Below are 57,671 nucleotides of genomic sequence, written 5' to 3' on the forward strand. Positions count from 1 at the left end.
CGGCATCGCGTGGCCCCGCCACAAGGCCGAGGCCCTGGTCGCGGCGCTGGTCGTTCTCGCCTTCGGGCTCATGCTCACGCTGGTCACCGGCGCGGCGTCGTTCACCCCGGCCGTCCTCGCGTCGGCCGCCGTCGGCGTGGTCGTCTGGTGGGCCGCGCGCGCGGTCCATTCCCAGCGATAGACGCACCCGGCGCCTTGCGCGCCGCTCCCCCGGACCATTAGGATCGCCTAACCAAACCGGTCTGCATCCTGGGAGTCGTCGTGCCCGCACCTCCGCACACCCGTCGCTCCTTCCTGCGCCTCGCGGGCGCGGGCGCCCTCGTCGCGGTCGGGGCAGCTGCCTGTGGGAGCCGGGACGCGTCGGCGCCGGTCGCGGAGACGGTCGACGTCGGCTACCTTGGCCTGGATTTCACCGTTCCCCGCGAGCCCAAGCGCGTCGTGGTCATGGAGGGCCGCGGTGACCTGGAGTTCGCTCTCCTCGCGGGCTACCCGGTGGTGGCCACCGCGAACGCCTACGACCAGGGGAAGCGACCGTCGGGCCAGTTCGCCGGCACGCTGGGGGACGACGTGGCGGTCCTTTCTCCGGCGGCTGGCGCTCGTCCGAAGGCCGAGGAGGTCCTGGTCCACGCGCCCGACCTGGTGGTGATGCGCGCCAACGCCTACCGCGGCGACTGGTACAACAACGCCCAACTGTCCGGCGCCACCGCGATCCTGGCCGTCGAGGTGAACCGCCCGCAGTGGCGTGAGGACATGAACGCCCAGCTCGCCGCCGTCGGCCGCACGGCGAACGCGCATCGGTACGTGGCCGACTACGACGCGAAGGTCGCGACGACGAAGCGGGACCTGGCCGCGGTGCTCGCGGGGAAGCGGATCGCGATGGTCACGACGACCGGTAGCAAGGCCCGCGGCACGGTCCTGGTGTGGGCGCAGACATTCGGCACGGCGATCGGCCGCGAGATCGGGATGGACGTGATGTTCGGCGACCGGCAGGTCGACCCGGCGAAGGGTTCCTTCGAGGCCAGCCTCGAGAACCTCGACGTACTCGCGGGCGCAGACCTCATCCTCCACCAGGACACCGACGGATCCATCGCCGACGTCCAGACCTGGCGCACGCTGCCCGCGGTCCAGGCCGGACGCGTGGCGAAGCTGAACCCGCAGTACAACAACGGCCTCGTGCTGACCGCGTCCGCGCTGGTCGACGACCTGGCAGCGGCTGCGCAGTCGCTGCGCTGAAAAGGAGACGCGTCCCGATGGCCCGATTCGAGGGGTACTACCAGGCGGAGGTCGTTGCGGCCGGACGCGTGACGCCCAACATGATGCGCGTGCGCTTCGGCGGCTCCGAGCTCGACCGATGGATCAGTAGCGGCGACCCCGACGAACGCCTCACCATCGCCTTTCCCTGCCCGGGACAGCGGACTCCCCCTCGCCCGCGGATCGCCGGTGGCGCCTGGCACTTCGACGGCTGCGCCGAACCCGAACAGCGCAGCTACACGGTCCGCCGGGTCGGCAACGGGACGCTCGATGTGGACTTCGTCGTGCACGAGGGCGGCTTCGCGTCCGACTGGGCGACGCGGGCCGAGCCGGGCGACATCGTCGGACTGTCCGAAGCCGGGGGCTGGTACCGGCGCCCGCCCGACGCCGCCTCCGTTTTCCTGATCGGTGACGCGACCGCGCTTCCCGCGATCGGGCGCATCGTCGAGGAGCTCCCCGTGCACGTCCGGGCACACGCGGTCATCGAGGTCGCGTCGGAGGACGACGTCCAGGAACTCCCGTCGGCGGCGGACCTCACGACCACGTGGCTGACGGGCAGCGGGATGGGTCGGGCACCGTCGGGCCTGCCCGACGCGGTGCGAGATCTCACGATGCCGGGCGGCGGCGCGTACGTCTGGGCGGCCGCGGAGACGTCGGCGACCCGTGCGATCCGCAAACACCTGCGGCACGACCGCGGCCTGCCCAACTCCGCGATGAGCGTGATCGGGTACTGGCGCGCGGAGAAGGAGGCGTGGTTGCAGCGGTACGAACCCGCCAAGCCCGCGATGCGTCGGCGGCGCGCCGCCCTCGAGGCGACCGGCCTCACCGGTCAGGACCTCGTCGAGGCGTGGGACCAGGAGATGGAGCGCGCGGGCCTCTGACGGCGGGACGCGATCGTCCGACGCAGGCCTTGCCGGGTCCGGCACTGCGGACGTACCGTCGAAGAACCGGCGGTCCACAGGGGCGCCGCCGACACCACCCGCCGGTCCGGCCGTGACGACACGGGCGAGAGCGGAGGTGCGTCGTGAGTACTCCTTCCCTCTTGGGCGCGTCCGCCGCGGCACCCGACCGCGCCCCCGATCACTTCGCCGACCTGGGGCTGGACCGCATCGTCCGGGAGGTCGCGGCGCAGGACCCCGCCATCGCGCCCCTGTTCCGCGCCCCGGCGCCGACGTCCGCGGCCGCGCGATACAGGCAGGACCTGTGCAGAGCTCTGCGCCGGGACGCCGATCTCGGTGCCGGCGTGCGCCGGTTCTGCGCGGGGATGGCCACGATGCGCGCGGCTCGGTCGAACGCCGAGCGGCTGCGGCTCCGCCCCGAGCGCGATGCCTGGTTCCTCGACGGAGCGCGCCTCTACCTGACCGCCGTCGCCGGACTCCGGAGCACGCTCGCCGCCGTCGTGGACGCGCCCGCTGCAGTGCGCGACCTGCGCGGCCACCTCGACGCGCTCGCCAAATCGCCCGGTCACCGGGCGCTATCGGACGACGCGGAAGATGCCGCAGCGCAGATGGACGGGGTCGAGTACACCGTCCGGATCAAGAAGTCCGACGTCCGAGTGGGGCGCTACCACGGGGAACCGGACTACGGCACCGAGGTCGCGGCCGTGTTCGCCCGGTTCCGGGTCGACGGCTCCACCCGCCGCGCCGAGGACGTCCCCGTGCGCCCCGGCCTCGACGGTGCCGAGGCCGCCGTCCTCGGCGCCGTGACCGCTCTGTACCCGGATGCCTTCGAAGCGCTCGCGCGCTTCCGGGCGCGCCACGACGAATACGGCGACCCGACCGTGATCCGGGCCGACCTCGAGATCCGTTGGTACCTGGGTTATCTGGACTTCGTCGGATAGCTGGAAGCCGCGGGACTGCCGTTCACGCTCCCCACGATCGTCGACGATCCAGTGCTCGACGTGCGAGACACCTTCGACCTCGCGATGGCGATCGACCTGCAGCGCCGCGGGGCACCCGTCGTCGGCAACGACCTCCTGCTGCGCGCGGACGAGCACGTGGCGGTGGTCACGGGCCCCAACCACGGCGGCAAGACGGCGCTGGCCCGGGCTTTCGGTCAAATCCACCACCTGACGGCACTCGGCCTGCCCATACCCGGCACGGCCGCCGAGATCGGCCTCTTCGACGCGATGTTCACCCAGTTCGAGCGACCCGAATCCGCCGACGACGGGCGCGGCCGGCTCGAGGCGGACATCAGTGGGATGCGCGAGATCCTCGCCGCGGCGACCCGCCGCAGCGTCGTCGTGATGAACGAGACCTTCTCCTCGACCTCCCTCGCAGACGGGATCCGTCTCGGATCCGCCGTCGTCCGCGGTCTGGTCGAGACCGGCGCGCGGAGCGTCTACGTCACCTTCGTCGACGAGATCGCCGAGCTCGGTGCCGGCGTCGTGAGCATGACGGCGGACATCCCCGCCGATCCGTCGACACGCACCTTCCGGGTGCGCCGCGGCCGGCCGCAGGGGCTCGCGCACGCGGAGGCCATGGCTCGTCGGCACGGTCTCGACGAGGACACTCTGCGCCGAAGGATCACATCATGAGGACCCGCCTGCTCTACCGCGACCGCGACCTCCACGCGCATCCGCCCCTGCCCGCTCGGTCCGAGGAGCTGCGCCGGAACCTCGGCCTCGACCGCCTGTTGCCCGTCCTGGCCGACGGCGACGACGGGCTGTACCGCGTCGCGGAGGCGATGCTGCTCGCCGATGTCGCGTCCGACGAGGACATTCGGCACCGGCACGCTGTGTTGCGGGACTGCCTGGCGGCCCCCGACGCGGTCGACGACCTGCGCCGGATCGCAACGAACGCGGTGGAGCGGGAGCAGCACAACTACTTCGGGCTGTTCACGCGCGCGACCCCGGACAAGGTGCTGTACCGGTCACTGGACGTGCTGGAGATGTTCCTCGACGCCTTCACCGAGCTGCGGGCGGCGGCCGACCACCATCGCGGCAGGTTCTCCTCGGCGGGCTTCGACGAGTTCTTCACCTGCATCGCGACCGAACTCGGCGACGAGTACCTGGCGTCGGTGCGGGCGCACCTGAGGGAGCTGCGGTTCGCGAAGGGCGAGTTGATCAGCGTGCGGTTGGGACCCGGCGCGCACGGCACGCACCACGTCCTGCGCCGTCCGGACCGCGCCGGCCGCCGCCTGCTGCGGGCAAGGGACGGGTGGATCGATCTAGATCTCGACGACCCCGGCGCTGCCGAGTCCCTGACCGTGCTCACGGGCCGTGGCATCCGAACCGCGGCGGACGCCGTGGCACAGGCGGCGGAGCACGTCGCCGCCTACTTCCGGACCATCGCCGACGAACTCGGCTTCTACCGGGCGGTGATGAATCTCCTCGCCGCGTTCGACGACCGTGGGGTGCCGTGGTGTATTCCCGAACCGGAGCCGCGCGGTCCGGTGTGCCGCGGTCTCTACCACCCGGTGCTGGCCCTGCAGCAGCAAGACCCGGTCGTGGGCAACGACATCGACACCGAGGGCGCGTCCGTCACCGTGATCACCGGCGCCAATCACGGCGGGAAGACCACGCTCCTGCGCGGCATCGGCACGGCGCAGCTCATGCTCCGCTGCGGCATGCCGGTCTGCGCGCGCGAGTACCGTGGCCCCGTCCACCCGCAGGTTCTGACCCATTTCGGCGGCGAGGAGCACGGCGGTGGCGACACCGCCGGTCGGCTGGAGGAGGAACTGTCCCGGATGAGTGCCATCGCCGATGTCATCCGCCCCGGGGCGCTCCTGCTGTGCAACGAGTCGCTCGCCTCGACGAACGAGCGTGAGGGAGCGGCCCTCGCGCGGCAGATCGTCGAGGCACTGCGCGACTGCGGGGTCACCGTCGTCTACGTGACGCACATGTACGAGCTGTCGCGGGGGCTCGCGGACGCCGACGACCCGCGGCACGCGTTCCTGCGCGCCGAGCGGCTCGCCTCCGGCGACCGTACCTTCCGGGTGCTGCCGGGCCCGCCCATGGCGACCAGCCACGGGGAGGACCTGTTCCACCGGATCTTCGGCGCCGGAGCCGAGGTGTGACGCGCGTCAGGTGAGGCAGTGGGGGCCCAGCAGCGCCTTCAGGTCACCCATGAGCGACGACGACGGGTTCACGCGCAGCGTGTCGGCCAGCCTGAGCGTGGTGCTCTGCCCCTCGCCGTCACCGCTGACGAGCTTGACGTGCACGTCCGAGACGCCGGGGTGACGCTGCAGGACCTGCTTGAGCGCGGAGACCTTGTCCTGCGTGCACACCCTGGTCTGCATCGTCAGCGAGAGCGGCTTGGCGACACCGATCTGGGACAGGTCGATCGGCGCGATGTCGTTCGCGATGAGCGTGACCTTGTCGTCGCGGAAGTTCACGCGGGCCTTGATCAGCACCACCGCGTCCTCGACGACCTCCGCGCCGTAGGCCGCGTACGCCTGCGGGAAGAAGAACACCTCGATACCGCCGGAGAGATCCTCGATCTGGGCGGACGCGAACGGGGCGCCGTTCTTGTTCACGCGCCGGTTCACGGACTGCAGGATCCCGCCGACGGTGACCTGGGTCCCGTCCTTGACGTCACCCTCGACGATCGCGGGGATCGCGGTGTCGGTCTGCGCGCCGATCACGTGCTCGACACCGTCGAGCGGGTGCGCGGACACGTACAGGCCCAGCATCTCGCGTTCGAGGGCGAGCTTGTGCTTGCCCTCCCACTCCTCGTCGGGAACCTTGATGGTGAAGACGTCGTCGATGGGGCCGGCGGCACCGTCGTCCTCCCCCATCGACCCGAACAGGTCGAACTGGCCAACGGCCTCGGCCTTCTTCGTGGAGAGCACCGACTCGATCGCGTCGGCGTGCACCAGGAGCAGGCCCTTGCGGGGATGGTCCAGCGAGTCGAAACCGCCCGCCTTGATGAGGGATTCGGTGACCTTCTTGGAGCACGCCGCGACCTCGATCTTGGCGAGGTAGTCGGAGAAGGAGGTGTAGGCACCCTTCTCCTCCCGCGTCCGGACGATCGAGGCGACCACGCCCTCACCCACGTTGCGGACAGAGCCCATGCCGAAGCGGATGTCCTCACCGACCGAGGTGAACGCGTGGAAGGACTCGTTGACGTCCGGCGGGAGCACGGTGATCCCCAGGCGGCGGCAGTCGCCGAGGTAGATGGCGGCCTTGTCCTTGTCGTCACCGACGGAGGTGAGCAGGGCGGCCATGTACTCGGCCTGGTAGTTCGCTTTGAGGTAGGCGGTCCAGTACGAGACCAGGCCGTACGCGGCGGCGTGCGACTTGTTGAACGCGTAGCCGGCGAAGGGCAGGACCGTCTCCCAGAGGGCGGTGATCGCGGCCTGCGAGAAGCCGTTGTCGAGCATGCCCTGCTGGAACCCGCCGTAGGCCTCGTCGAGGACCTCTTTCTTCTTCTTACCCATCGCGCGGCGCAGGATGTCGGCCTGGCCGAGGCTGTACCCGGCGACCTTCTGCGCGATGTGCATGATCTGCTCCTGGTACACGATCAGGCCGAACGTGTCCGCCAGGATCTCCTTGAGCGGCTCCTCGAGCTCCGGGTGGATCGGCTTGACCTGCTGCCGGCCGTTCTTGCGATCCGCGTAGTCGTTGTGCGCGTTCATGCCCATCGGGCCGGGGCGGTACAGGGCGCCCACGGCGACGATGTCCTCGAACTTGGTGGGCTGCATGCGGCGCAGCAGATCCCGCATGGGCCCGCCGTCGAGCTGGAAGACGCCGAGCGTGTTGCCCTTCTGCAGCAGCTCATAGGTGGTCTCGTCGTCGAGTGGCAGCTCGTCCATGTCGAGGTCGATGCCGCGGTTGTGCTTGATGTTGCCCAGCGCGTCACCGATCACGGTGAGGTTGCGCAGGCCCAGGAAGTCCATCTTCAGCAGGCCGATGGCCTCGCAGGACGGGTAGTCCCAGCCGGTGATGATCGCGCCGTCCTGCGCGCGCTTCCACACGGGGATCGCGTCGGTGAGCGGATCGCAGGACATGATCACCGCGCAGGCGTGCACGCCGGCGTTGCGGATCAGGCCCTCGAGGCCGAGCGCCATGTCGTAGATCTTCTTGACGTCCGGATCCGTCTCGATCAATTGGCGGACCTCGACGGCCTCCTTGTACCGCTCGTGACCGGGATCGGTGATGCCCTTGACCGAGATGTCCTTGGCCATGATGGGCGGCGGCAGCGCCTTGGTGATGCGGTCGGCGATCGAGTAGCCGGGCTGGCCGTAGATGACGCGGGCCGAGTCCTTGATGGCGGCCTTGGTCTTGATGGTGCCGAACGTGATGACCTGCGCCACCTTGTCCGAGCCCCACTTCTCCGAGGCGTAGGTGATCATCTCGCCGCGGCGACGATCATCGAAGTCGATGTCGATATCGGGCATCGACACGCGCTCGGGGTTGAGGAACCGTTCGAACAGCAGGCCGTGCGGGATCGGGTCGATGTTCGTGATGCCCAGCGCCCACGCCACCAGCGAGCCGGCGGCCGAACCACGTCCCGGGCCGACGCGGATGCCGACCTCGTGCGCATGCGCGATCAGGTCGCCGACGACGAGGAAGTACGCCGGAAAGCCCATCTCGTTGATGACCGACAGCTCGTACTTCGCGCGCTCGACGTAGTCCGCCGGCGGACCGTCGGGAAATCGACGGTTCAGCCCGTCCATGACCTCCGACTCGAGGAAGGACTCCTGCGTGTGGTTCTCGGGCACCGGGAACCGCGGCATGCGGTCCTTGTGCTCCCACACCTCCTCGTAGGACTGGACCCGCTCCCCGATCTCCACCGTCGAGTCGCAGGCGCCCGGGACCTGCGAGTCCCACAACTCGCGCATCTCCTCGGCGGACTTGAGGTAGTAGCCGTCACCGTCGAACTGGAACCGGGTGGGGTCGGACAGGGTCTTGCCGGTCTGGATGCACAGCAACGCGCCGTGCGAGTCGGCCTTGTCCTTCGTGACGTAATGGCAGTCGTTGGTGGCCAGGGGCTTGATGCCCAGCTGCCGGCCGATGTTCAGCAGCCCCTCGCGGACCCGGCGCTCGATGTCGATGCCGTGGTCCATGAGCTCGAGGTAGAAGTTCTCCTTGCCGAAGATCTCCTGCCACTTCGCGGCGGCCTCCAACGCCTCCCGCTCGTGCCCGAGCCGCAGGCGGGTCTGCACCTCGCCCGACGGGCAGCCCGTCGTGGCGATGATGCCCGACGCGTGCTCGGCGATGATCTCCGCGTCCATCCGGGACCACTTGCCCAGCTGGCCCTCGATCGACGCGAGCGAGCTCAGCTTGAACAGGTTGCGCAGGCCGGTGGCGTTCTCCGCGACCATCGTCATGTGGGTGTACGCGCCCGAGCCCGAGACGTCGTCGCCCTTCTGCGACGGATCGCCCCACTTGACGCGCTTGGTGTTGAACCGCGACTCCGGCGCGATGTACGCCTCGATGCCGATGATCGGCTTGATGTCGTACTTGCGCGCCGTGTTGTAGAAGTCCGACGCACCGAACATGTTCCCGTGGTCGGACATGCCGACCGCCGTCATGCCCAGCCGCTGGGCCTCCGCGAACAGCGGGTCGACCTTGGCCGCGCCGTCGAGCATCGAGTACTCGGTGTGGTTGTGCAGATGGACGAACGAGCCGGCGGCGGACGTCATGGGCTACTCACCTCCGGTGGAGAATCTCATCGCTGTCATTACGCAGTGTAGGCCGTCCCTCCGACAGGTCCGGACGGATCACGAGGCGAGGACGATGACCAGGATCAACACCAGCAACGCCACTACCGCCACTCCCACGAGCACCAGTACGCCGGGCGACATCACACCCTGCGCCGGGGCCTTCGCGGGCTGTTCGCGTCCGACGGGCGGGCGGGGCGCCGACGGGCGGGGCACGGCCCCGGAGGGCGCGCCCGCGCCGTACAACGGCTGCGGCGGCGCGGACTGCTGCGGCCGCGCCATCGGGTAGCTCGGCCGGTTCGCCTGCCCCCGGATCCCGGGGGCGACGGTGCGCTGCACCGGCAGGGACTGGCGCCCCGCGGTCGCGGGCTGCTGCGGGCCCGACGGGTGACCGGGGCCCGGGACGTATCCGGGCGCGGGCCGGGGGACCTGCCGCGGCGCGGGACGCGCGATCGGGGCCGCCATCGCGGACTTCAGCGCGTTCGCGAACTCCTTGCACGTCGCGAACCGCTCGGCGGGAGTCTTCGCGAGGCCGCGGGCGACCACGGCGTCGACCGCGGGCGGCACCCCGTCGCGGATCTGCGAGATCCGCGGGGGTGGGGCGTTGAAGTGCGCGTCGATCACCGCGTCGGTGCTGGCACCGGTGTACGGGACCTTGCCCGTGACCAGGTGGAAGAAGGTGGCGGCCAGCGAGTACTGATCCGACCGCGGATCCAGCTCCTCGCCGCACAGCTGCTCGGGCGAGGCGTAGGCCAGCGTCGCGAGGACCGTGCCGACCGCGGTCAGCTGCGAGGTGTCCTCGCCGCCCTTGGCCACGCCGAAGTCGGTGAGCAGTGCGCGGCGTTCGTCCCCGTCGTCGCCGTCGTCGTCCGCGGCGGTGACCAGGATGTTGGCCGGCTTGATGTCGCGGTGCAGGAGCCCGGCGCGGTGCGCCCGGTCCAGCCCGCGCCCTATCTGGCCGACGATCTCCACCGCGACCGCGGGCGGCAGGCCCGTCGGGGTGCGCTTGAGCAGCACGGAGCAGTCGTCGCCCTCGACGTACTGCATCGCGATCCACAGGCGCGAGCCCTCGGTGCCGCGGTTGTAGATGGTGACCACGTTGGGGTGATCGAGCCGCGCCGCGAGCTCGGCCTCCCGGAGGAAGCGCTTGCGGAAGGCATCGTCGCCCGAGTAGCCCGCGCCCAGGACCTTGAGCGCGTCGTAGCGCGGCAGCTCGGGATGCTTGGCCAGGTAGACGGACCCCATGCCACCGGAGCCGAGGCGCCGCTCGATCCGGTAGCCGCCGATCACCGTCCCGGGTGCGAGTTCATCGCTCATGTCCGCCGCTTCTGTCCCTCATCGTCCGTTCTTCTCGGTCACCAGCCTAACGCGCGCACTTGCAACAACCTTGGCAACGACCTGTTCGCGGACCGGCGCGTCAGATCTCGACGCCCTCGAACTGCGCCCGGTACAGATCGGCGTAGTGCCCGCCGGCGGCGAGGAGCTCCTCGTGCGAGCCCTGCTCGACGATGCGCCCGTGATCCATCACGACGATGACGTCCGCGTCGCGAATGGTCGAGAGCCGGTGCGCGATGACGAAGCTGGTCCGGTCCGCCCGGAGGGCGTGCATGGCCTGCTGCAGCAGCACCTCGGTGCGGGTGTCGACGGAGCTGGTCGCCTCGTCGAGGATCAGGATCGCCGGCTCCGCGAGGAAGGCGCGGGCGATGGTGATCAGCTGTCGCTCGCCCGCCGAGACGCTGCCCGACTCGTCGTCGAGCACCGTCCGATACCCGTCCGGCAGGGAGTGGGCGAACCGGTCGACGAACGTGGCCCGCGCGGCCGCGTACACCTCCTCGTCGGTCGCATCGAGACGGCCGTACCGGATGTTGTCCATGATCGTGCCCTCGAACAGCCAGGTGTCCTGCAGCACCATGCCCATCCTGCGCCGCAGGTCGGCCCGTTCGACCTCGGCGATGTCGACGCCGTCGATCGTGATCCGCCCACCGCTGAGCTCGTAGAACCGCATGATCAGGTTGACCAGGGTCGTCTTGCCGGCGCCCGTGTGCCCGACGATCGCGACGGTCCGCCCGGGCTCGGCGACGAGATTCATCCCCTCGATGAGCGGCTCGCCGGGCTTGTAGCCGAAGGAGACGTCCTCGAAGGCGACGCGGCCGCGCGTGGGCTCCGGCAGCGTGCCCGGCCGGTCGGCGACCTGCTCCTCCGCGTCGAGGATCGAGAAGACCCGCTCGGCGGAGGCGACGCCGGACTGGAGCATGTTGACCATCGACGCCATCTGCGTGACCGGCTGGGTGAACTGCCGGGAGTACTGGATGAACGCGATGACATCGCCGAGGCTCATCCCACCGCCCGCGACCCGCAGACCGCCGACCACGCACACGGCCACGTACTGCAGGTTGCCGACGAACATGCTGATCGGCATCACGAGGCCGGAGAGGAACTGCGCCCGGTAGCTCGCGTGCATCAGGGCGTCGTTCTCGGCGGCGAAGCGCTCCTCCAGCGCGCCCCCGCGGCCGTAGACGGTGACCAGGTCGTGTCCGGTGAAGGCCTCCTCCACCTGGGCGTTGAGCGAGCCCGTGGACTTCCACTGCGCCACGAAGTGCTTCTGGCTGCGCTTCATGATCTGGCCCGCGAAGACGACGATCAGCGGGATCACGACGACCGCGACGGCCGTCAGCAGCGGCGAGACGACGAGCATCATGACGAGCACGCCGATCACCGTGAACGCGGAGACGATCAGTTGGCTGAGGGCCTGGGTCAACGACTGGCCGAGGTTGTCGATGTCGTTGGTCACCCGCGAGAGCAGCTCACCGCGGGGTTGCTTGTCGAAGTAGCTGAGCGGCAGCCGGTTCAGCTTCTCCTCCACCTCGCGGCGCAGCGAGTACATGACCCGCTGCACGGCCCCGTTGAGGAGGTAGCCCTGGACGTACTGCAGGGCCGCGCTCGCCACGAACAGCACGATCACCCAGGCCAGGATCGTTCCCACGCGGTGGAAGTCGATGCCCGGACCGTGCCGCAGCTGCGAGCGGAAGCCGTCGTAGATCGCGTCGACGGCCGTGCCCACCACCTTGGGCGCGAGCACCGCGGCGGTGACCGAGCCGACCGATAGCACGATCGCCGCCGTCATCGCGGCGCGCTGTTCACGCATCCGACCGAGCAGCCGCTTGAGCGACGGCCAGAAGGTCATGGCCTTCTGATTGGGCGCCCCCGCCATCGCGGCGGCCGCCGTCCGCCCTCCCGGTCGCGTCATGCCGCACTCCCTGCCGTCGCCTGGCTGCCGGCTATCTCCTGATAGGTCGGGCAGGTCTCGAGGAGCTCGGCGTGGGTGCCGTGGCCGACGACCGCGCCGTCCTCGAGAACGATGATCTGATCCGCGCCCGCGATGGTCGAGATGCGTTGCGCCACGATGAAGACGGTCGCGTCGCGGGTGTAGGGCCGCAACGCCGCGCGCAGCTTCGCGTCGGTCGTGAGGTCGAGCGCCGAGAAGCTGTCGTCGAACAGGTAGATCGCCGGTTTCGCGACGAGCGCGCGTGCGATCGCGAGCCGCTGTCGCTGCCCGCCCGAGACATTGGTGCCGCCCTGCGCGATCGGTGCGTCGAGACCGCCGAGCTCCTCGACGAACTCGGTGGCCTGCGCGATCCGCAACGCCTCCGCGAGGTCGTCGTCGGTCGCGTCGGGGTTGCCGAACCGCAGGTTCGAGGCGACGGTGCCGCTGAACAGGTACGCGCGCTGCGGGACGAGGCCGACGTGGCCCCACAGTGCATCCGACCGCAGTTCGCGGACGTCCACGCCGTCGTAGCGGACCGCGCCGCCGGTGGCGTCGAACAGCCGCGCCAGCAGGTTGATCAGGGTGGTCTTGCCCGAGCCCGTCGAGCCGATGATCGCCACCGTCTCCCCCGGCCGCGCGGTCAGATCCACATCGCGGAGCACGGGCTGCGCCGCGCCCGGGTAGCACATCGTCACCCGGTCCAGTTCGACGGTGCCCGTGATCGTCCGGAGCGGATTCGGGTGCTCCGGCGGTGCGACGGTGGGCGGCGTGGACAGCACGTCGGTGATGCGGTCCGCGGCGACCGAGGCGCGCGGCACCATCATCACCATGAACGTGGCCATCATCACCGACATGAGGATCTGCATCATGTACTGCATGTAGGCGGTGACGGAGCCGATCTGCGCGGAACCGTCGGCGATGAGATGCGCGCCGAACCACCAGACCGCGACCGTGGAGAGGTTGAGCACCAGCATGACCCACGGGAACATGATCGCCATCAGCCGCATCACCCGCACCGACGCGTCCGTGAGCTCGGTGTTGGCATCGTCGAACCGGTCGCGCTCGACGGGCTCGCGGACGAAGGCCCGGATCACCCGGACACCCGTGAGCTGTTCCCGGAGAACACGGTTCACGGCATCGAGCCGGGTCTGAACGATCCGGAAGCCGGGGATCATCTTCGCGATCACCACGCCCAGAACGGCGCCGAGCACCGGCACGGCCACGACCATCAGCCAGGCCAGGCCGGCCTCCTCGCGGATGGCCATGAAGACGCCGCCGACCGCCATGAAGGGTGCCTGGATCATCATCGACAGCGACATCAGGACCAGCAGCTGCACCTGCTGGACGTCGTTGGTGGTGCGCGTGATCAGCGACGCCGCACCGAATTTCGACACCTCGCGCCCCGAGAACCGGCTGACCGCGCCGAACAGGGAGCGGCGGGTGTCCCGGCCGAAGGCCATGGAGCTGCGGGCGGCGAAGTAGGTGGCACCGCCCGCCGCGACCATCTGGATCAGCGTGATCCCCAGCATGATCGCGCCCATGCGCCAGATGTAGCCGGTGTCGCCGGGTGTGACGCCGAGGTCGATGATCTTGGCGTTGATGCTGGGCAGCACCAGGTTCGCGATGACGCTGACGAGTTGGAACACGGCCACCGCGAGGAGCCAGGGACGATAGGGCCGCAGGTGTGCGGCGATGAGGCGGATCAGGGTCACGGAGTGGTCCTTCCGGCGGCGGGGGCTGGGGTGGCTGAGATTCCGTCGAGCAGGACGTCGACGATGCTGCGGGGCGCGAGCACGGACCCGTGGCTGATGTGGGGGTGGCTGCCGGAGAAGGTGAGCAGTCGCAGCAGATGGATCGCCTCGTTCGGCGGGACGCTGAGCTGGTCGGCGTCGTCGCCGATCACCCCGGCCAGACGCTCGACCAGCGCGGGACCCTCCTCCTGCGCACGGCGCCGCGAGCCCTCGTCCTGCACGTGGGGCGGCGAGACCATGCCGAGCGCGGCCATCAGTCCGAACATCTGCTGGAACCGGGTCTGCAGGACCTCGACGAACAGGTACAGCCGCTCGCGCAGCGGAAGCCCCGGGTCGATCGCCTCGATCCGGTCGAACAGGTCGCCGATCACGAAGGACTCGCGCACGACCGCGTCCAGGAGCGCCTCTTTCGACTCGAAGACGCGGAAGATCGTGCCCTCCGCGACGCCCGCCGCCGAGGCGATCTGTTTGGTCGTGGGGACGGCGCCGTGCTCGAGCAGCGCGTCCCGCGTCGCATCGATGAGCGCCGCGCGCCGCTCGTCCTGTGGCAGATGCGGCGCGCGCGTCCGAGAGCCGTTAGCCGCGTGCACGACTTTGAGGCTACAGAAGTGAGCGCCCACTCACAACTGGTTTTCGCGCAGCGCGAACCGGTGTCCGATCCGTCCCGATTCAGCCCAGCAGGTCGGACAACGCACCGTCGAGATCCGGGTACCGGAAGGTGAATCCGGCGGCGGGGAGCACCGTCGAGGTGGCGTGCCGGCCCGTCAGGCCGAGGGCCGGGTCGCTGCGCATCCCGATCGCACCGAGCGCGAGCATCGGGGCGGGCGTGGGCGGCGCGGGCGGGCGGCGCAGGTGGCGGCGCAGCGCGGCCATGAGGTCGGCATTGCGGATCGGGTGCGGCGCTGCGGCGACCACCACCCCGTCGGGCAGGTCGACGCCGGGCTCGATGCCCAGGCCCGCACGAACTGTTCCGAGCCAGTCGTCGCGGTGGATCCAGCTGAACCACTGCCGTCCGTCGCCGAGGCTGCCGCCGAGGAAGGCCTTGGTGACGCCGACCATCTTCGCCATCGCGGGCGAGTCGATGTCCAGCACGATCGAGGTCCGCAGCACGGTCAGGTGCTCGGTCTCGGCGTCGGCGGCCGCCTCCTCCCACGGACGCGCGACGCCGGTCATCTGAGGCAGGCCGGGCTCGGGCAGCGGGGTCTCCTCGGTGCACCACCGCTCACCCGCGTCGCTCCAGATCGCGGTCGTGCTCGCCTGCACCCACCGCCGGACGCCGCGGCCCCGGGCCGCCTCCACGAGGGCCCGCGTAGCGTCGACGCGGCTCGCCGTGAGCGCGGCGATGTTCGTGGCGGTCGGGCGGCAGTCCACGAGCTTGCCGGCGAGGTTGATGACGGCGGTGTTCGGCGCGTCGAGCACCGCGGCCCAGGCCCCGACGGTGCGCCCGTCCCAGGTGACCTGCGGGTACGGGACGTCGGCGCGGATCGAGCGGGTGAGGATCGTGACGGCGTGGCCGCGGCGCACGAGGTCGGCCGCGATCCGCCGCCCGAGCGCGCCCGTGCCGCCGGCGATGACCACGTTGAGCGGATCCTCGGTCCGCGGCGGTCCCGCGAGCATCGCGAGTCGGGCGAGGCTCGTGTCCGCGTCCGCGGCGAACCTCCGCGCCACCAGGCGGTCGAAGAACGGCCCGGAGGCGCCGTCCGCTGTCACGGTCTGTTCGACGACGGTGCCGCCGTCCTGGGGGGTGAGCGTCCAGCGGAGGGTCGTGGTTCCGGCCGGCTCGTGCTGGCTGATCGCGAGAGAACGCCCCGGCACGAGCTCCGTCACCGTCGCGGACGGTGCGAACCGGCGGTGGATCCAGGAGGCACGCAGGTCCGGCATCCAGTCGAGGCGGGCGCCGAGCGCGACCGGGTCGCGCAGCACGGCCGAGACCACGAAGGGCTGCCAGCGCGGGAGGCGCTCCAGGTCGACGAGCACGTCCCACAGCGCCTGCGCCGGCAGGGCGATGAATCCTTCAGTGCGATGCACGGTTGCCATGCCTCCGACGCTAGTTCGCCACAGCGCGGATTCCCTGCACGATCACGGAGAGAACTCTCACATCGTGAGATGGGTCGCAGGTTCAGGTGTACACGACACTCAGGACCACCCGACTCGTCCCGCCGCCCTTCGTCTGGATCGTGACGTTGACGTACGGCGACATCGGTCTGGCGTACACGGTCACCACGTTCCGGCAGCGATCGAGCTTGCCGGATTCCACGGCCTGAACGGCCATGTAGGTGCCACTACCGTCTGACCCGTTGATCCTCGAACCCGACGGCGGCGCAGCCCCTTCAACCTGCATCGCGTCGGCGACCTCCGTGAATGCGACCGGCCCCGACAGGTTGGAGCAGTCGGCTACGAAGGTTCGGAGCCGCCGCTCGCCGAGTTGCGCGACGAAGTCGCCGACGCCGGCGTCGGGCGCGTCGAACACCACGTACATCGACGGATCCATGAACGCGCTGTAGCGCTGCGCCTCGATGATCGTCATCCCGTCTGGCAGCGACGCACCCGTCCAGTCCTTGACCACCTTCCGCATCTCACCCGCATCGAGCTGTTCGACACTCGGTCCGAGGTCGATGCAGGACGTCGTAGCGGTTGCGATCAGCACCACCACCGCAAGGCGGCGACCTCCCCGCGTCAGTGCACCGATATTCATGTCATCACAGTAATGATTCGTTCAGGAGATCCGCCGCGGCGACCACAATCCCTTCCCGCGGGGAGTCTTCACCGAACAGTGGGTTGCAACCCGGGTGTCTGCGAAAACTCCCCGCGGAAGGGTGACTCAGGACCGGGGCACCGGGCGGTCGTCGGGGCCGGGAGTAGCGGCGACGGTGTACGACGGCAGCAGAGCCGAGAGGCCGAACCGGGCACCGTCGTCCGGCATGACCTGCACGGACCGCACCCCCGGGCGTCCCGCGGCCGCGCGCAGCGCGTCACCCGAGCCGAGGACCACGATGCCGACGATCGCGGGCGCGCCCGCGCGCAGCCGGGCCGCGGTGACCCGGGCGACGGCCTGTCCGCGCGGGCCCGGCGCCGCGAGCCCCGGCATGGCGAGGGCCGCGAGCTCCGGCACCGCGGCGACGCCCTCGGCGCTCTGGCCGGGCGGCACCGTCGCCGTGGGGGTCGCGACGCCGGGGATCGACACGCGCACGAGGACCCGGCCGATCCGGTCGAGCGAGCCGAGCCGGGTCCACGCGTCGTCGGCGGACCACGGTGCGGCCGGCGAGACCAGTGCCCACCGGCGCTCTCCCGCAGGGGCGGCGGCCAGCGATTCGCGCGCCGAAGCGAGGTACTCGGCGACGGACTGACCGGACTGCGGTCCCAACCGATCCCCGCCGGGGCGCACCGTGCGGACCGGGGTGGCCGATCCGAGCCAGAAGGCGAGGCCGAGTGCCACGGCGAGGAGCACGGCCCAGCCCGCGAGAGCACGCCTCACGCGTCGCGCAGGACGTCCAGAGCGTGCTGCAGGTCGTCCGGGTAGGGCGAGGTGAACTCCACGTACTCCCCCTTGGTGGGGTGCGTGAAGCCCAGGGTGCGGGCGTGCAGCCACTGCCGGTCGAGCCCCAGCTTCTTCGCGAGCACGGGATCGGAGCCGTAGGTCTGGTCGCCGCAGCACGGGTGGTGCAGCGCCGCGAAGTGCACCCGGATCTGGTGCGTGCGCCCCGTCTCGAGGTGCACGTCGAGCAGCGTCGCGGCCTGGAAGGCCTCGATCGTGTCGTAGTGCGTGATCGACGGCTTGCCGTCCTTGGTGACCGCGAACTTCCAATCCGAGCTGCGGTGCCGGCCGATCGGCGCGTCGATGGTGCCGGACATCGGGTCGGGGTGGCCCTGCACCAGCGCGTGGTACCGCTTGTCGACGGTGCGCTGCTTGAACGCCCGCTTGAGCACCGTGTACGCGCGCTCGGACACGGCCACGACCATCACGCCGGACGTACCCACGTCGAGGCGGTGCACGATCCCCTGCCGCTCGGGCGCGCCCGAGGTGGAGATCCGGAAGCCGGCGGCGGCAAGGCCACCGATCACCGTCGGGCCCGTCCACCCGACGGACGCGTGCGCGGCGACGCCCACGGGCTTGTCGACGACGACGATGTCCTCGTCCGAGTAGATGACGTTCATGCCGGGGACCGGCTCGGCCACGATCTCCAGCGGCCGCGCGGGCTCCGGCAGGGTCACGTCGAGCAGCGCGCCGGCGCGGAGCTTGTCGGACTTGCCGACGACGGCACCGTCGAGCGTGACGGAGCCCTCGACCACCAGATCGGTGACGACGGTGCGCGACAGGCCCAGCAGGCGGGCGACGCCCGCGTCCACGCGGAGGCCGTCGAGGCCGTCGGGAACGGGCATGGTGCGGGACTCACGCATCGCGGGCCTCCTCGCCGTGCGCGACCGGTTCGGCGGCGACGTCGTCCTTGGGCTGCTTCTGGCCGAAGCCCTCGTACGGGTCCTTGCCGAACAGGGTCAGCGCGATCAGCAGCACCGCGGCGCAGCTGATCGCCGAATCGGCGGTGTTGAACACCGGGAACCAGTCGCCGACGGAGAAGAAGTCGATGACGTGGCCGCGGAAGACTCCGGGCGCGCGGAAGATCCGGTCGCTGAGGTTGCCGAGGGCACCGCCCAGGACCAGGCCGAGGCCGATGGCCCACGGGATCGAGGTGAGCTTGCTGCCCATCCGCACGATCCACACCACGACGCACACCGCGATGATCGTGAGGATCCACGTGTAGCCGGTGGCCATCGAGAATGCGGCGCCCGGGTTCTTGACGAAGATCAGACTGAAGGGCCCCAGGACCTCGATCTTCTCGCCGTAGCTCATGTTCCGCACGACCCAGGTCTTGGCACCGAGATCGATGAGCAGCACTGCGACCGCGACCACCGCCAACAGGATGCGCGGGTTCCGATACCAACTCGGCCGTGCGGTTGCGGGAGAATCCATGCCCTCCATCATCCACTACGGTGGCGGTGTGCATGGCAGACGGTTGCGGCTGGTCCCGGTGGTGTTGACCTCGACGGTGGCGCTGAGCGCCGCGTTGGCGGGGTGCGGCGGGAGCGATTCCGGGGGCGGCGCGGCGTCGTCGTCCGCCGATGCAGCCCGGGGATCCGTCGCCGCGCCGGCCACGACGGCCGGGTGCACGAACACCCCGCCGGCGCTGCCCGGAAACGCCGTCACCGTCGACGTCCCGCAGGCGAAGGTCGTGCTCGACGGGGCCGGCACGGGCTCGCCGAGCGCGCTGACGGTGCGCCCGACGGCCGTCGCTCGGTACTCGCTGTTCACCAACTCGCTGCAGGTCTCCCAGGTGTCCGGCGAGCAGCCCTCGGGCGGCAACCGCGACGTGACGCTGCCGATGGTCGTCCAGCCCACCTGCGCCGACCCGCTCGACGTCTACGCCTTCTTCGGAGCCCCGACGTCCACGGACCCCGCGACGACCAAGGCCCTCGAGGTCGAGGCGGGCACCGTCGGGCGGGTGCGGCTCGCGCCGAACGGCGAGGTGCGTTCGTTCGTCATCGCGGCGCCGCCCGGGGTGTCCACCGACGCGCAGTCCGCGTTCGAACAGGCGCTGCTGCAGACCTTCCTGCGCCTCGTCCCGCTGCCCACGGAACCGGTGGGGATCGGCGCCACGTGGACGGCGACGCGGACCATCCGCGCCGACAGCAATCTGACCCAGACCATGACCGTGACGCTGGGCGGCACCGTCGAACGGCCCGAGCTCAAGGCGAAGGTGGACGAGTCCCCCGACGACTCGGTGTTCCGGGTGCCCGGCAGCGGCACCACACTGACCGTCGAGAGCTACACGTCCGAGGGCAACGGCACGATCCTGCTCGATCCGGCCCGGGCGTTCGGTCAGGGCGGTGTGCAGCTCGAGGGCGGCCGGACGCTGGCGGGCGACGATCCCGCGAAGAAGCTCGTCCAGAAGACGGGCAGCGTGTACCGCTTCGACCCGAAGTAGTCGCCGTGCCCGACGTCGGGCGGGCCGGCGTCGGGCAGGTCAGTGGCAGGAGGGCGAGTCGCGCCCGACCTGCGTGATCATCTGGCACGCGTAGGACTTCTGCAGCTTCCACCGGCCGTCGTCGAAGACGAGCGTGGCGTAGGCGAGCTGGTTGGTTCCGCCCATGAGCACGGAGAACTGGGCCTTCGCGACGCCCGGCTGCTCCAGCACCGGCTTGCCGATGTGCCAGCTGACGGTGGGGTTGTCTGTGCGCAGCTTGACGAGCTCGTCGAACAGCGGGCCGTCCGCGGCGGTGGCGCCCTGGACCAGCAGGATCTTCTGCTCCAGCGGCACCTTCGGGTCGATCGCGCGGGAGAGCATCTCGTCCAGCTGCTGGGTCGACGGTGCGCGGTCCGGCGTGGTCGACGGTGCCTCGGTCACCTCGGCCGACGCGACCGACGGTGCGCTCGACCGCGATTCGGTGTTCTGCCCTCCGCACGCACCGCAGGCCAGGCCCACGAGTACCGCGACGGGGGCCATGAGGACCGGTCCGCGCATCGAGAAGTTCACCTCCGTTCGGCCGCTGCTTCGCCGCCTCCACTATGCCAAACGATGCGCGGTCCGGCGGCGCGCCCTGCACGGAGCGTGCGATGCTGCACGCATGCCTGACGTGATCGTGCTCGCCACGGGCGGCACCATCGCCAGCCGCCACGACGATTCCGGCGCCGCGGTCGCCGCCGACTCCGGTGCGGACCTGCTCGGGTCGGCCGGGGAGGTCGCCGGTGTCACGGTGACGGTGCGCGACGTGGTCCGGGCCGACTCGTCGGCGCTGACGCTGGAGCAGCTCGACGCCATCCGTGCGGCCGTCGGGGAGGCGCTGTCCTCGCCCGACGTGGCCGGGGTCGTCGTGACCCACGGCACCGACACCATGGAGGAGACCTCGCTGCTGGTCGACCTCGCGCACGCCGACCCGCGTCCGGTCGTGTTCACGGGGGCCCAGCATCCTGCGGACTCGCCGAACGCCGACGGCCCGGCGAACCTCGCGGGCGCGATCGCCGTGGCCGCCGACCCCGCCTACCGCGGGCTCGGGGTGCTGCTGTCCTTCGCCGGGGAGGTGCAGACGGTGCGCGGGCTCGCGAAGGTCTCGACGACGGCGCCCCAGCCCTTCTCCGGAGGCCTGCCCGTCGCGGAGCTGGCCGGGTCGGCGCCGCACCGACTGCTCGCCAGGAACGCACCGATCGCGGACGTCCGGGTCGACGTCGTCGCCTCCTATCCGGGCGCCGACGGTGTCCTGGTCGACGCGGCTGTCGCCGCCGACGCCCGGGGGATCGTCCTGGTCGGCACCGGCAGCGGCAACACGACGGTGGCCCTGGCCGACGCCGTGCGCCGCGCGATCGACGCCGGCGTGGTCGTGGTGGTGTCGACGCGGATCGTCGCCGGCCCGGTCGACGCGGCGTACGGCGGCGGAGGCGGCGCGGCGGACCTGGTGGCCGCCGGCGCGATCCTCTCCCGGCGGCTGCGTCCGGGCCAGGCCCGGATCGTGCTGCTCGCCCTGCTCGCGGGCGGCGTGGCGCCGCGGTGGATCGAGGCGTACCTGGGCCGGTAGCCGGCCGTCGGAACCTGCGGGCGGCGCACCGTCGGGCCTGCGGGCCCGCGCGATCAGCGGAAGGCGGGGACCCCGGTCATCGTCTGGCCGATGACGAGGGTGTGCATCTCGACGGTGCCCTCGTAGGTGAGCACGGACTCCAGGTTGTTCATGTGCCGGATCACCGGGAACTCCAGCGAGATGCCGTTGGCGCCCAGGATCGTTCGCGCCGTGCGGCAGATCTCCAGGGCCTCTCGGACGTTGTTGAGCTTGCCGAGGCTGACCTGCGACGGGTGCAGCGTGCCCGCGTCCTTGCGCCGCCCCAGGTGCAGCGCCAGGAGCAGCCCCTTCGTGTACTCGAGGTTCATGTCCGCCAGCTTCTGCTGCGTCAGTTGGAATCCCGCGAGCGGGCGGCCGAACTGCTCCCGCTGGATCGAGTAGGTCAGCGCGGCCTCGAGGGAGGAACGCGCCGCGCCGAGCGAGCCCCAGATGATGCCGTACCGCGCCTCGTTGAGACAGCTGAGCGGCCCGCGCAGGCCGCGGACCTCCGGGAAGGCGAAGGCGTCCGGCACGCGGACGTCGTCGAGGACGAGCTCGCTGGTGACCGACGCCCGCAGGGACATCTTGTGTTTGATCTCCGGAGCGGAGAATCCGGGCGTGTCCGTCGGGACGACGAAGCCGCGGATCCCCTCGTCGGTCTGCGCCCAGACGACGGCGACGTCGGCGATGGATCCGTTGGTGATCCACATCTTCCGGCCCGTGATCACCCAGTCGTCGCCGTCGCGCCGGGCGCGGGTGCGCATGTTCGCGGGGTCCGAGCCGTGGTCGGGTTCGGTGAGGCCGAAGCAGCCGATCGCCTCGCCGGCAGCCATGCGCGGCAGCCACTGCTGCTTGATCTCCTCGCTCGCCCAGCGGTGGATGGCGAACATGGCGAGCGATCCCTGCACCGACACCATCGAGCGCAGCCCGGAATCCACCGCTTCGAGTTCGAGGCAGGCGAGTCCGTAGTGGGTGGCGGACATGCCCGCGCAGCCGTAGCCCTCGAGGTGCATGCCCAGTACGCCCAGCGAGCCGAGATCGCGCATGAGGGCCCGCGGGTCGTCGATCGCGCCGGCCTCGAACCAGTCCGCGACATGGGGCAGGACACGCTCCGTGCAGGCCTGCCGGACGGACGCGCGGACGGCCTTCTCGTCGTCGGACAGGAGGTCGTCGATGCCGGCCAGGTCGAGGGGTGCGGGCGTACTCATCAGTGGTTCCTGCTCTCGTCGGGGGTGTGCAGTTCTGCGCGGACGGCGTCGTTGTGCTCGCCGAGTGTCGGGGGCCGGCGGTAGTCGGTGACGGGCGTGCGCGAGAAGCCGATCGGGTTGCGCACCTGGTCGATCGCACCGTCGCCCACGGGGATCCGCGGGGCCAGTCCGAGCCGTTCGGCGAGCGCGAATCCGGACGCGATGTCGCCGACGGTGCCGGCAGGCACCCCCGCGGCGGTCAGCCGGCGGACCCACTCCTCGGCGTCCTCGGCTGCGAGGCGCTCCTCCAGGGCGCGGACCAGGTCCGCGCGATGGCGCACGCGCTCCGGGTTGGTCGCGAACCGGGGGTCCTGCTCCAGTCCGGCGGCCCCGACGGCGGCCGCGAGCCGGGCGAACTGGCCGTCGTTGCCGCACGCCACGGCGAGCAGTCCGTCGCGGCAGCGCAGTGTCTCGTAGGGCGTGATCGACGGGTGCGTGTTGCCCATCCGCATCGGCGACTGTCCCGACGCGAGGAAGTTCGCGCCCTGATTCGCGAGCGAACCGAGCAGGGACGACAGGAGACTGACCTCGACGTGTTGCCCGAGTCCCGACCGCTCGCGCTCGTAGAGGGCGGCGAGGATCCCCGCCACGGCGTCCTTCGCGGTGAGCACGTCGACCAGCGCGACGCCGACCTTCATCGGGTCACCGTCGGAATCGCCCGTGATGCTCATCAGGCCGCCCACGGCCTGCACCAGGAAGTCGTAGCCGGGCAGCGCCGCGCCACCGTCGGACCCGAATCCGGTCACCGAGCAGTAGACGAGGCGCGGGTTGAGCGCCGCGAGCTCGTCGTAGCCGAATCCCTTGTCGCCGAGGGCCCCGGTGCGGAAGTTCTCGACGAGGACATCTGCGCGGCGGACCAGTTCCCGCGCAGCGGCCCGATCGTCCGGATCGTCCAGATCGAGCTCGACGCTGCGCTTCGAGCGGTTCGCCGACTCGAAGTACGCGCTCGTGGACGCCGTCCACGGCGGGCCCCACCGGCGGGTGTCGTCCCCCGCGCCCGGTCGTTCGACCTTGATCACATCCGCGCCCAGATCCGCCAGCATCACCGTGGCGAGCGGCCCCGCGAGCACGCGGCTGAAGTCCGCGACCACGATGCCGTCGAGTATCGGTGCCGCTGTCATCGAATCCCCATGCCTGCACGATATCGCCACCTGCATCACCTGGCGGGCAGGACTACGGTGGGGCGATGATCGAGGAGTCCCGCCACATCAGCGTCGTGATCGAACGGCCCGCTGCGGACGTCTACGCCTTCGCGCGCGAGCCGGAGAACCTCGTCTCCTGGGCCGCGGGACTCGCGACCGGCGTGCGCCGTGACGGCGACGATCTCCTCACCGACTCCCCCATGGGCGAGGTCCGGGTGCGGTTCGCGCCGGACAATCCGTTCGGCGTGCTGGACCACGACGTGACACTCCCCGACGGCACCGTCGTGAACAACCCCCTGCGCGTGCTCACCCATCCCGACGGGGCCGAGGTCCTGTTCACCGTCCGGCGGCTCGGCGCGAGCGACGCCGACTTCGACCGGGACTGCGCCATGGTGCTCGCCGACCTCGAACGCCTGCGCGGCCTGCTCGCGTGACCTGAGACTGGAACCACCGCTTCTCTTTATCTCGAATGCGATATCGATTTCGACGGCACTCCCTCGAATACCCGCGTACAATGGAGCTCACGGGGAGGGAGGCGCGATGGATATCATTACCTGCACAGCAGCGGAATACGCGGCCGCCCTCGAATCCTTCGAACACGCCGCGGAGATCCTCGCCTCCGCAGATCCGGTTCTGCTCGATTCCTCGACGGTGCTGGACTCACTCGGCCGGCTCGAGACCGCGGCCCGGAAGGTGCCCTACATCCAGCACCGCCTCACGCAGGTCGCGGTCGAGCAGGGGTTGCCCGCGCAGCTCGGCTACACCGGCATGCGCGAACTACTCGTCCAGCGACTGCGGCTCGCCGGGTCGGAGGCCCGGGACCGGATCCACGGCGCACGCGATCGCGCTCCCCGGCACGTGCACGGCGAGCCACCCGAGCCGCGCTTCGCGCTCGTCGCCGACGCGCAACGTGAGGGCACGATCTCGGACCGGCACGCCTCCGTCATCGAACGGATCTTCCAGAGCTGCCGTAGGACCATCAAGCCCGACGAGGCCGCGATCCTCGAGGACGTGTTGGTCACCGCCGCTGCGGACGTTCCGCCCGAGGATCTCCACGTGATCGGCAAGCGTGCGCTCGCCTACCTCTACCCCGACGGTGCCGAGCCGAAGAGCGAGGTCATCTCCCGGGCCCGAGGCCTCACCCTGCGCAAGCAGGACGACGACCTCATGTCCGGCCTCGAGGGCGACCTCTCCCCCGAGGGCCGTGCTCTCCTGGAGACCGTGCTCGCCAAGCTCGCGCAGCCCGGGGTGAACAATCCCGACGATGCCGACGCACCAGTCGATCCCGCCGATCAGGACGCCGTACGGGACGCGGCGAAGCGCGACACTCGAACCACCGCCCAGCGCAACCACGACGCACTCGTCACCGCCCTGGCGATCGCGATCAACTCCGGTGCGCTGGGGCAGCACCGCGGCGTCGCGTGCGTCCCGATCATCACGCTCACCATCGACCAGGTCGAATCCGAAACGGGAGTCGCGACCACCGCCACCGGCGGACGCATGCCCGTCGAGGACGCGCTGCGCATGATGGGTGCGAACCCGCGGTACGTGCTCGTCCTGGACCTGCAGTCGCGCCCACTGTTCCTCGGCCGGGAGAAGCGTCTCGCCTCGGCCGATCAGCGGATCGCGCTCTACGGATCGGAGAAGGGTTGCACCGCACCGGGTTGCGATGCGCCCGCCACCCGCTGCCAGGTGCACCACATCACCGAGTGGGCCGACGGCGGCCCCACCGACATCACCTGCCTCACTCTCGCGTGCGACAAGCACCACGGCAAGGTCGTCCCCGACACCAGCGACTTCCCGCGCGGCTGGGAGACGATCACGATCCGCGACGGCGAGTACGCCGGCCGCACGGGCTGGCGGCGCACGGCGGACCCGTCCCACGAGTACCGGGTGAACCACAAGCACCACGCGGACGAGCTGTACCGCCAGGCCCTGCAGCGCTGGCTGCGCCGCCGGGACGGGCTCATCAACCTCTGGCGCAGCGAGGAACTCCGCGTGCAGTACGAGAAGTCCGTCGGCACCATCGATCGCGACATCGCCGCCATCCTCGACGGTCCGCACGGCCCACCGATCCTCGAATCACTTCTCTCCGACCACGACGCTGACGAGCCGTGGAACTGCCAGATGCCCCCGGACCTGAGGGCTGTGGCGTAACGGCGGAGCCGGGGCTCGGAACTGCGCGCGCCCACGCCCCATGAGGCGACGAGGCAGCGTCAGTCCTCGTCGTCCTCGTCGGTGCGCAGGTGTTCGGCGGGCCAGTCGAGGGAGTCGAGGGGGTCGGCCTCGCGGAGGGCGGCATCGTCGACCTTGAAACTGCGCATACGCCCCGGACCGGAAGTGCGGGTCTCGAACCGCACGCTGAGCACACCGTGCCCGGCGCCCTGCACCCAGCCGTGCCCGAACTCGGGGTGCCGGACGTCCATGCCCGGGCGCCAGCCGATGACGGCACCGGCCTCCTCGACATCGGGCTCGGACGGAGTGGTGGCGCCATCGGTGTCGGAAAGGTCTGCGGCCTCGTCGGTCTCGTCGCCGAACAACGTGAACTGCTCGACGCTGCTCAGCCCCGAGAATCCGACGCCCACCAGGCGCAGGCCGCCGATCTCCATGGGGTCGAGGGCGAGGCGCTGGGCGGTCGCGGTGAGCACCGCACCGTCGGTGGTGGCGGACGGCAGCGTGGCGCTCCTGGTGAGGAGGGACATGTCCGACCGCTTCAGCTTGAGCACGACGGTGCGCGCCCCGCGCCCGTCGCGCCGGAGCCGGCGTAGCGCATGCTCTGCGCTGCGGTCGATCTCGCGGCGCAGGGCGTTCATGGTGGTCACGTCGGTCTCGAGGGTGTGCTCGGCGCTGATGGATTTCGCCTCGCCGTTCACCGCCACGGGCCGGTCGTCCTCGCCGCGCGCGAGCCGGTGCAGCGCTGGCCCCAGCGTCACGCCGAGGACCGAGACCACCTCGACCTCGCTCATCGCGGCGAACTGCCCGATCGTGTCGATCCCCAAGCGGGACAACCGCTCCCCCGCGACCGGCCCGATCCCCCACAGCTTGCGGACGGGCAGCGGGTACAGCATCGACTCCTGCGCGGCGGGCGGGATGACGGACACCCCGTCGGGCTTCGCGAGCCCGGAGGCGATCTTCGCGGCCTGCTTCCCCGCCCCGGCACCGACGGACGCGACGAGCCCCGTCGCCTCCCGGATCCGGGCGCGCAACTGCTCGGCGAAGGCCACGACCTCGTCCGTCGACGCACCGGCGAGCTCGGCCGGCTCACCGAAGGCCTCGTCGAAGGACAGCGTCTCGACGACGGGGATGAGCTCGCGCACCGCCCCGAAGACCCGTCGGCTGATCGTCCCGTACAGCGCCCCGCGCGGCGGCAGCACGACGGCGGACGCGCCGACGAGGCGGCGCGCCTGATGCATCGGCATCGCCGATCGCGCGCCGAAGACGCGCGCCTCGTACGAGCAGCCGGCGACCACGCCGCGGCCGCCGAGCCCGCCCACCAGCACGGGACGCCCGCGCAGGGTGGGCCGGGTCAGCTGCTCGCAGGACGCGAAGAACGCGTCCATGTCGAAGTGCAGCACCCAGCGGGCGCTGCGCTCCGCATCGCCCGGCACCCCCCGGTCGGCCTCGGCCACGGCGCGACGTCGCTCAGGCGCGGGTGAGCCGGCCTCGGACACCGTCTCCCAGGTCCACCGCGTCGGCGTCCTCGGCAAGCACGGCGAACTCGAGCGACGTGGCCAGCACCTCGCCCGCGATCAGGTCCTTGTGCGTCTGCGCCGCGGCACGGTGTTCCTCGGGCACGTCGAGCACCAGGGCGATCCGGTCGCTCACGTCGAGCCCGGCGGACCGTCGGGCCTCCTGCAGCTCGCGGATGCGGTCCTTGGCCCAGCCCTCGGCCTCGAGCTCGGCGTCGACCGACAGGTCGAGCACGACGAGCCCGGCACCGTCGGGCAGCTCCGCGGTGGAGTCCGGCGCGGCGGCGACCAGCTTGCGCGTGTACTCGCCGTCCTCCAGCGCGATCCCCGCGGCGGTCACCACCCCGTCGGAAACGGTGTAGTCCCCCGACTTCACGGCCTTGATCACCGTCTGCACGTCCTTGCCCAGGCGCGGGCCCGCGGCGCGGGCGTTGACCGCGATCTCGACGCGACCGTACTGATCGGCGTCGGGCGAGACCGTGACCTCCCGGACGTTGACCTCGTCGGCGATGATCGACGCGAAGGGCGCGAGCTTCTCCGCGCCCGGCCCGGCGACGGTGAGCGTGTGCAGCGGGAGCCGCACGCGCAGCTTGTTCGCCTTGCGCACCGACGACGCCACCGAGCACACGTCCCGGACCTCGTCCATCGCGGCGACCAGCTCGGGATCGGCCGGCAGGTCAGCGGCCTCAGGCCAGTCGGTCAGATGCACCGACTCCCCGCCCGTCAGGCCGCGCCACATGGCCTCGGTGGCCATCGGGAGCAGCGGCGCCGCGAGCCGGCACACGGTCTCCAGCACGGTGTACAGCGTGTCGAAGGCGCCCGAATCGGAGCCGTCCCAGAACCGCGCCCGCGAGCGCCGCACGTACCAGTTGGTCAGCGCGTCGACGAAGAGCCGCAGCTCCTCGCAGGCGTCGGCGATGTTGCAGGTGTCCAGCGCCTCGGTCATCGCGTCGCGGGTCTGCGCGAGCTTGGCGAGGATGTACCGGTCCAGCACGTCCTCGGAGTCGGTGCGCCACGTCGCCGGCTTCTCCGCGTACAGCTGCAGGAAGGAGTAGGCGTTCCACAGCGGCAGCAGCGTCTGCCGCACGCCGTCCCGGATGCCCTGCTCGGTGACCACCAGGTTGCCGCCGCGCAGGATGGGCGAGGCCATGAGGAACCAGCGCATCGCGTCGGAGCCGTCGCGGTTGAAGACCTCGTTGACGTCCGGGTAGTTCCGCTTGGACTTGGACATCTTGAGGCCGTCGTGGCCGAGCACGATGCCGTGCGCCGCGACCGTGCGGAAGGCGTTGCTGTCGAACAGCGCCGTCGCCAGCACGTGCAGGTTGTAGAACCAGCCCTTGGTCTGCCCGTTGTACTCGACGATGAAGTCGCCCGGGAAGTGCGTGTCGAACCAATCGCGGTTCTCGAACGGGTAGTGGACCTGCGCGAAGGGCATCGAGCCGGACTCGAACCAGCAGTCCAGGACCTCGGGAACGCGGCGCATCGTGGACGTGCCGGTCGGGTCGTCCGGGTTCGGCCGGGTCAGCTCGTCGATGTACGGGCGGTGCAGGTTGTCCGGGCGCACGCCGAAGTCGCGCTCCAGCTCGTCCAGCGAGCCGTAGACGTCCGTGCGCGGGTACGCGGGATCGTCCGAGACCCACACCGGGATCGGGGCGCCCCAGTAGCGGTTGCGGCTGATGTTCCAGTCGCGCGCGCCCTCGACCCACTTGCCGAACTGGCCGTCGCGGATGTGCGCGGGGTTCCAGGTGATGTCCTGGTTCAGCTCCAGCATGCGCGGGATGATCTTGGTGACCTCGACGAACCACGAGGGCACGGCCATGTAGATCAGCGGCTGGCCCGAGCGCCAGGAATGCGGGTAGCTGTGCTCGATCGTCTCGTGCCGCAGCAGCCGGCCCTTGGCCTTGAGATCCTTGGCGATGACGGGGTTCGCGTCGAACACCTGCAGGCCCTCGTACGGCGGCACCGCAGAGGTGAACTTCCCGCCCGGATCCAGCGGCTGCACGACCTCGATGCCGTACTTGCCGGTGGCCAGGTCCATGTCCTCCTCACCGAAGGCGGGCGCGAGGTGCACCACACCGGTACCGGAGTCGGTGGTCACGTAGTCCGCGAGCAGCGTCACGTGCGCCTTGGGATGTCCGGCGAAGAAGTCGAAGGGCGGCTCGTACGCGGCGAACTCCAGGTCGCGCCCCTTGTACGTCCCCTTGACCTCCGGCGACTCGCCCAACTCGCGGGTGTACTGGCCCAGCCGCGCCTCGGCGAGCAGGTAGTCCTTCCCGTCCAGGCCGACCACGTGCACGTAGTCGAGATCCGGGTGCACCGCGATCGCGAGGTTCGAGGGCAGCGTCCAGGGTGTCGTGGTCCAGATCAGGGCCTCGACACCGTCGAGCGCCTCCAGCGGGGTGCCCTTGGTGCGCAACGGCATTCCGACGGTGACCGCCGGGTCCTGCCGCATCTTGTAGGCGTCGTCGAGCTTGCTCTCCTGGTTGGACAGCGGCGTCTGCTCGTACCAGGAGTACGGCAGCACGCGGTAGCCCTGGTAGATCAGGCCCTTCTCGTGGAGGGTCTTGAACGCCCACATCACGGACTCCATGAAGTCCAGGTCGAGCGTCTTGTAGTCGTTGTCGAAGTCCACCCAGCGGGCCTGGCGGGTGACGTACTGCCGCCACTCCTCCGTGTACTGCAGCACCGAGGTGCGACAGTAGTCGTTGAACTTCGCCACGCCCATGGTCTCGATCTCGGACTTGTCCTTGATCCCGAGCTGGCGCTCGGCCTCGAGCTCGGCGGGCAGCCCGTGGGTGTCCCAGCCGAACCGGCGGTCGACCTTCTTCCCGCGCATCGTCTGGTAGCGCGGGACGAGGTCCTTGACGTAGCCGGTCAGCAGGTGGCCGTAGTGCGGCAGACCGTTCGCGAAGGGCGGACCGTCGTAGAAGACGAACTCGTCCGCGTCGGCCCTGTTGCTGATCGACTTCCGGAAGGTGTCGTTCTCGGACCAGTACGCGAGGACGCGCTCCTCGAGGTCGGGGAACGACGGGGTGCCCGTCTTCGCGGGGGCGTCGTCGTCGCGGGTCATGTCGACCAGCGGATAGGGGCGCTTCTCACTCATCGTGACTCCTCGTGCCGTCTACTACCAGCACGGGGACGACGCCCGGCCTGTGGCCGAGCTCCGCGGTACCACCCCGCTTGCGCCTCCCGGAATCCCGAAGCGACGCCACTTTCTTACGAGGGCTGTGACGGGCCCACCCGTCCGGTTCTACTGGGACGGAATCCGCCCGTTCTTCCGGATGCTCCCCGGTGATGGCCGGATCGACGCAGTGCTACCCCACCAGGATAGCCGTCAGTGCAAGGTCATTTCTTGTCGGGATCGTCCGACTCGGGCTCCTGGGGCGGCGTCCACTCGGTGCCCCAGGCCTGATCGATCCGGATCTGCGGGATCTGATCGGTCATGTCCGGGTCGTACTTCCCCGGTGCGAACAGCCCGCGGGTGCTCTCGTCGTCGGTGTCGGCCGGCGACTCGTGCTCCCACCCGGTGGGCCCGCTCAGCGGCCCCACCGCGAACTGGGCGGTCGGACGCGCATCGTCGTCCGGGCCGTCGTGCCGCCCGAACTCCTCGTGCCCGACGGTGCCGGCCTCGCGCGTCGCATCGTCCGCCGGCTCTGCCGCCTCGGAATCGGACTCGTCCGAGGCACTGGCGGCGGCCGCGGAGGCCTTCTCCGGCGCCGAGCCCTCTGCGTCGTCCGCAACGCGGTCCCCCGGGCTCCAGGCACCGTCGGTGCCCTCCTTGCGGGACGTACCGCGCGACTTGCCCTCGGACTTGTCCCGTTCGCCGCGGCGGTAGGTGAGGACGTCGCCGAGCAGGAGGACGACGCCGATCACCGAGACCACCACGCACGCGATGGCGAGCCAGAGGTTGGCCGTGATCAGGGCGACGATCAGCAGGATGAACCCGATGACCGTCGCCCCCAGGGCTGCTAGCAGCATGAGAACTCCGCCTTAGTACCGGCCGGTTCCAGCCCTACTTGTACTGCTGGTTGCCGCCGGCCGCGTTGCCGGGATCATTGAAGTCGCCACCGCGACCCTGGCCGTGATCGACCGGGGCGGCGCTACGCAGCGACTGCAGCTCCTCGAGCTGACCCTCGAGGTAGGTCTTGAGGCGAGTGCGGTACTCGCGCTCGTAGGTCTTGAGCTGCTCGATCCGACCTTCCAGCACGGTGCGCTGCTGGTTGATGGTGGTCATGATCTCGGTGTGCTTCTGCTCGGCCTCGGCCTGCAGCGAGTCGGAACGCTCCTGCGCCTGGCGCAGCTGGTTCTCCGACCGCGTCTGCGCGTCGGCGAGCAGGGCGTCCGAGCGCTGGCGCGCGTCGGCCACCATGGCGTCGGCCTTCTGGCGGGCGTCGGCGACCATGGACTCCGACTGGGCACGCGCATCCGAGACGAGCTTCTCGGCCTCGGAACGCGAGTTGTTCGTGAGGCGGTCGGCGGTCTCCTGCGCGAGGCCGAGCACCTTGGCGGCGCGCACGTGCGCCTCCTCGGTGGTGGCCGGCGCAGCAGCTGCGGCGGCGACGGGAGCCACGGGCTCCTGCACGGCCGGGGTGTTCGCAGCGGGCGCGGCGAAGGCGACCGTGTTACCGGCCGACGGCTGCTCGCCGCCACCGGCGCGGGCCTCGCCGAGCTCGCGCTCCAGCTCGGAGTTGCGCTGCTGCAGATCGTTGTTCTCGTCGATCAGCCGAGCGAGCTCGGTCTCGACCAGATCGAGGAACTGATCCACCTCGTCCTCGTTGTAGCCGCGCTTTCCGATCGGCGGCTTGCTGAACGCCACGTTCCGCACATCGGCGGGTGTCAGCTTCATAGGTCGTTTCCCCTCAATTCGGCTGCTCGACAGATCTCAAGTCACTCGGACCAACACTGTAACTAGTGCACATCCTGTCACACCAGACCCGTTTGTTCCTCATCACCCAACAATCACGCGATGAAATGTCCGATTCATCATGCACTGATCACACTGATGACGCCTACGCGGCCAGACTGCTGACCACGCTCTGCGCGATCGCCACCAGGAGAAACAGCACGATGAAGGCCAGATCGAGCCGGACCGGACCGAGCGGCACCGTCGGAATGATCTTCCGGAGCGCCTTCAGGGGCGGATCCGTGACGGTGAACACTCCTTCGAGCACGATCGCCACGATCCCCTTCGGGAACCACTCCCGGGCGAAGGACTTCACCACCTCGATCACCAGGCGAACGATCAGGAGGGCCCAGAAGACCGAGAGGAGGATGAGGACGACGAGCCAGAATGCTTGCACCGGTACAGTCTGCCCGAATCCGTCAGCGGTTGTAGAAGCCGGTCTCCGCGATCCGCGCCCGGTCCTCGGCCGTCACGTCCACATCGGCGGTGGCCAGCATGAACACCTTGGTGGTGATGCGATCGAAGGAGCCGTGCAGCGCGAAGGTCAGGCCGGCGGCGAAGTCGACCAGACGCTTGGCATCGGCGTTGTCCATGGCCGTGAGGTCCATGATCACCGGGATGCCGTCACGGAACCGCTCACCGATCGTGCGCGCCTCCTCGTACGAGGTGGGACGCAGGGTGGTGATGCGGGACATCGGGTTCTCCTGGCTCAGCACGTCGGCACGGGTGTCCATCGCCAGTGCGCCCCGGGTGGACGTCGAGATGGAGCGCGCGCCGTCCCGCAGGGGCTCCAGGCGCGGGAGTCGGGCCTCGGCACGAGCGGGCTCACGGTAACCGCGGTCGTAGTCGTCGTACGCGGCGCCGCGGCCGGCGTAGCCCTCGTCGTACGTCGGCTGGTAGCCGTCGTAGTCGTCTGCGCGACGGCCGTCGTACGCGTAGCCGCGCTCGCCGCGGTAGTCCGAGCGGTAGTCGCCGAACTCGTCGTCGAGGCCGCGACGGCCGCGCGGCTGCGGCGTGCCCTCGTCGACGTATCCGTCGTCGTACGCATCCAGCGGAACCATGCCGAAGTACGCCTTGACCTTGTGCAGAGTGCTCATCTTTGCCCTTCCTCGGCGCCTGCATGGGCTGGTGTGACGGTTGTGACTGTCGTTATGGAAGTGAGATTAGTGGGCTGCACGCGCGAATCGCGGTTCCGACACGCACACACGCCGATCCGAATTCCATCGATGTGATTCGTCCGCCGCTTCGTCCGCTCAGGACCGGGCGTTCTCGTCGATCCAGATCACCGAGGCCAGACGCCCCGTGGGGGCGCCGCGCCGGTGCGAGAACAACGTGGGGTCCGAGATCGTGTCGCGCGGATCCTGCGCGACGGCGGTCACCCCGAGCCCCTGCAGCTGACGCCGGATTCCTGCGCGCAGGTCCAGCCCGGCGGTCCCCTTGTCCGTGCGGCACCGGCTGCCGGGCAGGTGCGCCTCGACGTCGGCGGCCATCGCGGCGGGCACCTCGTAGCTCGCGCCGCTCGCGGCCGGCCCGAGGAAGGCACCGATCCGCTCCGGCCGCGCGCCCAGCTCCATCATCGTCTCGACGACCTTCGGCACGATGCCGATCCGCGCGCCCACTCGCCCCGCGTGCACGGCCGCCAACACGCCCGCCTCGTCGTCGGACAGCAGGACCGGCACACAGTCCGCGGTGAGCACCGCCAGGGCCAGCCCCGGCACCGTCGTCACGATCGCATCGGTCGCCTCGACCGGCTCGGCCCGCGGACCGTCGACGACGGTGACGGTGCGGCTGTGGATCTGCTCCATCCACACCACGTGCCCCGGGGCGACACCGATCTCGCGCTCGAGGCGGAGTCGGTTCAGCGCGACGGCCGCAGGATCGTCGCCGACGTGGTCCCCGAGGTTGAAGGAGTCGTACGGGGCCTTCGAGGAGCCCCCCGCACGGGTGGTGGTCACCCGGCGGACCCGATTCGTGGCGACAGGAGTGTTCGCGGGATCAGTCATGTCCCAAGACTACTGACGGCGCCCCCGGACGAACCGGGAGCGCCGTCAGTGGCAGTGGTCACGCGGCCGGTCAGCGCCGGTTCTGCAGGAACGACGGGACGTCGAGATCGAAGTCGTCGTCCGAGCGGGACTCGCGGCCCCCGGGGGCCGCCGAGAACGGGTCGTTGGCGCGGGCCGGACGGGCTCCGAACGGGTTGCCCCGGCGCGCGTCCTCCGGCTCGGCGACAGCCGGCTGCTCGGGGGCCGTGTGCTGCCCACCGATGCGGGTCACGGGGCGGCGCGCCGGCGCGGCACCATCGAATCCCGCTGCGATCACGGTGATCCGCACCTCGTCGCCCAGGTTGTCGTCGATCACGGTGCCGAAGATGATGTTCGCGTCCTCGTGCGAGGCGCCCTGTACCAGCGAGGCGGCCTCGTTGATCTCGAACAGACCGAGATCGCTGCCGCCCGCGATGGACATGAGCACACCGTGCGCACCCTCCATCGAGGTCTCCAGCAGCGGCGAGTTCACGGCGGCCTCCGCCGCCTTCAGGGCGCGCCCCTCACCGCGCGCCGAGCCGATGCCCATGAGGGCGCTGCCCGCGCCGGACATGACGCTCTTGACGTCCGCGAAGTCGACGTTGATCAGGCCCGGTGTGGTGATCAGATCGGTGATGCCCTGGACGCCGTTGAGGAGCACCTCGTCGGCGCTCTTGAACGCGTCGAGCGCGGAGACGTTGACATCGCCCAGCTGCAGCAGCCGGTCGTTCGGGATCACGATGAGCGTGTCGCAGGACTCGCGCAGCGAGGTGATGCCGGTCTCGGCCTGCTTGCCGCGGCGGGCGCCCTCGAAGGTGAAGGGCCGGGTCACGACGCCGACGGTGAGCGCGCCGAGCTTGCGGGCGATGCTCGCGACGACGGGCGCGCCGCCGGTACCGGTGCCGCCACCCTCGCCCGCGGTGACGAAGACCATGTCGGCGCCCTTGAGGAGCTCCTCGATCTCGTCCTTGGCGTCCTCGGCGGCCTTACGCCCCACCTCGGGATCGGCGCCGGCGCCGAGGCCCCGGGTGGAGTCGCGGCCCACGTCGAGCTTGACGTCGGCGTCGCTCATGATGAGCGCCTGAGCATCGGTGTTGATCGCGATGAACTCGACGCCCTTGAGCCCCTGCTCGATCATGCGGTTGACGGCGTTGACGCCGCCGCCGCCGATGCCGACGACCTTGATGACGGCGAGGTAGTTGTGCGCGGCGGTCATGTTTCGCCTTCCCCTGGGTGTGAAGTCTGTGCTTCGAGACGAACCCTAAACCTCAACAGAAGGCTTAAAGTTATGTCAAGTAGTTGGTCTGAAACCAAGGTAGAGGGCGGTACGGCACTTGACTCGTAACCGCGCGGGCGTGTCGGGGAAAAACGTTCTCGGTGAGCGGAAGAGCACACTCAGCGGGTGGTCGGCATGTCCGGATCGATCACGGTGAACTCGCGCCCGGGGCGGGTGAGCACCATGCGCAGCGCCGCCGTCTTGGCGTCGGCGCGCTCGTCGTCGCCCCAGTACACGATCCGCTTGTCGCGCAGGACGAACCGGACGTTCGCAGGCGAGTTCGCGCCGATCTCGACGACCTGCCCGTGCAGGTCCGGCGGCAGCGCCTTGAGCACGGCGATCGCCGCCTTGGTGGACGGATCGTCGGGGCGCGGATCGTCGACGGTGAGCTTGGGCGTGAGGATGGGCGGCTCCCCCACCTTGATGAAGGGCACGCCCTTGGCGTCGACGAGCACCGTGCCGGCGGGCCGCTGGGCGTAGGCCACGACCTCGCGCTCGGTGACCTCGACGACCAGCGTCGACGGGTACGACACCGTCACCGTCGCGCGGTCGATCCACGGGCTGACGCCGATCACCTTCGCGGCGTACTCGTCGCGCTGGGCGGAGGTGATCTGCAGCAGCGGGCGCCCCTTGAGCGGCTCCACCACCTTCGCGACCTCCTCGGCCGGCGCGTTCGTCGCGCCGGTGACCGACACGTCGCGGGCCGACAGGATCGGCGAGAAGTACGCGGCGGCCACGAGGCCGCCCGCGACCACCAGCGCGAGCAGGATCAGCAGCAGCCGCCGCAGACCCGGCACGCGCCTGCGCGTCGCGACATCACTCACGCGCCCGCCTCGGCGCCGCGCTGCGCCAGCGCGGTCAGGATCGACGGTGCCTGCATCGTCACGTCGCCGGCGCCCATGGTGATCACCACGTCGCCCGGCCGCGCGAGACCGACGACCGTGTCCGCGACATCGGCCTGTCGCGGCACGTACCGCACGGCGGCCGTGACCTTCTCGGCGATCCGCGCGCCCGTGACACCGGGCAGAGGGTCCTCGCGGGCGCCGTAGACATCGAGCACCACGACCTCGTCCGCAAGACTCAGGGCCTCCGCGAACTCGGCGGCGAACTGCTCGGTGCGCGAGTACAGGTGCGGCTGGAAGGCGACGATGACGCGGCCGGGCTCGGCCTGCTTGGTCACCATCTCCGCGGCCGCCGTGAGAACGGCCCGCACCTCAGTCGGGTGGTGCGCGTAGTCGTCGAACACACGGACGCCGCCGCTCGTGCCGCGCAACTGGAAACGCCGGTGCACGCCCCCGAAGGCCTCGATGCCCTCGATCACCGTGGCGGCCGGGTATCCCATGCTCACCACCGCGATCGTGGCGGCGATCGCGTTGAGCGCCATATGCCGCCCGGGGACCGAGAGCAGGAGCGCCCGCTCCACGATCCGGCGGTTCTCGTCGGAGAAGCGCACCTTGAGCATGCCGCCCTCGGCGCGCGGCTTGTAGTCCAGCAGCTCCGCGATGAGCGTCACGTCCGGCGCCAGATCGCGGTGGGTGCCCTCGCCGTATCCGAGCACGCGCACGCCGCGGGCCCGCAGGGCCGCGTGCGTGCGCTGCGCGAGCGCCGCCGAGCCCGGATCGTCCAGGCACACGACCAGCGTGCCGCCGGGACGGATCCGCTCGGTGAAGGCGTCGAAGACCGCGACGTACTTCTCCTCGGATCCGAAGAAGTCCAGGTGGTCCGCCTCGACATTGGTGATCACCACGACATCGGGCGTGTACTGCAGCAGCGAGCCGTCGGACTCGTCCGCCTCGGCGACGAACGCGTCGCCGGTGCCGTGGAAGGCGTTCGTCCCGGACTCGTTGAGTTCACCGCCGACGGCGAACGACGGATTGGCGCCGCAGTGCTGCAACCCCACGACCGCCATCGAGGTCGTGGAGGTCTTGCCGTGCGTGCCGCTCACCAGCAGCGTGCGGTAGCCGTCCATGAGGTCGGCGAGGACCTCGGGCCGCAGGATCACGGGGATGCCGCGACGCGCCGCCTCGACGAGCTCCGGGTTGTCCTTGGGGATCGCGGCGTGGGTGGTCACCACCACCGTCGGGCCGCCGGGCAGCAGGTCGAGCGCCTCGGGACTGTGGCCCACCTGGACCTGCGCGCCGCGGGCGCGCAGCGCGATCACCCCGCGCGACTCCTTGGCGTCGGACCCCGACACCTGGCCGCCGCGGGAGAGCAGGATCCGCGCGATGCCGGACATCCCGGCGCCGCCGATGCCCACCATGTGGACGCGCTCCAGACGCTCGGGCAGTGCCCCCGTGGTCTCGCTCACGACTTCCGCCTCTCCTGTGCCAGTGCGATCGCCGCGGCGGCGACGGTGCCCGCGGCGTCCCGGTGTCCGAGGCCTGCCGCGGCCGCGCCCATGGCGGCGAGCCGCTCACCGTCGACCGCGAGCGGGATCACCGTCTCGCGCACCAGCTCCGGGGTGAACGCGGCATCGTCGACGAGCAGTCCCCCGCCGGCCTCGACGACCGGCTTCGCGTTGAGCGCCTGCTCGCCGTTGCCGTGCGCGAGCGGTACGTACACCGCGGGCAGCCCGACGGCGGCGACCTCGGCCACCGTCATCGCCCCGGACCGGCACACGGCGAGGTCCGCGGCGGCGTACGCGAGGTCCATGCGGGACAGGTAGGGCACGGCGACGTAGCCGGGCACTCCGTCCGGCCCGAGGTCCAGGGAGTTCTTGGGGCCGTAGGCGTGCAGCACGCCGACGCCGGCGCCCGCGAGGTCGCGGGCCGCGCCCGCGACACCGTCGTTGAGCCGGACGGCGCCCTGGCTGCCGCCGAAGACGAGGACGACGGGGCCGTCGGCCGGCAGCCCGAAGTGGGCACGTGCCTCGGCCCGCAGGGCCGCGCGATCGAGGCCGGTGATGGAGGCACGGACAGGCATGCCCACGACCTCGGCCGCGACGCCCGAACCGGGAACCGCGGCGAAGACCCGCGTGGCGAGCTTCGCGCCCACCTTGTTCGCGACCCCGGCACTCGCGTTGGCCTCGTGGATGACGATCGGCAGCCGCAGGCTTCGCGCGGCGAAGTAGGCGGGCAGCGCGACATAGCCGCCGAAGCCGACGACGACCTCGGCGCCGGTCGCGCGCAGCACCTTCCGCGTGCGCCGGACCGCGCCGGCGAGCCGGAAGGGCAGCTTGGCGAGATCCGCGCCGGGCTTGCGGGGCAACGGGACCGGCGGGATCATCTCGAGCGGGTAGCCGCGCTCGGGGACGAGGCGGCCCTCGAGCCCCTTGGGCGTACCGAGGGCGGTGACGACGGCGTCGGGCTGCTGGGCACGCACCGCATCGGCGACCGCCAGGGCGGGTTCGATGTGTCCTGCGGTGCCACCTCCGGCCACCACCACCGAGACCGCTCGAGTATTCACCACGCCCGTCTGCCCTTTTCCTGTCCTCGGCGCTGCTGCTGCTGCGCGTTCCGATCACGCCCGGCACGATCGCCGCGCCAGGGCTCCGCCGTCCGGCCCTGCGACCGGATCGGCGGGAGCTCCCGCCGCGGCCCCTGCCGCCGGCTCAGATTCTCATCACCGTACGGGTGTCGATCGTACGGCGACGGTGCCGCCGGTTGCGAAGGCCCACGTCGGGCGGGTGCGGGACGGCCCTTCCGGGGCGCGGGGCCGTGCCCGGCCGGTCGCGCCGGGGCCGGGCGGTCGGGGCGCGGCGGGATGTACGGCAACGGCCGGGGCAAGCGGAGCAGGCGGCCCGTGCGGCTCTCGCGGCCGCCCGCGAGCGCGGCGATGGCCTCGGGCTCGTGGCGCGCGGCGTTGGCGAGCAGGCCCATCATGAACAGCACGAGGATCACCGAGTTGCCGCCGGCGGACAGCAGGGGCAACTGGATGCCGGTGACGGGGAGCAGGCCGACGACGTAGCCCATGTTGATGATCGCCTGCAGGGCGATCAGCGTGGTGATCGTGGCGGCCATCAGTCGCAGGAAGGGGTCCGACACCCGGCTCGCGATCCGCATGCCGACCCAGGTGAGCACGCCGAACATGAGGATGACCACACCCGCGCCGAGGTAGCCCAGTTCCTCGCCGATGATGGCGAAGATGAAGTCGTTGTGCGCGTTCGGGAGGTAGCTCCACTTGGCGGTGGAGTTGCCCAGGCCCACCCCGAACAGCCCACCGTCCGCGAGGGAGTAGCGGGCCTGGTTGGACTGGTAGCTGGCGCCGAGCGCATCGTCGGTGCGGCCGAGCCACGCCGCGACGCGGGCGGAGCGGTAGCCCTCGGCGAGCGCGAAGAACACGCCGAGCAGCGTGAACACGACGATGAGCGACGCGATCAGCTTCGACGACAGGCCTGCGTAGAACAGCAGCATCGCACCCACGGCGACGATGATCATGGCGGTCGACTGGTTGGGCTCGGCGACCACCAGCGCGGCCATGAGCACGACGACCGGTCCGAGCGGCAGCAGCAGCTCCTTGATGTTGCCCTTGCGCCCGCGATCGGCGAGCAGGTGAGCGCCCCACAGGATCAGCGCGACCTTCGCGATCTCCGAGGGCTGCAACGTGAAGCCGCCGACGTCGATCCAGCGGCGCGCGCCGCCGACCTTCGAGCCGACGCCGGGCACGAGCACCGCGACGAGCAGCGCGATCGAGACGAGGACGCTGCTGAGCGCCACGCGGCGCAACAGCGCCGGGCGCAGGTACAGCGCGAACATGAAGGCGACGACGCCGAGGCCGACGTAGATGAGCTGACTGAAGAACTTGCTGTACGGCGAGCCCGTGGCGCTGATGTCCTCCACCGAGGACGCCGACAGCACCATGACCAGGCCCATCACCGTGAGCACCGCCGTCAGGCCGAGCACGAGGTGGAAGGACGCGAGCGGGCGGCGCAGCGCCGTCGCGAAGCCGATCGCCGTGTTGCGCAGCACCGACGCGCCGCCGCGTGCCACATCGGCGCCGGTCCGCGCCGCAGCGGCCCCGCGGGCACCGGCCGCACCGAGAGCACTCGTCGCTGCGGCCGTCTCCTGAGGCTGCGCGTCGAACTCGGTGCTCTCGGGGGCGTTCAGCGTGCCGGACTCGAGGTCGGCGTCAGTATCGGAGCTGGTGGCGGCCTTACCGGCCCTGCTCACGACGCCGTCCCGAGAGCCCGGGCGGAGGCGGCGAAGGCGTCGCCGCGATGGCCGTAGGAGGTGAACATGTCCAGCGACGCCGCCGCCGGCGCGAGGAGCACGACGGGCGCCGGGAGCGCAGCGAGCGGGCCCGATGCAGCGGAGAGGGCGGCGGCACTGTCGTTCAGTGCGGCCTCGGCGATCCGCGAGGCCTCGGCGACGACTGCGGCCATCACCGCATCCGCATCGCCGGACACTCGCACATCGACTGCACCAGACGTCCCTACAGAACGGCTTGCATCATTAGTCACAGGAGACACATGAACATCGTCGCCCGAAGACACCCGAACCACGGGGACATCGGGCGCGTGTCGCGCGAGTGAACCCGCGATTTCGTCCCGGTCCACGCCGAGCAGCACCGCTCCCACGAGCCGCGAGGCCACCCGCTGCACGAGCGGCGCGATGTCCGCGCCCTTGAGCTGGCCGCCCGCGACCCACACGACGCGCTCGTGCGCCTCGATCGAGTTGAGCGCGGCATGCGGGTTGGTCGCCTTGGAGTCGTCGATGTAGGTCACGCCCCGCACCTGCGCCACGGGCTCCGCGCGATGCGCGCCCACCCGGAACGCCGCGAGTGCCTCCCCCGCCTGCGGCGCGGTCACGCCGACGGCCTGCGCCAGCGCCGTCGCCGCGAGAGCGTCCGCGATCCCCGCGGGCCCGGGCGGCGAGACCGATGCGGCGGGCAGGATCGCGAGCCCCGCACCGTCGACCAGGTGGCCGGCGCGCACGCCGTACTGCCCCGGCCCCGGCTCGCCGGCGGTGAAGCCGACGGTGACGGCCCCGCCCAGGCCCGAGGCCACCGGGTCGTCGAGACCGATCACGGCGAGCTCGCCGGACAGGGCACGCGCCTTGTCGGCCGTGTACGCGGCCATCGAGCCGTGCCAGTCGAGGTGGTCCTCCGCGACGTTGAGCACGACGCCCGCGCGCGGGCGCACCGACGGCGCCCAGTGCAGCTGGAAGGACGACAGCTCGACGGCGAGCACCCGCGGGTCCGCGGGGTCGCTGATCGCATCGATCACGGGGCGCCCGATGTTGCCGCAGGCGACGGCCCGCAGGCCGGCGCGCACCAGGATCGACTCGAGCATCTGCGTCGTGGTGGTCTTGCCGTTCGTGCCGGTGACGACGAGCCAGTCGCGCGGGGCCCCGAACGCGCCCGCGCGGTCGATCCGCCAGGCCAGCTCGACATCGCCGATCACGGGAACTCCGGCGGCCTCGGCGGCCACGACCACCGGCGCGGTGGGGCGGAAGCCGGGCGCAACGACGACGAGGTCGTAGCCGGACGGGTCGTGGCCGTCGAGATCGGCGACGACGATGCCTGGGACCTCGGCCGCGATCTTGGCGCGGGCCTGCGGCTTACCGTCGGCGACGGTGACGGTGGCCCCGAGCCGGAGCAGAGCGCGGGCGACCGCCGGGCCGGTGACCCCGCCCCCGGCGACGAGGACCGCGGTACCCGGCCCGGGAAGAGCGCCGGTCATCCGCTAGCCGACCGCGCCGGAGCCGAGGAACTCGGCGTAGAACAGCACCAGTCCGAGGCCGCAGGCGATGGCGGTGAGCAACCAGAACCGGATGATCACCGTGGTCTCGGCCCAGCCGGAGAGCTCGAAGTGATGATGGAAGGGCGCCATCCGGAACACCCGGCGGCCCGTCGACCGGAAGACCGCGATCTGGACGACCACCGACACCATCTCGGCGACGAAGAGCGCGCCGAGGACGACGGCGAGCAGCTCGGTGCGGGTGGTGATCGACAGACCGGCGAGCAGGCCGCCCAGCATGAGCGAGCCGGTGTCGCCCATGAAGATCTTGGCGGGCGCGGCGTTCCACCACAGGAAACCGAGGCACGCGCCGCCCGCGGCGACCGCGATGAGCGCGAGGTCGAGCGGATCGCGCACGTCGTAGCAGCCGGCGACCTGCTTCGTCTCGCACGCGTAGCGGTACTGCCAGAAGCTGATGAGCACGTAGCTGCCGAGCACCATCGCCATCGAGCCGGCCGCGAGGCCGTCGAGGCCGTCGGTGAAGTTCACCGCGTTCGACCACGCCGCCACGACGAACCAGCAGAAGACGACGAACACGATCGCGTACATCGAGATCGTGTTGATATCGCGGGTGTAGCTGAGGAACTCGCTGGCCGGGCGCACGCCGTTCGCATTGGGGAACTGCAGCACCAGCACGCCGAAGATCACCGCGGCGATGGTCTGGCCGACGGTCTTCGCGGTCTTGTTCAGGCCCAGGTTGCGCTGCTTGCGGACCTTGATGAAGTCATCGAGGAAGCCGACGATCGCGAGCGAGGTCGCGAGGCCGAGCACCAGCAGGCCCGATGCGCTCGGTCCGGGGCCGGACTTCCAACCCAACAGGTGCGCGCCCAGGTAGCCGGCCCACAACGCGACGACGATCGCGACGCCGCCCATCGACGGCGTGCCGCGCTTCTTCTGATGGCTCTGCGGCCCCTCGACGCGGATCTCCTGGCCGAAGCCCTGCCGGGAGAAGACCCGGATCAGCACGGGTGTGAGCAGGATCGCCACGGCCAGCGAGATGCCGCCCGCGAACAGGATCTGGATCACTTCGGTGACTCCCCGTTCTCGTGTTCATCGACTCGGTGTTCATCGGTGCGCGGGCCGGCCGTGCCCAGATGCTCGGCGACCTCCCACATCTTCTCGGACTGCGACGCCTTCACCAAAACCAGGTCTCCCGGCCGCAGCTCGGCGCGCAGCCGTTCCACGGCCTCGTCGCGGGTGTCGACGCGGATCGCCTCGCTCCCCCATGAGCCCTCCATGACCGCGCCCTGCCACAGCGCGTGCACCGCGCGCGAGGTGCCGACACAGATCGTCGAGGTGATGTCGAGTCGCACCAGGAACCGGCCGAGCCGGTCGTGCTCGACGATCGAGTCGTCGCCGAGCTCGCCCATCTCGCCGAGCACCGCGAAGGTGCGGCGGCGCTCGCGGCGGGGCAGCCGCGTCCCCGCCTCGTCGTGCTCGGACATGAGCACGAGGCTGCGCAGCGCGGCCCGCATCGCGTCCGGGTTGGCGTTGTAGGTGTCGTTGACCACGGTCACGCCGGCTGCGGTGGTGAAGACGTCCATGCGGCGCGGTGACGCGGCCCCCGCGCCCGACAGCGCCTCCGCGACCTGCTCGACGGTCGCGCCGCACTCGAGGCCCACGGCGGCCGCGGCGAGCGCGTTGTGCACCTGGTGCTCGCCGTGCACCTTGAGCGCCACGGACGCGGAGCCACCTGGGGTGCGCAGGGTGAAGGAGGCACGGGCGGTCCCGTCGACGGTGACACCTTCCGCGGCGACGTCCGCGTCCGCGGTCCCGTACCGCACGACGCGTGCGATCGTCCGGGAGGCCATCGCGGCGACGGCGGCATCGTCGGCGTTGAGAACGGCGACCCCGCCCTCGCCCGGGACCTCCGAGCCCGCGGGCAGCGCCTCGACGAGCTCACCCTTCGCCCGCGCGATGGCCTCGCGGCTGCCGAACTCGCCCAGGTGCGCGGTGCCGACGTTGAGTTCGACGCCGATCCGTGGGGGCGCCACCTTCGCGAGCGCCGCGATGTGCCCCTCCCCTCGGGCGGACATCTCCAGTACCAGGAACCTCGTCGACGCGGTCGCCCGCAGAGCGGTCCACGGATGGCCGATCTCGTTGTTGAAGGACCCGGGGGGCGCGACCGTCTCGCCGAGCGGTCGCAGTACCGCCGCGATGAGGTCCTTGGTGGAGGTCTTGCCGGCGGAGCCGGTGACACCCACGACGGTGAGCCCGTCGGCCGCGAGGGTCCTCGTGCAGTACGCGGCGAGGTCGCCGAGGGCCTTCAGGACCGCGGCACCGGCGCCGTCGACGTCGTTCTCCAGCGCCATCACGCGGTTGTCGGTCTCGCCGGAGACCGGGACGACGATCGCCGGGACGCCCACGGAGCGCGCGCCCAGCACGGCGACGGCGCCCTTCTGAACAGCCGTCGCGGCGAACTCGTGGCCGTCCACGCGGGCACCGGGCAACGCGAGGAACAGGCCGCCGGGGCCGATCTCCCGGGAATCGAATTCGACGGTACCCGTGACCAGCGCCTCCGGGTCGGGCACGTCGTGCAGGGTGCCGCCGACGATGTCGGCGACCTGCTGCAGGGTCAGCTCGATCATGCGCGCTCCCCCGCGGCCCGGGCCTCGAGCGCGGCCGCGACCTCGTCGCGGTCGTCGAACGGGTGCTTGACGCCGTTGATCTCCTGGCCCGCCTCATGGCCCTTGCCCGCGATGAGGACGACGTCTCCGGTGCGGGCCCGGTTCACGGCCAGGGTGATCGCGGCGCGGCGGTCGCCCACCTCGATCACCTCGCCGCCACCGGGCACGGCGCGCGCCCCCGCCAGCACCGCCGCGCGGATGGCGGCCGGGTCCTCGGTACGCGGGTTGTCGTCGGTGACGATCACCAGCTCGGCGGCGCGCGCGGCGGCCTCGCCCATGAGCGGGCGCTTGCCGCGGTCGCGGTCGCCGCCGGCGCCGACGACCACCAGGATGCGACCGGCGGTCTGGCCGCGCAGCGTCGCGATGACCGCGTCGAGCGCGGCGGGCTTGTGGGCGTAGTCGACGACCGCGAGGAAGTCCTGGCCACGGTCGATGCGCTGCACCCGGCCGGGCACGGCGACGGCGCCGATCCCGCGGATCGCGTCGGCGAGCGGCACGCCGGCCTCCTGGGCGATCACCAGCGCCAGCGCGGCGTTGGCGACGTTGTAGGCGCCGGGCAGACCCACGACCGCGGAGTAGCTCTGCCCATCCGGGCCGTTGAGGGTGAACCGCTGCGTGCCGTCGGCGTGCGCGGCGACCTCGCCGGCCGTCCAATCCGCCGGTCCCATCGTGGCGACGGTGACCACCGGCAGGCCCGCCGCGCGGCGCAGGTCGGCCATCCGGACGCCCCACTCGTCGTCCACGCAGATCACGGCGCGCTCGCACGCCTGCGTGCCGATGAACAGCAGCGACTTCGCCGCGAAGTAGTCCTCCATGGTGGGGTGGTAGTCGAGGTGGTCCTGGCTGAGGTTGGTGAACGCGCCCACCGCGAACCGGCTCCCGCCGGCCCGGTTCTGCGCGAGCGCGTGCGAGCTGACCTCCATCACCGCCGCGGTCACGCCGCGCTCGACCATGGAGGCGAACAGCCCCTGCAGCGCGGTGCCCTCGGGCGTGGTCAACGAACTCGGCACGTCGACACCGCCGATCCGCGTACCGACGGTGCCGATCAGCCCCGTCGGGTTGCCGCCCGCGGCGAGCGCCGCCTCGACCAGGAAGCTCGTGGTCGTCTTCCCGGACGTACCGGTGATGCCGACGAGCGTCATCCGGCTCGACGGTGCGCCGTACACCACGGCCGCGACCGGCCCGAGGACGCTGCGCGGATCGTCGTGCAACAGCAGGGGCACATCGATGCCGTCCTGCGCGAGGAGGGCGGCACCGTCGGGATCGGTGAGCACCGCGACGGCCCCAGCCTCGATCGCGCCGGCGGCGAACCGCGCGCCGTGCGTCGCCGTGCCGGGCACCGCACAGAACAGATCCCCCGGCCGGGCGTCCTGGGCGCGGACCGTCGCCCCGGTCAAGCGCACGCCAGCGGCATCGCGCCCGCCGACGCTGACGCCCGCGACCTGCGCGGCGACCTCGGCGGGCGTGGCTCCGCGCGGATGGGCGGGACGAGTGAGAGTCGATTCGGGCACCGATAGATCCTACCCGCCGGTTAACTACTTACCGGCCACCAGCGTCAACGGCTTCGCCGCCGGCGAGAGCGGAATGCCGTACTTCTGCAGCATGAAGGTCGCGATGTCGTGGAACAGCGGCGCCGCCGACTGCCCGCCCGTGCCGTCCGAGCTGCGGGTGGGTGCGTCCATCATGATCCCGACGACGAACCGCGGGTCGTTGGTCGGGGCCACGCCCGCGAAGGTGATGTTGTACAGCGAGTTCGAGTACGCGTGCGTCACCGGGTCGACCTGCTGCGCCGTTCCGGTCTTGCCGCTGATCTGGTAGCCCTCGACCGCGCCCGGCGCACCGGTGCCCTGCTGGTAGCCCATCGGGTCGCGCTGCAGCGCGGCGCGGAACATGTCCAGCACCGTCCGGGCCGTCTCGGGGCTCATGACCCGGACCGGCTCGGCGGCGGCCGCCGGGTTGGCGGCACCGTCGACCTCCTTGATGATGCGCGGCGGGATGCGGACCCCGTCGTTGGCGAGCGCCTGGTACATGCCCGCCATCTGCAGCACCGTCATCGACAGGCCCTGGCCGATGGGCAGGTTGGCGAACGTGCCGCCCGACCACTGATTGCGGGCGGGCACTTCGCCGCCGGACTCGCCGGGCAGGCCCACGCCGGTGGCGCTGCCGAGGCCGAACCTTCCCACGTAGTCGGCGAAGGTGTCCTCGCCGACGCGCTGCGCCAGCATCAGCGTGCCGACGTTGGAGGACTTACCGAACACGCCCGTCGTGGTGTAGGGCTCGACGCCGTGCGCCCAGGCGTCCTTGACCGTGACGCCGGCCATCCGGATCTGCCCCGGCACCTGCAGCACCTCCGTCGGCGTGGTCTTGCCGTTGTCGATCGCGGCCACAGCGGTGATCAGCTTGTTCACCGAGCCCGGTTCGAAGGGCGTGGTGACGGCGAGGTTGCCGGTGCGCGCCGATTTCGGATTGTTGTTCACGCCGAGTGAGGGGTTGAAGGTGTTGTCGACCGCCATCGACAGGACCTGGCCGGTCTTCGCGTCGAGCACCACGGCCTGCACGCTCTTCGCGCCGGACTTGGCCTTGGCCTGTGCCACCGCCTGCTGCACGAAGAACTGCACGTCGTTGTCGAGCGTCAGCACGACCCGGGCGCCGTTCGCGGCCGGGTGGACGTCGCGCGTGCTGCCGGGGATGACGGCACCGTCGGACCCACGGTCGTAGGTGCGCGAGCCGTCCGTGCCCGCGAGGATCGAGTCCAGCGAGGACTCGAGGCCGATGAGCCCCTGTCCCTCGAAACCGGTGGTGCCCACGATGTTCGCCGCGAGGGAGCCGCCGGGATAGTTGCGGATCGACTGCCGCTCGGCGCCGACCTCGGCGTACTCGTCGGTGATCGCCGATGCCTTGGCGGGATCGACGCCGCGGGCGAGGTAGACGAAGGTGTCGTTGCCGTGCATCTGCTCGAGCAGCTTCTGCTCGTTCACCGAATCGCCCAGCACGGACACGATCTTCTTGGCGATCTGCTGCAGCCGGTCATCGACGGTGACGGGCTCGTCGCCCTTCGCGGTGCCGCCCTCCTTCTTCGCCTCGACGGCCTTGTCGTACTTCTCCTGGATCTGCTTGCGGACGATCACCGGCTGGAAGGTGAGCGACTTCGCCTCCATGGTGAAGGCGATCGGCTGGCCGGCGCGGTCGGTGATGGACCCGCGGACCGCCGGCAGCACCTCCTTGACCTGGCGCTGGCTCGCGGCCTTCGCCGAGAGGGTCGGCGCCTGCACGAACTGGACGACGCCCAGCCACACGGCGATCACGGCGAACACCGCGACGATCACCCAGCCGCCGATCCTGTTGCGGCTGAGGAAGGTCGTGGACACCTCGGGGGCGCGGCCGCCCTTGACGCGGGCGCGGGCCGACTGGTGTCCGGCCTTCGGGGCCGCCGCTGCGCGCGGCGTGCCGGTGCGGGCAGCGGGCCGCGTCTTCGTCGGCGGACGCTGGGCGCGGGTCACCGGGGCGTTCCCTGGGCCGGCGTCGGCTGAGCCGGGGTCGGCGTGGGCGCGGCCTGCGCGGAAGTCGGTGCGGGCGAGGGGGTCTGGCCCTGCGCGGGGGTCTGCGGAGCCGTCGACGGTGCGCTCGTCGGCGCGTTCGCGACGGTCGGGCTGCCGGGGTTCATGGTGACCAATTGTTCCCCGCCGGCCGGTGCGGGCCCGGGATTCCCGGCGACCGGCGTGCCGGATCCGTCGGACGTGGCGCCGCTCGGATCCCCCGAGGTCGGTGCGGGCGGGTTGAGCGCGGGCTTGGCCACGCCGGTCGCGGGTGCGGGCTTGCCGACCACGACGACCTTGCCGTTCGGCTGCCCGACGAGCACCGGCACGTTGCCCGCGGGGACCATGCCGAGGGCCGTGGCCCGCTCGGCCAGGCCGGGCGCGCTCTCCCCCGACTTCACGTCACGCTCCAGCGCGGCCTTCTTCTCGGCGAGAGTGTTGTTGACGGCCTCGCGCTTGCTGAGATCGTAGGAGTTCTCCGCGCTCCCGGTCGAGAGCCACAGCGTCAGACCGAGTCCCGCGCAGACGAGGGCGATCAGCGCCAGCACGAAGGGCACGCGGCGCACGAGGACGCGCGGCGTGGGCAGCTTCGACATCAGCCCGGCGGAGTCCGCGCCGTCGCGGTGCCGCCGCAGCGCCCGCTCGGCCGGGGTCTCGCGGAGGGTGCCGCCCGCGTCGAGGACCGCGCGCTGCTGGTCGAGCCGCTTCTGCCGCCGGTCGAGCGCCCGCTGCGCCGAGCTCGACCGCGGCCGCGAGGTGTCGCGGTCCTCCCGTCGCGCCGGGGCGCGGCGGGTCCGGGCGTCCGGGGTCGACGGTGCCTGGGTCGCGTTCGGTGCGGTCATCGCGCGCTCCTCGTGCTGCGGGTCCGGTGGTCGGGGGTGTCGAGGCGACGAGCGGCGCGCAGGCGCACCGGCGCCGCCCGTTGGTTCTCGGCGATCTCGTCGTCGGTGGCGCGCTCGGCGCCGCGGGTGAGAAGCTCGAAGGTCGCGCCGGTGCCGGGGAGGTCCACCGGCAGCCCCGCCGGGGTCGTCGAGCGGATGCGGTCGGCCAGTGCCGATTTGACGATGCGGTCCTCGAGCGACTGGTAGCTCAGGAAGACGACGCGGCCGTCCGGAGCGAGCGCGTCGAGCGCCTGCGGGACCGCGGCCTCGAGGGAGGCGAGCTCGGCGTTCACTTCGATCCGCAGCGCCTGGAAAGTGCGTTTGGCGGGATGACCGCCGGTGCGGCGCGCGGGCGCCGGGATCGTCGCGTAGAGCAGTTCGACGAGGCGCCCGCTGGTGGTGAAGGGCTCCTTCTCGCGCTCCTTGAGGACGGCGGAGGCGATCTTGCCCGCGAACCGCTCGTCGCCGTAGCGCTGCAGGATCCGCGCGAGGTCGCCGTGCGAGTAGGTGTTGAGCACGTCCGCAGCGGTGAGCGGATCCTCGGCGTTCATCCGCATGTCGAGCGGCGCGTCGACCGAGTAGGCGAAGCCGCGCTCGACGCGGTCGAGCTGCATGGAGGACACACCCAGGTCGAACAGGATGGCCTGGACGCCGGGGCGGCCCGGGCCGCTCATGCCGAGCTCGCCGAGCGCGTCGGCCATGCCGTCGTACCGGGTGTGGACCGGGATGAACCGGTCGCCGAACCGCGCGAGGCGATCGCCCGCGATGGCGTGCGCGTCGGCGTCCCGGTCGAGGCCGACGACGCGGATGTTCGGGAAGGATTCGAGCATGAGCTCGGAGTGGCCGCCGGCACCGAGCGTGGCGTCGACGTAGACGGCACCGTCGTGCTGTAGAGCCGGAGCGAGGAGCTCGCGTACCCGGGTCGCCAGGACCGGCACGTGACCGAAATCGGGCATGGCTCCTCCAGAGCACGACGGGGATTGGCGATGGGCGGTGCTGTGGCGATGAGTTCCGGCGGATGAAGCGGGGTCCCCGCCCGACCCGTACCTGGCGTTGGGGAAGTACGTCAGGGCCGATTCGGGCGCAGGCCTCGGTCCACCTCGTCGCGGACGTGCGCTGCTGTGTTGCTGCGGGTTGTGGTGCGCGACCTAGAAGATCGCCTTGAGCGATTCCGACTGCGGCTGCGCGTAGTCGTCTTCGTGCTGTGCCTGGTAGACGTCCCACGCCTCCGCGTCCCAGATCTCCAGGAACCTCCGCGATCCGACGACGACGCATTCCTTGGTGAGGCCTGCGTAGCGGCGGTGATCGGTCGAGAGCGAGATCCGACCCTGGGAGTCGGGACGCTGATCGTCCGAGCTGGCGAAGAAGTTGCGGTAGAAGGCGCGTCCCGCGGGGTCGGTCCATTCGATGGCATCGGCCTTCTCGGCGATGCGCTCGAACTCCGCCTTCGGGTACACCGTGAGGCTTCGATCCTGTCCTTTCGTGATCGTGAGCCCACCCGCCAGTTCCTCGCGGTACTTCGCGGGGAGGGTGAGCCGTCCCTTGTCGTCGAGCTTCGGCGTGTAGGTACCCGTGAACATCACGGCCACCTCCCGCCTCCCCCGTCGGGGTTGTCACTGGATCGAGACTTCAGACTAGCGCGTCTCTCTCCAGTGCGCCCCACATTACCCCACCATCCGCCACTTTCAACCACATCGGAGCGCGTTTCGCGGCGCTTTCTCAGAATCATGGCAGGTCAGATCTGTGGTGAGAAGTGGGGGACGCAGCTCCGCCCGGCGCGTCGGACTTCGTCACACCTGTCCGCAGGTCGCAACCACAGCGATCCATGTGACTGTTGAGGCGTGACTGAGCGCGGTGAGACCGCCCGTGGGGAGAAGTGGGGAAACAGGGTGGGGAGAAGCGGGGAGACGCGGTCCGACCGGCCTCCCGCGGGGACTTCTCACTCGGTATCGGGTTGCAACCCGATGCGGAGGAGGAGACCCCCGCGGGAGGGTCAGACCGTCAGACCGGCGGCACGGGGACGGCAGGACGGCACAGGGACGGCAGGACGGCACGGGGGCCAGCAGCAGGAGGCCGGCGAGGCGGGCGCGGAGGCCGTCCTCGGAGGCCGGTCGTCCCCCGCGCGACACCGAATCCCCCATCCCACGGGAAGCCGGATTCCCCTCAGAAGCGGCGACCGGCTCCGTCGACGAAAGCCGGACGTCGTGCCGCTGGATCAGCCCACGCCGTGAGTCCACGGCTCAGCTGCACGGGAAGCCGGATTCGGCCTCGCGTGCGTTTGAGCCGTGGATTCACAGCGGGAGCCCGCCCGGGCAGGCGACGCGCGTTTCGCTCAGGGCGCAACGAAAAAGCCGCCGACCATCAGGTCGGCGGCTTCGTTTCGTACGATTCAGCTCACGGGAAACGGCGGCGGAAGCGCTCTTCCATGCGGGCGACGAAGGACTGACCCGACGCACGGGCCCCCTTCACACCGCGCCCGCGACCGGACGGTGCACGGACGGAACCGTCCTCACCGACGGTGCCGCGCGGCCCCTTGGTGGACGGCCCTGACCACAGGGCGTAGATCACGGAGCCGAACATCAGCAGGAAGCCGATGAGGCCGACGATCACGGTGTACTCGACCTTGGGCAGCAACATTCCTGCGATGAGCAGCATCAGTCCGACCGCGAAACCGATCGCGGCGAACACGCGACGCTTGCCCGAAGCGCCGCCGAACCGGCCGCCGCGTACGTTCGACGCGAACTTCGGGTCCTCGGCATAGAGCGCGCTCTCGATCTGGTCGAGCATGCGCTGTTCGTGCTCGGAGAGTGGCACGTTCCCCTCCTTCAGCACTCATGGGGTCCAACTCCTGGCTCCATGATACGAGGCTTGCGAGCACACGACCACCATCCACCGAACAATTAGCGCCCACTGTGAGATTTATGCGGCGCGACTCAGGTCCGACTCGACGGAATTCAGGAAGCTCTGCACGCGGCCGTGCAGCACGGCCACCTCCTCGGCACTGACGGTGCGCGCCGTGGTCTCCAGCGCGGCGACCACACCGGACACCGAGGTGAAGTAGGCGACCCATTCCGCGTACCCCGGAGCGGCCTTCGCGAGCCGCAGCCACGCGTTGCGCGTGGGGCGGCGCACGCCCGTCTCCCGCTCCGCCAGGAGAGCGGCCGCGCCGCGCAACGCGGCGTGGTAGATCTCGCGGTACTGATCGGCGGGCGCCGGCGAGCCGCCGGCGCGGGCGAGGAACTGGTCCGCACGGTCCAGGATCCGGGCCGCGCCCGACTCCCCGACGCGCCGGCGGGACCCGACGTGATCGATCCGCGCTTTCGATTCGACCATGACCTTCCTCCTGCTCCGTGAACCTTTTCGCTGTTACCTCTGTGTTGTACCGGACGGGACTGACACGTAACGCTTCCCTCGTTCCGCGCCAGCCCCGCCGGATGGACCGGGACCGACGTACCCGCCCCGGCGCCAGAACATGCGCGCCAATCCGATGGTCCATGATCGAACAATCATTCGATCACTTCTAATATAGCGTGAGTGTCCGACACGTCAAGGGAAAGGTCGATCCGTGAGCGCAGTGATCCCGCAGGCCCCACGGATCCACGCTCTCTCCCCCCACGACGCCACGTTGTGGCTGCCCGCGGCCCTGCAGATCTACGTGGCGGCCATGGACTACCCGGCGGGAACGGAGGCGCACCGTCTGCCGATGTGGCGCGAGCACCTGAACCGCCCCGGGTACGCCGCGTTCGGCGCCGTCCAGGCGCTCCCCACGGCCGACGGGCGCCCCGTCGACCATCTCGTCGGCATCGCCTACGGCTACAGCGGCGCGGGTGACCAGTGGTGGAACCGCCAGCTCCGCGTGGGCCTGCGCCAGCGCGGCCTGCCCCCCGCCGGGATCGAGGCCGTGGCCGGCGACTACTTCGAGCTGACCGAGCTGCACGTGCATCCGGCGGCTCAGGGCCACGGGATCGGCAACGCGCTGCTCACCGCGCTCCTCACGGACCGCCCTGAGCCGCGGGTCCTGCTCTCCACGCCGGAGGTCGCCGCCGAGCAGAACCGGGCTTGGAAGCTCTACCGCCGCACCGGCTTCTACGACGTGCTGCGGGACTTCCGATTCTCCGGCGACCCGCGCCCGTTCGCGGTCCTCGGCCACGATCTGCCCTTCGTCGCTCCCCCGCCCTTCACCGCACCCGCACGATGACCGCCCAGGTCGACGTCGCGGTCGTCGGCTCCGGCCACAACGCGCTGGTCGGCGCCGCGTACCTGGCGGCGCAGGGCCGCTCCGTCGCGGTCTTCGAGGCCGACACGGTGCCGGGCGGCGCGGTCAGCACCGTCGAGCGGTTCCCGGACTACCGCGTGGATCGCGGCTCGTCGGCGCACCTGATGTTCCGGCACACCGGGATCGCCGAGGAGCTCGATCTCGCGGCGCACGGCCTGCGCTACCTCGACTGCGACCCGTGGGCGTTCGCGCCCACGCCACCCGGTTCCACCGCGCCGGCGATCGTCTTCCGCCGGGATCTCGACGCGACCGCGGAGTCCATCGCCGCGGCGTGCGGGGCGCGGGAGGCGGCGGCGTACCGTCGGTTCGTCGTGGACTGGACGCCGCGCGCGAGGGCGACCATGGCCGCGTTCGGGGCGTCCCCCACCGCGCCGCGGCTCGGCCGCGCCTTCTGGCCCACCAAGGGCCGCACGAGCATCACCCAGATGTCCCGCACCTACCTCGCCTCCGGCGACCAGCTGCTGGACGAGTACTTCGACGACGAGCGGCTCAAGGCGGCGCTCGCCTGGTTCGGCGCGCAGTCCGGACCGGCGATGAGCGAGCCGGGCACGGCCCCGATGGTCGGCTTCGCCGCCCTCATGCACACGCTTCCGCCCGGCCGCGCCGTCGGCGGCAGCGGCGCACTCACCGCGGCCCTGATCTCCCGCCTGACGTCCGACGGGGGCACCGTCGCCCTCGGGACGCCCGTCCGGGCCCTTCGCCGGTCCGGTAGGGAGTGGGAGGTCACCGTCGCCGGGCCCGACGGTGCGCGGACCGTCCGGGCCCGCACCGTGCTCGCCGGCTGCCACGTCCTGACCACCCTGGATCTGCTGGCCCGCGGCGGCTACGACGCCGGGCGGATCGCGGCGTGGCGCCGCAGAATTCAGGTGGGCCCCGGCGTGGGGATGGTGCTGCGGCTCGGCACGACGGCGCCGCCCGCGTTCGACGGGGTGCCGCTCGCCGATCAGGCCGGGCTCGGCCTGCTCACCGCCGACCGCGGCCACCTGGCCCGCGCCCGCGGCGACATGCTGGCCGGGGATGCGCCCCGTCGGCCCGCGGTGCTGGCGATGACCTTCTCGGGCCTGGACCCGTCGATCGCACCCGCGGGCCGGCACAACACCACCCTGTGGGCCCAGTGGTACCCCTACGCACTCGGGGAGGGCGCCTGGGCCGACGTGGCGGAGCGCGAGGCGGACCGGATCGTCGCGGAGACGGAGCGCTGGGCGCCCGGGTTCGCGGACACGATCGAGCACCGGTACGTGCAGACCCCGGCGAGCCTGGAGAGCGAGCTCGGCCTGCTCGGCGGGAACGTCATGCACGTGGAGATGGCGCTGCACAACATGCTGCTCTTCCGGCCGGTTCCGGAGCTCGCCGGCGGCCGGGTCCCCGGGGCGCCGGGCCTGGCGCTGGCGGGCGCGTCGATGCATCCCGGCGGCGGCGTGAACGGATCCAGCGGGCGGATCGCGGCGCGGCTGCTCGCCCGCGACCTGGGGCACCTGGCACGATGGCGACCGTGACTCTCCGAAGGATGCTCGCGGCGCTGGCGGTACTACTGCTCGTCGCCGCCCCCGCCGCGTGCTCGGGCCCGGGCCCCGGCGACCGGATGTCCGGCAAGATCGTCGCCGCGCAGACTCCGGCGTCGAACGCCGAGGGGCCGCAGCTGGCCGCGCCCGGCGAGCTGCGCGGCCTCGCGGAGGTCAAGGCGTACGACTCGAACGGCAAAGTCGGCACCCAGATGATCTTCACGACCATCACCTTCGGCCAGTTCAACCAGCTGGGCGAGGTGGTCTCACAGGCTTTCGACACGTCGGCGGCCTCGATCAAGATGCGGGTGCAGCGCACGGGCAGCGCCGTCGTCCTCTCCGGCACGGCGGACCTGTCGTCCCTGGCCCCGAACTCCGCGGTGATCGTCGTACAGCTGCAGTTCCCCGGCCCCGTCACCGCCACGAACGGCCAGCAGGAGGCCGACGACCTGGTGACCTGGACCCTCAACGCCGGTACCTCCGCGTCCTTGACCGCCGAGGCCGAGTACGCGGATCCCTCGATCGCGTCGTTCACGGAGTGGGCGTGGATCACCGCACTGGTCGCCTTCCTCGCGGCCGCGGTCGTGGCAGCGGTGGCCTACGTCCGCCGCGACCGCAGTCCCAAGCCGGGGCAGGAATCGGCCGAGCTCGAGTCGCTCATCGAACTCCCGCAGTGGCTGCGCGAGAAGCTCAAGCGCTGAGCGCTCAGGAGAGCACGGTACGGCCGGCGTAATGGGCCAGATCGAGCGCAGTCATCGTCGCGAGCCGACGGTCGCCCGGATCGCGACCGAGCAGTGCGGCTGCAGCGGCGACGCGCTGGAGCACCGTGTTGCGGTGCGCGTGCAGCCGTTCGGCCGCCGCGGACGCGCTGTCCGCACAATCCAGGTACACGCGAAGCGTGTCGCGTAACCGAGCCGCGCGACCCGAGTCCACAGCGAGGCCGCCCAGGACGTCCCGGACGAACCGCGCGGCCCGCTGCGGGTCGGCCCCCATCGGCAGAACCGCCTCGACCTCCTCGTAGCGGACGAGCGACGGGCCCGTCGGGTCGCCGCCGACGAGCTCGGCCACGGCGAGTGCATCGGCGTGCGACCGACGGAAGCCCGCGACGCCCGACGCGGGCCGGCCGATCGCGGCGCGGATCCGCGGCGCCCCACGCGGCAGCGGCCCCGGCTCCGCCCCGCCGGACGCCGGCACGGCGAACCACGCCCACAGTGCGCGTTCGCCCGCACCGACGGTGAGCGGACTCCCACCACCGGCGGTCCGGGCCAGCACGCCCGCCGCCACCTCGAGGGACGCCGCGTCGGCAGCCGCGCCGTCGTGCCACAGCACGACCGCGGTGTGCCGAGCAGCGAGGTCGTGGCCGAGGCGACCCGACCCCACGCGCTCGCCGATCGGGGCCCCTTCCAGGAGGAGCCGCACCGTCTCGGCACGTTTGGCCGCAGCGCCGCCGAGCACCTCCTCGCGCAGCCGCTGCGCCTCGTCGACCAGTGCCAACAACACGCGGTCGACGTACTCGAAGAGCATCGTCGCGAACAGTTCCATGCCCTCGACGAGCTCCTCCCCGGGGGGCTCGGAGGCCCGTGCCACTTCCACGAACCGTTCCCAGACCGCCATCTGGCCGCGGCGGTAGGCCTGGAAGATCACCTCGAGGTCGAGCCCGCGGCGCACGACGGTGCGAATGACGTCGAACGCCTCCGGGGGCGGTTCCACGAGGTCGGCGCCGCGCGGATTCCGGAGGGCGCCCACCACCGTCACCACGTTCGCCCGGTTGCTCGCCGCCATCTCGTGCGCAATGGTGCGGTCCGCGGCCAGCATGGGCGCCACCTCGATCTCGGCCGCGTTCATCGCCTCGACGAGGCCGTCGAGGTCGTCGAACATGCGCTCCCCGACGTCCACGACGAGTCGATAGCCGTTGGTCACCACAGCACCAGACTATGTACAGAGAGCACCGATACGGGTCCCAATTACGGATCTTCCTCCATGTTCAAGGTACCGCCGCGCGCCATACGGTGATCTCAGTCACAGCAACCGGACAAGGGAGAAGGACATGACCACCACGTCACAGCAGCGGACGGACGTCGACGTCGTCGTGATCGGCGCCGGGATCTCGGGAATCGGCGCCGCGTACCACCTCGCAACGGAGCGCCCGTCGACGTCGTACGTCGTCCTCGACGCCGGCACGGCGCTCGGCGGCACCTGGAACCTGTTCACGTACCCCGGCATCCGGTCGGACTCCGACATGCCGTCCTTCGGATTCGGGTTCAAGCCGTGGACGCACACGCAGTCGATCGCCGATGCGCACGTGATCCTCGACTACCTGAACGAGGCCGTCGACGAGAACGGGATCCGCGAGCACATCCGTTTCCACACCCGGGTCGTCGCCGCCGACTTCGACAGCGAGGCCGGCCGGTGGCTCGTCCGGACCACCGACGCCCGGAC

The 57,671-nt window shown here is 71.0% G+C and carries 50 protein-coding genes (2 of these 50 only partly in view); 14 read left to right on the forward strand and 36 right to left on the reverse strand.

The features are described from left to right. The 6 genes from AXK61_RS20290 to AXK61_RS20315 form a co-directional block, all read left to right on the forward strand. On the forward strand, positions 1 to 181 hold the 3' portion of the coding sequence (locus AXK61_RS20290; RefSeq protein ID WP_068746856.1) for a hypothetical protein. The gene continues 71 nt to the left of window position 1, outside the view; 181 of the gene's 252 nt are visible here — the last part of the coding sequence; the start codon falls outside the window, past its left edge; it ends in the stop codon at positions 179 to 181. Between the two features lie 80 nt (positions 182 to 261). Further along, a complete protein-coding gene (locus AXK61_RS20295) occupies positions 262 to 1,233 on the forward strand; it encodes an ABC transporter substrate-binding protein (protein ID WP_082789473.1) in 972 nt (323 codons plus the stop codon). Positions 1,234 to 1,250: 17 nt separating this feature from the next. Next, the gene (locus AXK61_RS20300) at positions 1,251 to 2,132 is read left to right on the forward strand and encodes a siderophore-interacting protein (RefSeq protein WP_068746857.1); all 882 of its coding nucleotides are present in this window, start codon (positions 1,251 to 1,253) and stop codon (positions 2,130 to 2,132) included. 143 nt (positions 2,133 to 2,275) lie between these two features. Beyond that, a complete protein-coding gene (locus AXK61_RS20305; protein ID WP_156485769.1) occupies positions 2,276 to 3,091 on the forward strand; it encodes a hypothetical protein in 816 nt (271 codons plus the stop codon). Positions 3,092 to 3,151: 60 nt separating this feature from the next. Continuing rightward, complete coding sequence (locus AXK61_RS20310) at positions 3,152 to 3,787, forward strand: MutS-related protein (protein WP_156485770.1); 636 nt, start codon at positions 3,152 to 3,154, stop codon at positions 3,785 to 3,787. Continuing rightward, positions 3,784 to 5,268 (forward strand): MutS-related protein, encoded by a 1,485-nt coding sequence (locus AXK61_RS20315; protein ID WP_068569158.1) that lies wholly within the window; start codon positions 3,784 to 3,786, stop codon positions 5,266 to 5,268. Before AXK61_RS20310 ends, AXK61_RS20315 begins: the two co-directional genes overlap by 4 nt. A 6-nt stretch (positions 5,269 to 5,274) precedes the next feature. Here AXK61_RS20315 and dnaE read toward each other — a convergent pair whose 3' ends face one another. The 10 genes from dnaE to lspA all read right to left on the reverse strand — a co-directional run bounded on the left by dnaE (position 5,275) and on the right by lspA (position 18,841). Further along, the gene (gene dnaE, locus AXK61_RS20320) at positions 5,275 to 8,838 is read right to left on the reverse strand and encodes a DNA polymerase III subunit alpha (RefSeq protein WP_068569159.1); all 3,564 of its coding nucleotides are present in this window, start codon (positions 8,836 to 8,838) and stop codon (positions 5,275 to 5,277) included. A 78-nt stretch (positions 8,839 to 8,916) separates the two neighbouring features. Next, on the reverse strand, positions 8,917 to 10,173 hold the full coding sequence (locus AXK61_RS20325; protein WP_068569160.1) for a serine/threonine-protein kinase: 1,257 nt from the start codon (positions 10,171 to 10,173) through the stop codon (positions 8,917 to 8,919). Positions 10,174 to 10,273: 100 nt separating this feature from the next. Further along, complete coding sequence (locus AXK61_RS20330) at positions 10,274 to 12,103, reverse strand: ABC transporter ATP-binding protein (protein ID WP_068746860.1); 1,830 nt, start codon at positions 12,101 to 12,103, stop codon at positions 10,274 to 10,276. Then, the gene (locus tag AXK61_RS20335; protein WP_231855618.1) at positions 12,100 to 13,833 is read right to left on the reverse strand and encodes an ABC transporter ATP-binding protein; all 1,734 of its coding nucleotides are present in this window, start codon (positions 13,831 to 13,833) and stop codon (positions 12,100 to 12,102) included. Before AXK61_RS20335 ends, AXK61_RS20330 begins: the two co-directional genes overlap by 4 nt. After that, positions 13,830 to 14,462 carry a TetR/AcrR family transcriptional regulator gene (locus AXK61_RS25520; RefSeq protein ID WP_197466885.1) on the reverse strand — a complete coding sequence of 211 codons (633 nt, stop codon included), beginning with the start codon at positions 14,460 to 14,462 and terminating at the stop codon, positions 13,830 to 13,832. Before AXK61_RS25520 ends, AXK61_RS20335 begins: the two co-directional genes overlap by 4 nt. Before the next feature lie 79 nt (positions 14,463 to 14,541). Beyond that, positions 14,542 to 15,909: a DUF1731 domain-containing protein gene (locus AXK61_RS20345; protein WP_082789475.1), complete on the reverse strand. Its 1,368-nt coding sequence runs from the start codon at positions 15,907 to 15,909 to the stop codon at positions 14,542 to 14,544. Between the two features lie 82 nt (positions 15,910 to 15,991). Next, a complete protein-coding gene (locus AXK61_RS20350; protein ID WP_156485771.1) occupies positions 15,992 to 16,567 on the reverse strand; it encodes a hypothetical protein in 576 nt (191 codons plus the stop codon). A 126-nt stretch (positions 16,568 to 16,693) separates the two neighbouring features. Next, positions 16,694 to 17,347, reverse strand: a complete 654-nt coding sequence (locus tag AXK61_RS20355; RefSeq protein ID WP_068746862.1) for a serine/threonine-protein kinase — start codon at positions 17,345 to 17,347, stop codon at positions 16,694 to 16,696. Beyond that, positions 17,344 to 18,270 (reverse strand): RluA family pseudouridine synthase, encoded by a 927-nt coding sequence (locus tag AXK61_RS20360; protein ID WP_068569164.1) that lies wholly within the window; start codon positions 18,268 to 18,270, stop codon positions 17,344 to 17,346. Before AXK61_RS20360 ends, AXK61_RS20355 begins: the two co-directional genes overlap by 4 nt. Next, positions 18,263 to 18,841 (reverse strand): signal peptidase II, encoded by a 579-nt coding sequence (lspA, locus tag AXK61_RS20365; protein WP_068569165.1) that lies wholly within the window; start codon positions 18,839 to 18,841, stop codon positions 18,263 to 18,265. Before lspA ends, AXK61_RS20360 begins: the two co-directional genes overlap by 8 nt. On the opposite strand from lspA, the gene AXK61_RS20370 reads away from it, so the two are divergent. Next, positions 18,840 to 19,853, forward strand: coding sequence for a hypothetical protein (locus AXK61_RS20370; protein WP_068569166.1), 1,014 nt, complete (start codon positions 18,840 to 18,842; stop codon positions 19,851 to 19,853). The two genes, lspA and AXK61_RS20370, sit on opposite strands and share 2 nt — an antisense overlap. Positions 19,854 to 19,892: 39 nt before the next feature. Here AXK61_RS20370 and AXK61_RS20375 read toward each other — a convergent pair whose 3' ends face one another. Further along, entirely contained in the window at positions 19,893 to 20,390 is a 498-nt protein-coding gene (locus tag AXK61_RS20375; RefSeq protein WP_156485772.1) for a WKL family lipoprotein, read from the reverse strand. A gap of 103 nt (positions 20,391 to 20,493) precedes the next feature. Here AXK61_RS20375 and AXK61_RS20380 point away from each other — a divergent pair, with 103 nt between their 5' ends. Further along, the gene (locus AXK61_RS20380) at positions 20,494 to 21,438 is read left to right on the forward strand and encodes an asparaginase (RefSeq protein ID WP_068569168.1); all 945 of its coding nucleotides are present in this window, start codon (positions 20,494 to 20,496) and stop codon (positions 21,436 to 21,438) included. Between the two features lie 53 nt (positions 21,439 to 21,491). Here the strand turns inward: AXK61_RS20380 and AXK61_RS20385 are convergent, their stop codons facing one another. Both AXK61_RS20385 and AXK61_RS20390 read right to left on the reverse strand, forming a co-directional pair. Beyond that, positions 21,492 to 22,664 carry an acyl-CoA dehydrogenase family protein gene (locus AXK61_RS20385; RefSeq protein WP_068746864.1) on the reverse strand — a complete coding sequence of 391 codons (1,173 nt, stop codon included), beginning with the start codon at positions 22,662 to 22,664 and terminating at the stop codon, positions 21,492 to 21,494. Further along, positions 22,664 to 23,824 carry a CaiB/BaiF CoA transferase family protein gene (locus AXK61_RS20390; RefSeq protein ID WP_068746865.1) on the reverse strand — a complete coding sequence of 387 codons (1,161 nt, stop codon included), beginning with the start codon at positions 23,822 to 23,824 and terminating at the stop codon, positions 22,664 to 22,666. Before AXK61_RS20390 ends, AXK61_RS20385 begins: the two co-directional genes overlap by 1 nt. Positions 23,825 to 23,889: 65 nt before the next feature. Here AXK61_RS20390 and AXK61_RS20395 point away from each other — a divergent pair, with 65 nt between their 5' ends. Continuing rightward, positions 23,890 to 24,279 carry a polyketide cyclase gene (locus AXK61_RS20395; RefSeq protein ID WP_068746866.1) on the forward strand — a complete coding sequence of 130 codons (390 nt, stop codon included), beginning with the start codon at positions 23,890 to 23,892 and terminating at the stop codon, positions 24,277 to 24,279. A 106-nt stretch (positions 24,280 to 24,385) separates the two neighbouring features. Next, the gene (locus AXK61_RS20400; protein WP_068746867.1) at positions 24,386 to 26,002 is read left to right on the forward strand and encodes an HNH endonuclease signature motif containing protein; all 1,617 of its coding nucleotides are present in this window, start codon (positions 24,386 to 24,388) and stop codon (positions 26,000 to 26,002) included. Between the two features lie 59 nt (positions 26,003 to 26,061). Here AXK61_RS20400 and AXK61_RS20405 read toward each other — a convergent pair whose 3' ends face one another. From AXK61_RS20405 to AXK61_RS20510, 22 genes are all read right to left on the reverse strand, one after another. Continuing rightward, entirely contained in the window at positions 26,062 to 27,405 is a 1,344-nt protein-coding gene (locus AXK61_RS20405; protein ID WP_197466890.1) for a DNA polymerase IV, read from the reverse strand. An 82-nt stretch (positions 27,406 to 27,487) separates the two neighbouring features. After that, positions 27,488 to 30,637 (reverse strand): isoleucine--tRNA ligase, encoded by a 3,150-nt coding sequence (gene ileS, locus AXK61_RS20410; protein ID WP_068746868.1) that lies wholly within the window; start codon positions 30,635 to 30,637, stop codon positions 27,488 to 27,490. Positions 30,638 to 30,879: 242 nt separating this feature from the next. Beyond that, on the reverse strand, positions 30,880 to 31,512 hold the full coding sequence (locus AXK61_RS20415; RefSeq protein ID WP_068746869.1) for a hypothetical protein: 633 nt from the start codon (positions 31,510 to 31,512) through the stop codon (positions 30,880 to 30,882). Between the two features lie 34 nt (positions 31,513 to 31,546). Further along, complete coding sequence (wag31, locus tag AXK61_RS20420) at positions 31,547 to 32,380, reverse strand: DivIVA-like cell division protein Wag31 (protein WP_068569178.1); 834 nt, start codon at positions 32,378 to 32,380, stop codon at positions 31,547 to 31,549. Between the two features lie 163 nt (positions 32,381 to 32,543). Then, positions 32,544 to 32,834 carry a YggT family protein gene (locus AXK61_RS20425; protein ID WP_068746870.1) on the reverse strand — a complete coding sequence of 97 codons (291 nt, stop codon included), beginning with the start codon at positions 32,832 to 32,834 and terminating at the stop codon, positions 32,544 to 32,546. Positions 32,835 to 32,856: 22 nt separating this feature from the next. Beyond that, complete coding sequence (locus tag AXK61_RS20430) at positions 32,857 to 33,534, reverse strand: cell division protein SepF (protein ID WP_068746871.1); 678 nt, start codon at positions 33,532 to 33,534, stop codon at positions 32,857 to 32,859. 156 nt (positions 33,535 to 33,690) lie between these two features. Then, positions 33,691 to 34,440 (reverse strand): peptidoglycan editing factor PgeF, encoded by a 750-nt coding sequence (gene pgeF / locus AXK61_RS20435; protein ID WP_068746872.1) that lies wholly within the window; start codon positions 34,438 to 34,440, stop codon positions 33,691 to 33,693. A gap of 70 nt (positions 34,441 to 34,510) precedes the next feature. Next, positions 34,511 to 35,674, reverse strand: a complete 1,164-nt coding sequence (gene ftsZ / locus AXK61_RS20440) for a cell division protein FtsZ (RefSeq protein WP_068746873.1) — start codon at positions 35,672 to 35,674, stop codon at positions 34,511 to 34,513. Between the two features lie 179 nt (positions 35,675 to 35,853). Beyond that, positions 35,854 to 36,558 carry a cell division protein FtsQ/DivIB gene (locus AXK61_RS20445; protein ID WP_082789477.1) on the reverse strand — a complete coding sequence of 235 codons (705 nt, stop codon included), beginning with the start codon at positions 36,556 to 36,558 and terminating at the stop codon, positions 35,854 to 35,856. After that, positions 36,555 to 37,994, reverse strand: a complete 1,440-nt coding sequence (murC, locus tag AXK61_RS20450) for a UDP-N-acetylmuramate--L-alanine ligase (protein WP_068746917.1) — start codon at positions 37,992 to 37,994, stop codon at positions 36,555 to 36,557. The genes AXK61_RS20445 and murC overlap by 4 nt, the downstream gene beginning before the upstream one ends. A gap of 44 nt (positions 37,995 to 38,038) precedes the next feature. Then, a complete protein-coding gene (gene murG, locus AXK61_RS20455) occupies positions 38,039 to 39,142 on the reverse strand; it encodes an undecaprenyldiphospho-muramoylpentapeptide beta-N-acetylglucosaminyltransferase (RefSeq protein WP_068746874.1) in 1,104 nt (367 codons plus the stop codon). Continuing rightward, the gene (gene ftsW / locus AXK61_RS20460; protein WP_068746875.1) at positions 39,136 to 40,842 is read right to left on the reverse strand and encodes a putative lipid II flippase FtsW; all 1,707 of its coding nucleotides are present in this window, start codon (positions 40,840 to 40,842) and stop codon (positions 39,136 to 39,138) included. The genes murG and ftsW overlap by 7 nt, the downstream gene beginning before the upstream one ends. After that, the gene (gene murD / locus AXK61_RS20465) at positions 40,839 to 42,353 is read right to left on the reverse strand and encodes a UDP-N-acetylmuramoyl-L-alanine--D-glutamate ligase (protein WP_068746876.1); all 1,515 of its coding nucleotides are present in this window, start codon (positions 42,351 to 42,353) and stop codon (positions 40,839 to 40,841) included. The genes ftsW and murD overlap by 4 nt, the downstream gene beginning before the upstream one ends. 3 nt (positions 42,354 to 42,356) lie before the next feature. Beyond that, positions 42,357 to 43,436, reverse strand: a complete 1,080-nt coding sequence (mraY, locus tag AXK61_RS20470; RefSeq protein WP_068569187.1) for a phospho-N-acetylmuramoyl-pentapeptide-transferase — start codon at positions 43,434 to 43,436, stop codon at positions 42,357 to 42,359. Beyond that, positions 43,433 to 44,998: a UDP-N-acetylmuramoyl-tripeptide--D-alanyl-D-alanine ligase gene (locus AXK61_RS20475; protein WP_068746877.1), complete on the reverse strand. Its 1,566-nt coding sequence runs from the start codon at positions 44,996 to 44,998 to the stop codon at positions 43,433 to 43,435. The genes mraY and AXK61_RS20475 overlap by 4 nt, the downstream gene beginning before the upstream one ends. Next, complete coding sequence (locus AXK61_RS20480) at positions 44,995 to 46,548, reverse strand: UDP-N-acetylmuramoyl-L-alanyl-D-glutamate--2,6-diaminopimelate ligase (protein WP_068746878.1); 1,554 nt, start codon at positions 46,546 to 46,548, stop codon at positions 44,995 to 44,997. Before AXK61_RS20480 ends, AXK61_RS20475 begins: the two co-directional genes overlap by 4 nt. A gap of 24 nt (positions 46,549 to 46,572) precedes the next feature. Next, positions 46,573 to 48,537 (reverse strand): peptidoglycan D,D-transpeptidase FtsI family protein, encoded by a 1,965-nt coding sequence (locus tag AXK61_RS20485; protein ID WP_414930014.1) that lies wholly within the window; start codon positions 48,535 to 48,537, stop codon positions 46,573 to 46,575. Then, positions 48,534 to 49,415, reverse strand: a complete 882-nt coding sequence (gene ftsL / locus AXK61_RS25930; protein ID WP_068746879.1) for a cell division protein FtsL — start codon at positions 49,413 to 49,415, stop codon at positions 48,534 to 48,536. The genes AXK61_RS20485 and ftsL overlap by 4 nt, the downstream gene beginning before the upstream one ends. Next, entirely contained in the window at positions 49,412 to 50,410 is a 999-nt protein-coding gene (rsmH, locus tag AXK61_RS20495) for a 16S rRNA (cytosine(1402)-N(4))-methyltransferase RsmH (protein WP_068746880.1), read from the reverse strand. The genes ftsL and rsmH overlap by 4 nt, the downstream gene beginning before the upstream one ends. A gap of 192 nt (positions 50,411 to 50,602) precedes the next feature. Next, positions 50,603 to 51,034, reverse strand: a complete 432-nt coding sequence (gene mraZ, locus AXK61_RS20500; protein ID WP_068746920.1) for a division/cell wall cluster transcriptional repressor MraZ — start codon at positions 51,032 to 51,034, stop codon at positions 50,603 to 50,605. Positions 51,035 to 51,848: 814 nt separating this feature from the next. Next, a complete protein-coding gene (locus tag AXK61_RS20505; protein ID WP_068569886.1) occupies positions 51,849 to 52,268 on the reverse strand; it encodes a DUF3040 domain-containing protein in 420 nt (139 codons plus the stop codon). Between the two features lie 105 nt (positions 52,269 to 52,373). Further along, entirely contained in the window at positions 52,374 to 52,787 is a 414-nt protein-coding gene (locus AXK61_RS20510) for an SAV_6107 family HEPN domain-containing protein (RefSeq protein WP_068569192.1), read from the reverse strand. A gap of 232 nt (positions 52,788 to 53,019) precedes the next feature. Between AXK61_RS20510 and AXK61_RS20515 the strand changes: the two genes are divergently transcribed. From AXK61_RS20515 to AXK61_RS20525, 3 genes are read left to right on the forward strand one after another with little or no spacing between them, the layout of a single operon-like run. Next, entirely contained in the window at positions 53,020 to 53,652 is a 633-nt protein-coding gene (locus AXK61_RS20515) for a GNAT family N-acetyltransferase (RefSeq protein ID WP_068746881.1), read from the forward strand. Continuing rightward, on the forward strand, positions 53,649 to 55,226 hold the full coding sequence (locus AXK61_RS20520) for a phytoene desaturase family protein (RefSeq protein WP_068746882.1): 1,578 nt from the start codon (positions 53,649 to 53,651) through the stop codon (positions 55,224 to 55,226). Before AXK61_RS20515 ends, AXK61_RS20520 begins: the two co-directional genes overlap by 4 nt. Beyond that, the gene (locus AXK61_RS20525) at positions 55,223 to 55,933 is read left to right on the forward strand and encodes an LppM family (lipo)protein (protein WP_156485774.1); all 711 of its coding nucleotides are present in this window, start codon (positions 55,223 to 55,225) and stop codon (positions 55,931 to 55,933) included. The genes AXK61_RS20520 and AXK61_RS20525 overlap by 4 nt, the downstream gene beginning before the upstream one ends. Before the next feature lie 4 nt (positions 55,934 to 55,937). On the opposite strand, the gene AXK61_RS20530 is transcribed toward AXK61_RS20525, so the two are convergent. Beyond that, the gene (locus tag AXK61_RS20530) at positions 55,938 to 57,155 is read right to left on the reverse strand and encodes a PucR family transcriptional regulator (RefSeq protein WP_231855619.1); all 1,218 of its coding nucleotides are present in this window, start codon (positions 57,153 to 57,155) and stop codon (positions 55,938 to 55,940) included. A 124-nt stretch (positions 57,156 to 57,279) separates the two neighbouring features. Between AXK61_RS20530 and AXK61_RS20535 the strand changes: the two genes are divergently transcribed. Beyond that, positions 57,280 to 57,671 carry the beginning of a flavin-containing monooxygenase gene (locus tag AXK61_RS20535; RefSeq protein WP_068746884.1) on the forward strand. Its footprint extends 1,102 nt past the window's final position, so the window shows 392 of its 1,494 coding nt (coding positions 1-392); its start codon is at positions 57,280 to 57,282; its stop codon lies off the right edge, out of view.

Origin of the sequence: Tsukamurella pseudospumae (assembly GCF_001575205.1) — a bacterium.
GTDB lineage: Bacteria > Actinomycetota > Actinomycetes > Mycobacteriales > Mycobacteriaceae > Tsukamurella > Tsukamurella pseudospumae.

Excerpts from the sequence above, each read along its gene's own strand:
- AXK61_RS20380 (WP_068569168.1), top strand. The coding sequence starts at position 20,494 with ATGCCTGACGTGATCGTGCTCGCCACGGGCGGCACCATCGCCAGCCGC.
- ftsL (WP_068746879.1), bottom strand. The coding sequence starts at position 49,415 with ATGACCGCACCGAACGCGACCCAGGCACCGTCGACCCCGGACGCCCGG.
- AXK61_RS20520 (WP_068746882.1), top strand. The coding sequence starts at position 53,649 with ATGACCGCCCAGGTCGACGTCGCGGTCGTCGGCTCCGGCCACAACGCG.
- AXK61_RS20315 (WP_068569158.1), top strand. The coding sequence starts at position 3,784 with ATGAGGACCCGCCTGCTCTACCGCGACCGCGACCTCCACGCGCATCCG.
- AXK61_RS20475 (WP_068746877.1), bottom strand. The coding sequence starts at position 44,998 with ATGATCGAGCTGACCCTGCAGCAGGTCGCCGACATCGTCGGCGGCACC.
- AXK61_RS20390 (WP_068746865.1), bottom strand. The coding sequence starts at position 23,824 with ATGACAGCGGCACCGATACTCGACGGCATCGTGGTCGCGGACTTCAGC.
- murD (WP_068746876.1), bottom strand. The coding sequence starts at position 42,353 with ATGACCGGCGCTCTTCCCGGGCCGGGTACCGCGGTCCTCGTCGCCGGG.
- AXK61_RS20360 (WP_068569164.1), bottom strand. The coding sequence starts at position 18,270 with ATGCGTGAGTCCCGCACCATGCCCGTTCCCGACGGCCTCGACGGCCTC.
- wag31 (WP_068569178.1), bottom strand. The coding sequence starts at position 32,380 with ATGAAGCTGACACCCGCCGATGTGCGGAACGTGGCGTTCAGCAAGCCG.
- AXK61_RS20345 (WP_082789475.1), bottom strand. The coding sequence starts at position 15,909 with ATGGCAACCGTGCATCGCACTGAAGGATTCATCGCCCTGCCGGCGCAG.
- mraZ (WP_068746920.1), bottom strand. The coding sequence starts at position 51,034 with ATGTTCACGGGTACCTACACGCCGAAGCTCGACGACAAGGGACGGCTC.
- pgeF (WP_068746872.1), bottom strand. The coding sequence starts at position 34,440 with ATGACTGATCCCGCGAACACTCCTGTCGCCACGAATCGGGTCCGCCGG.
- AXK61_RS20415 (WP_068746869.1), bottom strand. The coding sequence starts at position 31,512 with ATGCTGCTAGCAGCCCTGGGGGCGACGGTCATCGGGTTCATCCTGCTG.
- lspA (WP_068569165.1), bottom strand. The coding sequence starts at position 18,841 with ATGGATTCTCCCGCAACCGCACGGCCGAGTTGGTATCGGAACCCGCGC.
- AXK61_RS20330 (WP_068746860.1), bottom strand. The coding sequence starts at position 12,103 with ATGACGCGACCGGGAGGGCGGACGGCGGCCGCCGCGATGGCGGGGGCG.
- AXK61_RS20430 (WP_068746871.1), bottom strand. The coding sequence starts at position 33,534 with ATGAGCACTCTGCACAAGGTCAAGGCGTACTTCGGCATGGTTCCGCTG.
- AXK61_RS20370 (WP_068569166.1), top strand. The coding sequence starts at position 18,840 with ATGCCCTCCATCATCCACTACGGTGGCGGTGTGCATGGCAGACGGTTG.
- rsmH (WP_068746880.1), bottom strand. The coding sequence starts at position 50,410 with ATGCCCGATTTCGGTCACGTGCCGGTCCTGGCGACCCGGGTACGCGAG.
- AXK61_RS20300 (WP_068746857.1), top strand. The coding sequence starts at position 1,251 with ATGGCCCGATTCGAGGGGTACTACCAGGCGGAGGTCGTTGCGGCCGGA.
- AXK61_RS20350 (WP_156485771.1), bottom strand. The coding sequence starts at position 16,567 with ATGAATATCGGTGCACTGACGCGGGGAGGTCGCCGCCTTGCGGTGGTG.
- murC (WP_068746917.1), bottom strand. The coding sequence starts at position 37,994 with ATGGTGGGCATCGGCGGCGCCGGGATGTCCGGCATCGCGCGGATCCTG.
- AXK61_RS20375 (WP_156485772.1), bottom strand. The coding sequence starts at position 20,390 with ATGCGCGGACCGGTCCTCATGGCCCCCGTCGCGGTACTCGTGGGCCTG.
- AXK61_RS20405 (WP_197466890.1), bottom strand. The coding sequence starts at position 27,405 with ATGGACGCGTTCTTCGCGTCCTGCGAGCAGCTGACCCGGCCCACCCTG.
- AXK61_RS20385 (WP_068746864.1), bottom strand. The coding sequence starts at position 22,664 with ATGAGTACGCCCGCACCCCTCGACCTGGCCGGCATCGACGACCTCCTG.
- ileS (WP_068746868.1), bottom strand. The coding sequence starts at position 30,637 with ATGAGTGAGAAGCGCCCCTATCCGCTGGTCGACATGACCCGCGACGAC.
- AXK61_RS20510 (WP_068569192.1), bottom strand. The coding sequence starts at position 52,787 with ATGGTCGAATCGAAAGCGCGGATCGATCACGTCGGGTCCCGCCGGCGC.
- ftsZ (WP_068746873.1), bottom strand. The coding sequence starts at position 35,674 with ATGACCGCCGCGCACAACTACCTCGCCGTCATCAAGGTCGTCGGCATC.
- AXK61_RS20400 (WP_068746867.1), top strand. The coding sequence starts at position 24,386 with ATGGATATCATTACCTGCACAGCAGCGGAATACGCGGCCGCCCTCGAA.
- dnaE (WP_068569159.1), bottom strand. The coding sequence starts at position 8,838 with ATGACGTCCGCCGCCGGCTCGTTCGTCCATCTGCACAACCACACCGAG.
- AXK61_RS20395 (WP_068746866.1), top strand. The coding sequence starts at position 23,890 with ATGATCGAGGAGTCCCGCCACATCAGCGTCGTGATCGAACGGCCCGCT.
- AXK61_RS20325 (WP_068569160.1), bottom strand. The coding sequence starts at position 10,173 with ATGAGCGATGAACTCGCACCCGGGACGGTGATCGGCGGCTACCGGATC.